This is a genomic window from Mycolicibacterium llatzerense, assembly GCF_000878195.1.
In the GTDB taxonomy this organism is placed as follows: Bacteria; Actinomycetota; Actinomycetes; order Mycobacteriales; family Mycobacteriaceae; genus Mycobacterium; species Mycobacterium llatzerense.
This window is the reverse complement of record NZ_JXST01000036.1, coordinates 1-55,927: the sequence shown is the minus strand read 5'-3', so window position 1 is coordinate 55,927 and position 55,927 is coordinate 1. Positions and strand designations below refer to the sequence as shown.

Below are 55,927 nucleotides of genomic sequence, written 5' to 3'. Positions count from 1 at the left end.
AGCGAGTACAGCGAGAAGCACGCCGTGGCTCGGCTCGTCGGTGCCCCTCCGGGCTACGTCGGATACGACGCCGGTGGCCAGCTGACCGAGGCGGTACGCCGCCGGCCGTATTCGGTGGTGCTGTTCGATGAGATCGAGAAGGCGCACCCGGACGTGTTCGACATCCTGCTGCAGGTGCTCGACGACGGCCGGTTGACCGACGGTCAGGGCCGCACGGTCGACTTCCGCAACACCATCCTCATCCTCACGTCCAACCTGGGCGCGGGGGGCACCGAGGAGCAGGTGATGGCGGCGGTGCGCTCGCGGTTCAAGCCCGAGTTCATCAACCGCCTGGACGACGTCATCATCTTCGAGGCGCTCAAGCCCGAGGAGCTGGTGCGGATCGTCGACATCCAGCTGGCTCAGCTGCAGAAGCGGCTGGCGCAGCGGCGGTTGACGCTCGAGGTGTCGCTGGAGGCCAAGAAGTGGCTGGGTGACCGCGGCTTCGACCCGCTGTACGGCGCCCGTCCGCTGCGCCGCCTGGTGCAGCAGGCCATCGGCGACCAGTTGGCCAGGAAGCTGCTGGCCGGCGAGGTGCACGACGGCGACGTCGTGCCGGTCAGCCTCAGCGCCGACGGTGACAGCCTGGTGCTCGGCTGAGTTGAGTTATGGGAAAGCCCCGTCACACATTTCGTGTGGCGGGGCTTTTTTAGATGTTGAAGCGGCCGGCGAATCCACGCAGTGGCACGTCGGCGCTCGTGAGCAGTCCGGGCGGTGCCTTGACCACCGAGGCGATGACGTTGAGTGCGGGTAGCCCGGTGACCGTCATCCCGATCGAGGCGAAGGACTCCGGATTCGACAGGTCCACACCGGGTTTCGGGTAGATCATGTGCTTGTTATAGACGCACGGGTCGCCCTTGATCTGAGTGATGTAGCAGCCCTTGATGTTCCAGTTCGGTTCGGTGTGCGGCGTCATCTGCCATTCGAGATGGGTCTCGATGCGCGGCACGCCGTCGACCATGCCCTGGTACTTGATGTAGTTGCCGCCCAACGATCCTTTGGGCAGCGTGTACCAGCCCAGGTCGACATCCTTGGTGCAGGCGCCGAGCTCAGCACTGAACTTCACCTCGTCGAGCTCGAGGCCGAAGCAGTCGGCCATCATCAGCACACTGTCGGCGAACACCCGGGTGTACTTCTCCAGCTTGGCCGGGATCGACGGATCATCAACGGGAAGGCCATATCCCACCTCGATCCAGGTGTCCTTGCTGTGGTGGCAGGACACGTCGACGGACTCGATGGTGGTGACGTTCTCGATCTCGGCGACGTCGGCAGAGCACACCACACCCAGAATCTGATTGACGCCGGGGTTCATGCCGGTGCCGTAGAACGTCGACCCGCCCTTGGCGCACGCCTCGGCCAGCAGCTGCGACACCGGCTTGCCGGAGGGGTGCGGGTGGTTGGTGTCGCGGTGCCAGCCGGTGATCCAGTCCGCTGTGGTGACGATATTGATCCCGGCCTCAAGGACTTTCACGTACAGGTCCTCGTCGGGGAAGACGCCGTGGAAGGTGAGGACGTCGGGACGCGCGGCGATGATGTCATCGACCGACCCTGTGGCGACGACGCCGATCGGTCCGATCCCGGCGATCTCGCCGGCATCGCGTCCCACCTTTTCGGTTGTGTAGCAATGTAATCCGACCAATTCGAGGCCGTCGCGCTTGTCGATGCGCTTGATCATCTCGGTGCCGACGTTGCCGGTCGCCACCTGGAAGACACGAATCTTGGACATCTGGCTCAGCCCTTCTGATCGGGATAAAACTGCATGGCCCACTTGCGGATTGCGGTGAAGCCCTCGTATTCGGCGGTGGCCAGCGCCGGCGGATCGGAGTAGCGCTGGTGTGACCAGATGTGGATGTCCTGGGTGAACTGCCGGATCACCTCGTCGCCGAACGCGGTGGCCCGCTCGGCGTTCCAGGGCGTCCGGCCGATGTAGACCATGAACCGCACGTCGGAGGTGGACTCGTCGACGGGTGTGACGGCCGAGATCGTGCGGTTGTCGATCATGCCCCAGCTCTTGGTGACTGCGATGCCCAAACCGCCGTTGATGGCCTCGACGCCGCTGCGCACCTCGTCGATCGACTGCTGGTCGCTGCCCTCGAAGGTGATGGTGAAGTCGACGTAGGAGATGGGCGCGGCGAAGTCGTGCCGGGTGAACACCGGCACGATCGGCGTCTGGTGCACGAACTTGAAGTGCGCGAAGTCGACGCCGTTCTCCAGCACGTACTGCGGATGCAGTTCCAGCGTTTCGCGGAACAGCCGCTGCTGCGGGTAGTAGTCGGCGGCGGTGCTGCCGTCGTTGAACGAGGCGAAGACGTCGGGCGCTTCGAAGAACGGCTCCCGGCCTTCGGCGTCGTGCCAGATGTAGATGGCCTCGTTGCGCTCGGTGACGGGGTAGGTGCGAATCCGGCGGCCGCGGTTGGGCCGGTCCTGGTACGGGATGCAGACGTTGTGGCCGGCGGCGTTCCACTGCCAGCCGTGGAACGGGCACTGGATCGTCTCGCCGACGACGTGACCGCCGAAGCCGAGGTGCGCGCCGAGGTGCTCGCAGTAGGCGTTCATGACGGTGACGGCCCCGGATTCGGCGCGCCAGGCGACCATCTCCTCGCCGAAGTACTTCATGGCGTGCACCGCGCCCACGCTGACCTGGTCGGACCAGGCGACCTGGAACCATCCCGTCGGTTTCATCGGCAACTGGGGTTTGGCCATGGTGCGAATCGTAGGAGGTTCTGTGAAACTTTGGAAGAGGGTTCTGTGAAACTGGGGTAATCTCTGCCAGATGACCGCCGCACGCCGAACCAACAGGCGCGGCGATGCCACGCGGGAAAGCATGTTGGAAGCCGCGCGCAAGGCGCTGGACACCGGGGACCCGGGCGCGGTATCGGCCAATCGGATCGCCAAGGAGATCGGCGCCACCTGGGGTGCGGTGAAGTACCAGTTCGGCGATATCGACGGCTTCTGGGCCGCGGTCCTGCGCCGCACCGCCGAGCGCCGCGCGGGCATGCTGAGCCACCACGACACCGGCGCCACGCTGCGGCAACGCGTCGCGACAATCATCGACCTGCTCTACGACGGACTGACCATCGGCGATTCGCGGGCCATCGAGAATCTGCGCGCCGCCCTGCCGCGCGACCATGCCGAGCTGGAACGGCTCTATCCGAAGACCGCGGCTGAGCTGTCGTCATGGGGGCAGAGCTGGCTGCAGACGTGCCAGCAGGCCTTCTCCGACCTGGACGTCGACCCCGAGCGGGTGCGCGAGGTGGCGTCGTTCATCCCCGGCGCGATGCGCGGCATTGCCTCGGAGCGCCAGCTCGGCACGTACACCGACCTCGAGGTGGCCCGGCGGGGGCTCACGAACGCGATCGTCGCGTACCTCAAATAGCATGTGACCAGCTTGTGACCAATTCGAGTTCGGGCATTTCGGGTACCAGCCAGTAGGCTTGGCCCGATGGTCCCGCTTTGGTTCACGCTTTCCGCGCTCTGCTTCGTGGGTGCGGCGGTACTGCTGTACGTCGATATCGACCGTCGACGCGGCCTTGGTAGGCGCCGAAAGTCATGGGCGAAGTCCCACGGATTCGACTACGAACACGAGACTCCCGACCTGGTCAAGCGGTGGAGCCGCGGCATCATGTCGACCGTCGGTGAGAACGTGCTCGCCCGCAACGTGGTGCTCGGGCAGATCCGCGGCGAGGCCGTGTTCATCTTCGATCTCGACGATGTGGCCACCGTCATCGCCCTGCACCGCAAGGTCGGCACCAACGTGGCCGTGGACGTCCGGCTGAAGGACATTCCGGAGCCGCGCGAGAACGACATCTGGCTGCTCGGCGCCATCGGCCCGCGCATGGTCTACTCCACCAACCTCGATGCCGCCCGTCGCGCCTGCGACCGCCGCATGGTGACGTTCTCGCACACCGCCCCGGATTGCGCCGAGGTCATGTGGAACGAGCAGAACTGGACGCTCGTCTCGCTGCCGATCACCAGCACCCGCGCACAGTGGGACGAGGGTCTGCGCACCGTCCGCCAGTTCAACGACCTGCTGCGCGTGCTGCCGCCGGTGCCGTCCGGCCAGAACAGCGTCGCCGGCCAGGCTGTCGCCCGGCGTAGCGGTTCGCCGAGCCGTCCGCTCAGCGCCGGCCCGATGCGCCAGAACGAACTGCCCGCCGGCCGCAGCAACCAGGCCCCGGGGCGTGCCGACATCGGTCGCTACACGCAGTTCGCGGAGGCCCGCAACGGCCGCAACGCGCCCAACTATCAGCGCTAGCGCCCGACAGGGTGGCCAGGTGCTCGCAGTAGCCTGATCCCCATGCAGGGTTTGCGCGGACTGACCGCAGCGTTGTTGGCCGTTTTGTTGGTGGCCTGTTCGAGTAGCTCCGCCAGCACCGTCATCTTCGGTGCGCCCAGTGTGAAAGTCGGCGAGTCGCAGGCGCTGCTGGGCTGGAACGTGTCGGTATCCAACCTGCGCTTCCAAGATGACCAGGTGCTCATCGACGTCGACCTGGCCGCGGCGAAAGCCGGCAGCGAACACGCCAAGCCCGAGACGCTGCGCTTCGGCCTGTACGGCGCGCTGGCGCACCCCATCGAATCGAACGTGATCGGCGGCTGCGACGGCGTCCCGAACCTGAAGATCAATCCGGCTGTCGTCCAGAATCCGGACAAGGTCACGGGCACAGTCTGTTTGGGCCCGATGCGCGATCAGGCGCAGGTGCGTGGCGTCTACCTGTATTCGCCGGCCGACCGGATCAAGGACACCACGGTGGCCTACGGTGCGGCGTATCCGGTGGGGCTGACGCCGACCAACGAGTCCGACACCGGGCTGACCCTCAAGGCCACCAGCGTCGACGGGTTCCGGGCCGACGGTGGGCAGTTGATTCCCGCGGCGCTGGGCGATCCGGCCGCGTTCACCGGCAAGGGCTACATGCTGCTGGGCCTCGAAATCGGCGGTCTGGCAAGCAGATACAAAGACGATTCGGCAAAGCGCGGTGGGCCGTTGATGATCGCGGTGGCGCCGACGTTGCCGCCGCCCGGACTGTCGCATGCCTGTGACGTCTACGGCGCGACGCTGCTGGTGCTACCGGACTCGAAGGTCGGCGCGATCTCGACCCGAGCCTCGTTGTGCACGCAGGGAGACATCAACCAGGCGCTGCTGTACGCCACCGTCACTGTGGTTGGAACCCATGCGGCGGTGTGGATTTCGCGTGAGTGATCAGGACACCGAGCACGCTGATGTGCCAGGCCCCACCGAGTGGGGAGCCGGGCCCGGCGTCGGCCCCTGGCACGGCGAGCTGCCCGACGATCCGCGCTACGACCCGGAGTTGTTGCGCGAGGGCGACACTCGCAACGTCGTCGATGCCTACCGCTACTGGACGCGGGAGGCGATCATCGCCGACATCGATCAGCGCAGGCACCCACTGCACATCGCGATCGAGAACTTCGGCAACGACGCCAACATCGGCGCGGTGGTCCGCACCGCGAACGCGTTTGCGGTGGACACCGTGCACATCGTCGGCCGCCGGCGGTGGAATCGCCGGGGCGCCATGGTGACTGACCGCTACCAGCGGCTCGTGCACCACGCCACCACGGCGGAATTGCTGGCCTTCGCCGCCGACGCGGGGCTGACCCCGGTGGCCGTCGACAACGTGCCCGGCTCGGTACGGCTGGAAGAGACGACGCTGCCCCGCGCCTGCCTGTTGATCTTCGGGCAGGAAGGCCCCGGCATCACCCACGACGCCAAGACCGGGTCGATGATGACGGTGTCCATCGCGCAATTCGGCTCGACCCGGAGCATCAACGCCGGGGTGGCCGCCGGGATCGTCATGCACACCTGGATCACTCAACATGCAGGACTGGATCGGGCCTGGTAGGGCAGGATGTATCGCATGGATCAGCTTTGGGCTAACCGTGCGGCCAGCGCCGAAACGGCTGTGTTCAATCGGCATATCCGCCGGCTCTGGGGGATGCCCGGCACCCAGCTGGGCGTGGTGGCCTGGCCGTCGACGCGGGCCGACCGGATGTTCAAGAGCTGGGACTACTGGTGGCAGGCGCACCTGCTGGACACCATGATCGATGCGCAGCTGCGCGATCCGCAGGAGTACCGCATCGCCCGGATCGCCCGGCAGATTCGCGGACATCGGCTGCGCAACAACGGGGCCTGGACCAACAACTACTACGACGACATGGCGTGGATGGCGCTCGCGCTGGAGCGCTCCGGCCGGCTGCTCGGCGTGGCGCGGCCCAAGGCGCTCAAGACGTTTGCCGACCAGTTCCTCAATGCCTGGGTGCCCGAGGACGGCGGCGGCATCCCGTGGCGCAAGCAGGATCAGTTCTTCAACGCCCCCGCGAACGGCCCGGCCGGCATCTTCCTGGCCCGCCATGACCGCCTGCGGCGGGCGCAGCAGATGGCCGACTGGATCGACGGCACGCTGATCGACCCCGATACGCACCTGGTGTTCGACGGCATCAAGGCCGGTTCGATGGTGCGCGCCCAGTACACCTACTGCCAGGGCGTGGTGCTGGGCCTGGAAGTGGAGCTGGCTGTGCGCACCGGGGATGCGCGGCACTCTGAGCGGGTGCACCGCTTGGTAGCCGCCGTCAAGAGCCACATGCTCGACGACGGCGTCATCAGGGGAGCCGGCGGCGGCGACGGTGGCCTGTTCGGCGCCATCCTGGCCCGCTACCTGACGCTGGTGGCGACCACGTTGCCCGGGGATTCCGAGGACGACGAAGCCGCCCGAACGACGGCCCGCGAGTTGGTGTTGACGTCAGCGCAGTCGGCGTGGGACTACCGGCAGTCCGTCAACGGCATCCCGCTGTTCGGGGCGTTCTGGGATCGTGCTGCCGAGCTGCCGAAGGACACCGGCGACAAGGCGAAATCGGTTGACGGCGCGGTGAATTCGTCCGAAATCCCGGAACGTGATCTGTCGGTGCAGGTGGCCGGCTGGATGCTGATGGAGGCGGCCTACGCGTTGGGTGCCGACGGTGACGCTGAGGCCGAGGAGTCCTGACCGACGGCTACTTCGGCGTCAACTCGCGGCAGTACGCGTAGATGGCCAGCCCGCCGAACTTGACGGCATCGTCGTTGGACAGGTTTCCGGCGTTCTTCTTCAGATAGCTCAGCGCCGAGTTGACGCCCCCGCTGCGCATGGCACTGCAGGTGCCGTGCGCGAGCTTGATGGCGGTGCTGTTCGGCATGAGGATGCCCTTGTCGTGCACTGCCTGCAGGAACATCGGGTCGATCTGATCGTCGGCGTGGGCGGGGACCGCCATCACGATGGTTACCGCCGACGAGACCGCCGCGAACAGAGCTGCTGTGCGTGTGCGTTTCATTCGGATCCCCCATGCAAGATCGGTTTGCTGACAGGTTACGCGAGGCCCGCCGATCCGGGGCGGAGTCGGTTGTTGGCGGACACAGGAATTTCTTCAGACGCGTCAGCGTCATATACTTAGATCGCATATTGCATTTTGATTTTTTTGCTTATTTCGGAGGTTGGCCATGGCCACGTTCAAGAAGATTGCGTTGACTACAGCACTTGCGGGAAGCATCGGAGCTGCGCTTTTGGGTCTCGGTGCGGGAGCGGCCAGTGCCGCTCCGTCGCAGGATTCCGCCGTCATCCCGATGGACCGTGGCCACGGCCACGACGACTGGGACGGTCACGGCCGTGGCTGGGATGGTCCGGGCTGGCGCGGCGATGGCTGGGATGGTCCGCGGGTGTACGTCAACCTGCCCTGCGTGACTGGCCCCGCCGGTTTCGTCACTGTTTGCCCATAGTTCTTCGCCGCTGACGATTCATCTCCTTCGCACCGGGTAACCCCTGTTGGTGCGCAAGAACGTCGTGATCTGTGTGGTGGCCATTGGGCTGACCGGTTGTTCGACCTACGAATCCGAACCGAATGCCGGCCCGTTGGATTCAGGGATGCGTGCGCCGCAGGTCATCGTCGACGGACAGTCCCGGCAGGTGACCGGTGGAGTCACCTGCCACCAGGCGGGCGACCACATGACGATCGGGATCGGGGACGTCTCCAGCGGGGTCGGTGCGGTGGTGACCACGAGCAATCCGCCACAGGTTCGGACCGTCGGGCTCGGCACGGTAGATGGTGTCGCGCTCGGGTTCACGAATTCCGAACCCGGTGAGGCGAACAACGCCGGGGCCGCGGTGCGGGGCAAGTCGTACACGATCCGGGGCACCGCCGACGGCAGCGACCTGAGTGATCCGCAATCGCCACGACAGGTGAGCAAGAGCTTTGAGATGGACGTGACGTGCCCGTAGCACCAAGATGATTGGTCGTGACGGCTCCTGAGGATGCATCGCCCACGCTGGGCACGGTCCTGAGGGAGTGGGGCACCATCGGGTGCATCGGTTTCGGTGGCCCGCCCACGCACATCAAGTTGCTGCGCAGCCTGTGCGTGGAGCGGCGTCGCTGGATCGGTGCCACCGAATTCGAGGACGCGATCGCGACCTGCAATCTGTTGCCGGGGCCGGCGTCGACGCAGCTGTCGATCTACTGCGCCTGGCGGGTTCGCGGTCGGCTGGGTGCACTGGTCGGTGGCGTCGCGTTCATCGTTCCGGGGCTCATCGTCATCCTCGGACTGGCTGCGCTGTTCCTGGCCGGCTCACCACCGAGGTGGGTACTTGCCGCGGGGGCCGGCGCGGGTGCGGCGGTGGCTGCCGTCGCGGTGCACGCGGGGGCGGCTCTGGTCCCGGCCAGTTGGCAGCGGCGCACCAGCTCCATCTGGTGGCCGGTGTACCTCGCGTTGGGTGCGGTCGCGGCCGCAGTGCTGGGGCCGTGGCTGGTGGTTGTGCTGTTGGCCTGTGGCGTAATCGAATTGGCGCGGACGACGACCCTGCCCACGTCTGGCGCGCGCAGCATGCCGGTGCTGGCGTTTCAGACGCTGACTTTGGGCACGCTGGGTTCGCTGTGCTGGGTGGCGTTGAAGGTCGGCGCGCTGTCGTATGGCGGCGGCTTCGTCATCATTCCGCTCATGCAGGGCGATGCCGTCGACCACTACCACTGGATGACCGGGGCGCAGTTCCTCAATGCCGTTGCGCTGGGCCAGATCACGCCGGGGCCGGTGGTGCAGACCGTCGCCGTCGTCGGCTATGCCGCTGCGGGTCTGGTCGGCGGGGTGCTGGCCTCGGCGGTGGCCTTCAGTCCGTCGTTCCTGTTCATCCTGTTGGGCGCCAAGCACTTCGACCGGATTAGGAGCAACAACTACGCGCGGGCTTTCCTGGACGGTGCCGGGCCGGCTGCCGTCGGGGCGATCCTGGGCTCGGCGGTGCCACTGGCCATGTCGATCAGCCAGACCTGGCAGTACGTGGTGCTGGCCGGCGCGGTGGTCGCGGTGTTCAGTCGCGTGAATGTCGTGCTCACGTTGCTGCTGGCCGCCGGGGCCGGCGTCCTCGCCACGGCGTTCGGCATGCCGTTGCCGAGCTGAGTCAGCAGCAGTTCGGGTCGAGGACCCGGCACAGTGCGGCGAGCGCGTCCCGGCGGGGAGTGTGGTGCACGTTCATGCCCTGTCGTTCGGAGGTGACGAACCCGGCCGAACGCAGCTGGCCGAGGTGGTGGCTGACGGTCGACTCGGCCAGACCCACGGCGGCGGCGAGAGATCCGGTGGTGCAGGGCTCGCCGCAGGTGAACAGCAGGGACATCAATTTCACGCGCGCCGGGTCCGCCAGTGCTTTGAGCCGCATGGCCACGTCGAGCGCGGCGTCGTCGCCGGTCGGGCTGGCGGCCACGGGTGCGCAGCACAGCGGCTCGGACATGTCGATGACGGGCAGTGCCTTGGGCATGTGGCCGATGCTACCCCAGTTTGTTGACATATATCGAAAAGGTGCGTAGAACAGTGCTGCAGGCAGATTCGATATACGTCACATACCCCAGGAGGTCTGCAATGTCTCGTGTCCAGCTCGCCCTGAACGTCGACAATCTCGACGAGTCGATCGCCTTCTACCGCAAGCTCTTTGGCGCCGAACCGGTGAAGGTCAAGCCCGGCTATGCGAACTTCGCGATCGCGAATCCGCCGCTCAAGCTGGTCCTGCTCGAGAATCCCGGGCACGGCGGGTCGGTCAACCACCTGGGTGTCGAGGTCGAATCCAGCGACACCGTGCACGCGGAGATCGCGCGCCTGACCGACGCGGGGATGTTCACCGAAGAGGAGATCGGCACCACGTGTTGCTTCGCCACTCAGGACAAGGTCTGGGTGACTGCCCCCGGTGGTGAGCGCTGGGAGGTCTACACCGTCCTGGCCGACTCCGAGACGTTTGGTGCTGCCCCCAGTGAATCGGGCGACGGTGTGTGCTGCGGGGCGCAGGCATGACACAGACCGCTGACGCCGGTGCGGCGACAGCCCGACTCTCGACGCTCGACCGGTACCTGCCGGTCTGGATCGGGTTGGCGATGGCGGCCGGGCTGCTGCTCGGCCGCTGGGTGCCCGGACTGGACGTCGTGCTAGAAAAGGTTCAGGTGGACGGCATTTCGCTGCCCATCGCGCTGGGGCTATTGATCATGATGTACCCGGTGCTGGCCAAGGTCCGGTACGACCGCCTGGACACCGTGACCTCCGACCGCAAGCTGCTGGTGTCCTCGCTGGTGCTGAACTGGGTGCTCGGACCGGCGTTGATGTTCGCGCTGGCCTGGCTGTTCCTCGCCGATCTGCCGGAGTACCGGACCGGGCTGATCGTCGTCGGTCTGGCCCGCTGCATCGCGATGGTGATCATCTGGAACGACCTGGCTTGCGGCGACCGCGAAGCCGCCGCCGTGCTGGTGGCGCTGAACTCGATCTTCCAGGTGCTGATGTTCGCGGTTCTCGGCTGGTTCTACCTGTCGGTGCTGCCGGGCTGGCTGCATCTGCCGCAAACGGCCATCGCGACCTCGCCATGGCAGATCGCGAAGTCGGTGCTGATCTTCCTCGGGATCCCGCTGGCCGCCGGCTATTTGTCGCGCCGGTTCGGCGAAAAAGTCAGGGGGCGTGACTGGTACGAGTCGACGTTCCTGCCCAGGATCGGGCCGTGGGCGCTGTACGGACTGCTGTTCACCATTGTGATTCTCTTTGCGCTGCAAGGGCATCAGATCACCACCCGTCCGTGGGACGTGGTGCGCATCGCCCTGCCGCTGCTGGTCTACTTCGCGATCATGTGGGGCGGGGGCTATGTCCTCGGCGCTGTCCTCGGACTCGGCTACGAACGCACCACGACGTTGGCGTTCACCGCAGCGGGCAACAACTTCGAACTCGCCATCGCCGTGGCCATAGCGACCTGGGGTGCGACCTCCGGTCAAGCCCTGGCGGGCGTCGTCGGACCGTTGATCGAGGTGCCGGTGCTGGTCGGGCTGGTGTACCTCTCGCTCGCACTGCGACCACGTTTGAGGAGCAACCACCGATGAGCCCGAAACCGAGCGTCCTGTTCGTCTGCGTGCACAACGCGGGCCGGTCGCAGATGGCTGCCGCGCTGCTCACGCAGCTGTCCGGCGGGCGCATCGAAGTGCGTTCTGCGGGAACGGCACCCGCTGATCAGATCAACCCGGTGGCCGTCGCGGCCATGGCTGAACTCGGCATCGACATCACCGCGGGGGTACCCAAGGTGCTCAGCGCCGACACTGTGCAAAGCAGCGACGTGGTGATCACCATGGGCTGCGGAGACACCTGCCCGTACTTTCCGGGAGTCTCCTACCGCGACTGGAAACTCGACGATCCGGCTGGCCAGCCGCTGGAGGCCGTCCGGCCCATCCGCGACGCCATCGCCGACCGGGTGCGGGACCTGGTCGACGAACTGCTGCCCGGCTAGGCCAGGCTGCCGAGGTAGGCCTGCGACTCGATCAACCCCTCATCGCTGGGTGCCTGCCCCTCTCCGAACACGCGCTGCTGCTGCTTGGCACGCAGATCGTGATGGGCATCAGCAGGCCTGGCATAGCCGTAGCGCGTGCGGGCCTCGTGCGGGGTGAGCACCTCGTCGGACACCGGCGCGATGCCGAGGATGTACGGCGCGGCCACCGGGGCCACGGACGGCGCGATCAGCTGTGCCACAGCGATTTTCAGCCGGGGATTCGCATCGACGATCCCGTATCCCAGCTTCAGCAGCGGGCGCACGGCGATGTCGACCACCCTCGGCTGGTTGAAGCCGCTGAGCTTGCGCATCCACCGAGGCATGGTGGCGATGGTGCCTGCGCGCAGGACGAGGTTGATGAGCTCGACGACGGGCCGCAGCGGCAGCGGTGCCGGTGGCAGCACGACCTTGGCGTTGAGCAGATGGTCCATCATGCTGCGCGCGGCTTCGCTGACGGCCAGGTGCGGGCGCATCTCCTCGAAGTAGGCGCGCACGCCCGCACTGGTGCGGGGGACGTCGGCCGGGTCGCAGGTCTGGAACTCGGCCGCGATGGCGCACTCTTCCCAGTACTGGTTCTCTTCCTCCGGGGTGAGCTTGCCGCCGCCGTACATCTCGTAGGCGGTCAGCACCGAATGCCACCCGGTCAGCAGAATCCACAGCTGAGAGTGCGGGTTGTTGGCGTCGTACTTGTTGCCGCTGACGGGCTCGGTACCGATGGCTTTGGAGTGCACCTTCACCAGGACGTCGGCGGCCTTGATCACCGTCTCGCTGTCGCCGAAGGCAACGGTCGCGAAGTACCGCACGGTGCGGTCGTAACGGGTGCGGGGCCGGTCGTAATTCGCCTGGGTGGCGTCGACCGCGGCGATCAGGGACGGGTCGAGTTCCTCCACCACGACGGCGCGCTGCAGGCCGGTCACGGGAGTTGTGGTGTGTCCCCACACCTTCCACGTCACGGTTCCTGGGCCGAAGAATCCGTAGTCCGCGAGGGGCTGGACGGGCTGGGCCATGTCGTTTCTCCTTACTAGGCTGCCGCGAACGCGCGGCACATGAGTCGTCCGTAAAACTCGCCGAGACTGTCTGCGTCCCAGTCGTTCTCGGGGTCCAGCAGGGACCGGACCGCGGCCTCGCTCGATGACACGAACAGTTCGGTCAGGATCGGCATCTTGCGATTGAGATCGGCGGTCTGCCACCACGTGGTCAGCGCCGGGGCGATCCAGCGCGAGGAGCTGGCGGTGAGGGCACGACGCGTTGCCGCGACCATGTCGGCAACCGCGGGATCGACGTGCGCCAGGTACACGAAACGCCAGGTGTCCGGCTGGTCCTCGACGGCGTGCAGCAGTGCGCGGTACCCGTCGATGAAGGCGGCTTCCGGGTCGTCGCCGCGGCCGGTGTGCAGCGCCGCCAACAGGGTCTCCCGGAGGGATTCGCCTTCCCGATCCAGCAGCGCGGCAAGGAGTTCCACCCGGTCGCTGAAACACGAGTACACCACCGGGCGGGTGACGCTGAGGTGTTTGGCCACCGCGCCGATGGTCACTGCCGCGGTGCCGGATTCGGCCGCGATCTGCAACGCGGCATCGAGGATCTGCGGCCGCCGGCGCTCGGGGCCCAGGTGGGCAGCCCGCTCCCGCGGCTTCGTTGCGGCATCGGTGGTCACGCATCCGAATGTAGCAGGATTATTCTCGCTTGAATAATTTTGCTTCATTTCTGTAGGATTTGCCCACATGACCATGCTCAACCCGCACAAGCCGGACTTCGCCGACTTCGACGAGCGGACCCAGCAGATCTTCTCGGCGACCATCGAGTTCTTCGAGAGCCACGGCAAGTCTTGGCTGACGCAGCAGGACCGGGACCGCGTCTGGTACGCCGAGTTCATCGAATTCCTCAAGAAGGAAAGGGTTTTCGCGACCTTCCTGACGCCCGCGTCGGAGGCCGGCGGCGATCCGGACAAGCGGTGGGACACCGCGCGCAACGCCGTGTTCAGCGAGATCCTGGGCTTCTACGGCATGCAGTACTGGTACGTCTGGCAGGTCACCATCCTCGGGCTGGGCCCCATCTGGCAGTCGTCGAACGCCGCGGCCCGCAAGCGCGCCGCCGATCTCCTGGAGGCTGGCGAGATCTTCGCGTTCGGCCTGTCGGAAAAGGAACACGGCGCCGACGTGTACTCCACGGACATGGTGCTGACGCCTGTTCAGGACGGCTACCGCGCCAACGGCGGCAAGTACTACATCGGCAACGGCAACCTGGCCCGCATGGTGTCGGTGTTCGGTCGCCGTGCCGACAAGCCGATCCTGGACAGCTCGACCGCGCTCGACGGCGGCAAGCCCGACGAGGATTTCGAGGGGTATCTCTTCTTCGCGGCCGACAGCCAGCATGCCGACTACAAGCTGCGCAAGAACGTCGTCAACGGTCAGATGTACGTCGCCGCTTTCGATCTCGAGGACTACGCGGTCTCCGACGACGACATCCTGCACGCCGGCAAGGGCGCGTTCCACGCCGCGATCAACACCGTCAACATCGGTAAGTTCAACCTCGGATTCGGTGCCATCGGCACCTGCGAGCACGCCATGTACGAGGCCATCACCCACGCCGAGAACCGAATCCTGTTCGGGCAGCACGTCACCGAGTTCCCGCAGATTCGCCGCATGCTCACCGAGGCCTACGCCCGGCTGGCCGGCATGAAGCTCTACAGCGAGCGTGCCATCGACTACATGCGGTCGGCGTCGGCCGCCGATCGCCGGTACCTGCTGTTCAACGCCATCGAGAAGATGACCGTCACCCGCGAGGGCGAGAAGATCGTCACGCTGCTGTCGGACACCATCGCCGCGCGCGGCTTCGAGAACGACATGTTCTTCCCGATGGCGCTGCTGGGTTCGGTGGGCCTGCCCCGCCTCGAGGGCACCGTCCACGTCAACATGGCGCTCTCGCTGAAGTTCATGCAGAACTTCATGTTCCGTCCCGCCGACGCCGGCCTGCTGGCGCTGCAGCAGCTTCCCGTGGAGTATTCGCCGAACGCGGCGACGCGTGCCGTGGCCAACGGCCTGCGCGCGGCCGGTTCGGCCGTGGTGCCGCAGATCGCTCGGATACCGAAGGCCCCGAAGGCATTACGCACCGAACAGTTGCCGCAGGTGCGCCGCCGTCGTGACTTCACCAATGACGACTTCCTGTTCGCACAGGGCCCCAGCCGCGGTCTGGGCCGGGTCGCCTTCGCGGACTGGCGTGACGTGCTACAGGAGTTCGCGCATCTGCCGAATGTCGCGGTCTTCCTCAAGCAGGCCAACGGTTTCCAGACGTTGCTGGCGGCGGCGACGCCGACTGCTCAGCAGCAGGACGACGTCGACTTCCTGTTCTCGATCGGTGAGCTGTTCACCCTGCTGCCCTACGCGCAGCTGATCCTGGAACAGGCCGCGATCGACGGCACCGACGACGACGTGCTGGACCAGCTGTTCGAGGTCCTGGTCACCGACTTCTCGCGGCACGCCGCCGCGCTGCACTGCAAGACCAGCGCGACCGCCGCGCAGAAGAAGCTGGCACTGGACCTCATCGCGGAACCCGTGGGCGACCCGGATCGCTTCGAGCGCATGGTGCGTACCGTGCGGGACCTGGCCGGCCGGTACGAGATGGCGCCGTAGCTCAGCCGAGCCGTGTCCAGAGGCAGTAGCCCGAAAACTCCACGGTGGAGGCGGTCGGTGCGACATCGAAGTACAGGGTCTGGTCAGGCGCGCCGTCGGTCGCCACCGGCGCGCTGACCACGCCGGCACTGATCACCGCGCGCTGGGCCACGTGACACTGGTTCCCGGCGGCCAGCGGGGTGCCACTCCACTTGCCGGACATCAGGTTCGGATTGCGCATGCCCTGGCCGTGCAGTGCGATGGCCGGGCCGGTGCTCCACCAGCGGTCGCTGGGTTGGGCGGGCAGTGCGACCGGCTGCCAGCGGCCTTCGTGACACTGCAGTGGGGTATTGGCTCCCGATGCCGGCGACGGCGTCGTCGGCATGGTGGTGGCCTCGTCGGCAGTCGGCGGACACAGCTGATCCTGTTGCGGTGCAACGGGATCAGCCGCGCACAGGGGCGCCAGCGCGGTCGCCAGGGCAACAACGGCTGCGGTCAGGATGGTCGCGCGGATCACGGCTACAGCTTGGTGAGGTCGGTCTTCATCAGCATGACGTTGTACTCACTCCACAACGAGAGATTCCAATACAGGTCGGTTCCGGTGCCCAGGGTCGACGGCGACCAGGGCTGCATCATGGGCGCGTAGATGCCGCCATTCTGTTGCGGCATCAGCACGGTGGCCGCAGACCAGGTGCCCTGCGGAGTATCCGCGGTGCGCAGCACGACGTTGTTGAACTGGTCGGCGTAGAGCGTGACGTACTTGCCGAGCGTCGGGTTGTACTGCACCGACATTTCGCTGACGTGGTTGCCGGCCTTGGCGACACCGCACGCCCCGGTGTCCTGGCCGAACACCACGCCGGCCTTCGCCGGGTCCTTGTACCAGCCTTGTTTGATCGCACCGATGCCGAACCAGCCGCCGGCGCTGCCCTTGTTGTAGTACTCGTACTTGGACGCGTCGAGGATGTCGGCCTCGGCGACCCGCGACACGTAGGCAGCGCCGCCGCGGCCGTTCGGGGTGCCGTACGAGTAGACGTAGCCGTCGCCCGGGCGTACCAGGGCCGCCTGCTGGAAATTGGCGTTGCCGCCCCAGTTCTGCCGGACGCTCTGCGGTGCGATGGACCAGTTCTCGCCGTTATCGGTCGAGTAGGCCATCGCCGAGTAGTTCGTCGTCCACTGGCCTGGCGCGCCCCACTGCTTGACCGACATGAAGCTCAGGTACTGGGTGGCCCCGAACTGGGTGCCCGGCGTCGGCACCGAGATGCCGGAGGTCGGGATCAGCGTCACGCCGGACGGCAGGCCCGCGGGCAGTTTGGCGGGCAGGATGATCTGGCGTGCCGTCGTCGGCGACGATAGCGGCGTACCGCCGAACATGTTGCCGTTCAACCACTGGCCGGCCGGGATCGAAATACCGTCGGCGAGGTTGGTGTCCGACGACCGGAAAAGGATGTTGTTCAGCCAGTTCCCGGTCATGTTGGGACCACTGAAGGTGTCACCGAAAGCCATCAGCACCTGGTGCTCGTTGATAGGCGTGCTGGGATCGTCGGCAATTCCGTTGTCCCACACGGTGCCGACGTCAGTACCCCAGACGCCGAACCGATTCAAGGTGTCATTGGGGGCGAAGTTTCCCGTCACCCAGTCGACGAAACTCGTTGAGGGACTGAGCTGTTGACCTGGCGTGGGGAAGGCCGGCCGGGGGTTCATGGCTGCCGTGACCGCGGCCAGGGGATTGCTCAGCACCTGGCCGGTGGTGGTGAGGGCGCTGACGATGTTCTGCGGCTTGATCGCCGTCAGGAGGTTGTCGATCTCTTTGCGGGCGAACGCCAGCACGGTCCACGCCAGGGTCGGCTGGGTCGGACTGCCTGCCGGGTTGAACGCCCAATTCAGCGCGCCGGAAACGGCTTTCATCACAGCAGCCACGGGATTGAGCGCCTTGGCGGTGGGTGCGGTGACGTTCGGCGTGAGCAGGTTCGTCGTCGCGCTGACGGGACTCGGTGACGTCGTGACCGCGCTGGTGGTGACCTTCATGACCGTCTGCGCGACGGCGGCCACGCTGACGGGCTTGGGTGCCGTGGTCTGCGGGGCGGCGGCGGCCGGCTTGGCGGTGGCGGGCTTATCCGGGGTCAGCCGTGGGGGTTTGGGGGCTTTTGGCGGCTTGACGGCCGGCGGCTGCGTCCCGCGGTCGCGGCCCTTGGCCGGTTTGTCGGGCTTGGTTTCCGCCTTGGGGTCGGACGAGGTGCCGTCGGTGGTCCCCGCAGCCGGTGTCTCGGTCTTGTCGTCGTCCTTCGTGGGCTTGGTCTTGCCGCGACGTGGCTTGGTCGGGTTGCCCGAGGTGCCAGAGACCCCGGAGCTTTCGCCCGCGGAAGCTGTTGCTGGACCGGCGGGCGCGCCGGTGGTGGTCTGGTCGGCCCATGCGGCGCCCTGACCGGAGGCGATCGCGGTCCCGATGCCGAGCGCGACGGCGAGTCTTCCGACGCGGCCGACGTATCTTGCGGCGCTCATCGTGTCTCCCTGTTGTTCCAGCTAATTAACCTATGGAACAACATGGGGACGCGCAGCGGGTGAGTTTGAGCGGGTTGTGTCCGTGTCGATACCGTCAGCGGAGCAGGCCGGCTTCCCGCAGTGCGTCCTCGTACAACTCGATGGCGTGATCGATGCCCCGGTCGACCCAACTGTCGACGAAGGCGACCCGGTCGGCGATCAGCTGGATGCCGGTGGCCCAGCGCTCGAAATCCCCCGTGCGGCGCAGGATGTCGATCTGCACGCGGGTGCCCTTGAGATGGATGAAGCCACCCAATTCCGTGGTCTGTGGGCGTAGCACCGTGACGTCGAACTCTTCGATCCGGCCGTCGTCGACGAGTGCCTGCAGGTAGCCACGGGCATCGCGCAGGGCCGCGAGTGCCTGGAGTTCCCGTCCCTGGGTGGGCAGCCCCCAGGCGATCCAGATTCCGGTTTCGGACATGGCGCCCTACGCTACGCGCGGGCCGAGCAGTCGGCGGGGAAGTCGCGGGCGTCGCATGGTGCGCGCCACCCATTCGCCGAGCGTCACCCCGGCAGCGAGCGTGCAGCCGACCATGACGGCGGTGAACAGGTTGGAGATGGCCGCCAGCGTCTGGCCGGCCATGATCTCGGACAGCCCGCGATAGACCGCGAGACCGGGCACCAGGGGCGTGATGCCGGCGACGGACACGATGATCGGCGGGACCACCGCGCGCCGGGCGAGGAGGCCACCGGCGAGGCCGACGACCGTGGCGGCGACCGCCGAGGCCACGATCGGACCCAGCCCCGCGTCCAGGATCGTCCCGACCAATCCGGCCCCGACGGCGCCCGACGCGAACGAGGTGGCCAGCGCCTTGAGGGAGGCGTAGCTGGCGAGGGCGAAGGCCGCGGCCGCGAGGCCGCCGGTGAGCACCATGATCGGCAGCGGTGCGTAGGGGAACACCTCCTGCTGCATCGGCGGCAGGCTGGCGCCGAGGGCGGAGGTGAGCCGCAGCGCGATGCCCACCCCGCCGACCAGGCCCGCGGTGTAGACCATGACCTCGATGAAGCGTCCGGCCGCTGTGACGGGCGCACCCGTGATGGCGTCCTGCACCGAACCGACGAGCGACAGCCCGGCCATCAGCACGATGATGCCGGACACGATGATGCGGTACGGCGCGACGACGGCGCTGTGCTCGATGGCCAGCTTGTAGATGAACGCGGCCGGTACCGTCGCCATGAAACCACCCATGACCTGCTGGAAGAAATAGGGCAGGCCGAGCTTGCCGAGCGCGACGTTGGTGCCGTAGATCGCGGCGGTGGTGACGAACGAGACGATGGCGAGCGTCGGGCTGCCGCCGAGCATGAGCGTCACCGCGGCAGCCATCAGCGCCCAGCCGGACAGTGCGACCTTGCGCGAGTACGGATGGTCGGCGGCGACGATGTAATCGAGCGCCGCGCGGGCGGGCTTGAGGCCGAGATGCCCGCGGCCGATCCGCCGGAGCAGTGTGTCGACCTGTTCGAGACGCGTGTAGTCCAGCGAACGGTATTTCACCGTGCGCATGTAGTTGGTGGGCGGCAGGCCCGGACCGCGCCTGGCGGAGACGTGGATGGCGTTGTAGGTGACGTCGACGGCGCAGTCGGGCAGGCCGTAGGTGGCGGCGACGAAGGCGATCTGCTTGCTGGTGTCGATGGCGCCGGTGCCCGAATCCAGCAGCACCTCGCCGACGTTCATCGCCAGCTCCACGACCTCGGTGACGGCATGTTCGTCGCTCAGGTCGATGGGCTGCGCCGACGTGATGACGGGCAGGCCCGCGGTGTCTGCGGTCGACGGCCGGTCGCCGAGTATGCGGCGTCGCGCGGAGGCGACGCGATCACGCAGTGTCACACCAGCAGCGTAGGTCCCAAAGGTGGGGCCGCATTGCCAGTGGGCTAGATCACCGGTCGGCGGCGTTCGGTTGTGTGGCGGTCCGCCGACTACACCTTGGACAGGCTCGTCGTCGTGGATGGGCGGGGGTTCTGTTGTGCACAGGGGGAATTGGGCGTGGGTGATTCGCTGCCGGGTGACCGGCTGTGGCGGCGTGCTGCTCGCTGGTGGCCGGTGCTGGTGGCGTTGGCGGCCACGATCGCGCTCGCGATCGGCGGGCAGCATTGGTTTGCCAGTTCGGGCCGCTCAAAACCTGTAGGTGAGTCTGCCGCGTCGTTGGCGCAGCGAATCGCCGACGCGGCGACGGCGGCATTCAGCGGATCGACCACGATCACGGTCGCCAACCCAGCGGTGACGCCCGACCAGCGGACCGCGGGACTACCTGTCGATCCGGTGGCAGGCCTGACCTCGGTGACGCCGGCCGGACCGGTCCAGCTGGTCCTCCCCGACGGTCTGGATACCGCCCGACGCACGAGCAGCGGATCGATGGTCTACCCCGATCACGGCGCGGGGTTTGATTTCGTGGCCGAGAACACCGGCACCGGGACCCGCACGGTGGCTCGCGTCAACAGCCCGACCGGGGTGCGGATGGTCACCACATTCGTGCGCACGCCCGCCGACACGGTGATGCTGGCCCATGCCGACGGATTTGTGACCATCAACCGGGCCACCGCGACGGCGGAAACCATCGGGATGTTCGCTCCCGCCGAAACCCGCGACGCCGCAGCACAACTCGTGCCGTCGTCGTACGTGGTCCGCAGGCTGAGGCCCGGGCTCTACCAGTTCTCCGAGGTCATCGATCCGCGCTCCGACACGGCCTGGCCGGTTTTCGTGGATCCGCCGCTGCATGTCGGTGGGGTGTTCGACTCGATCGCCGGCACGGAGTCCAGTGCCGCGGTCATCGTCGCGGGGGCCGCAGTCGCGGTGACCGGTGTGGGTGGGCCGGCCGGTGCCGCCGCGATTGCCGCGGCAGCGGTCAACGTCGGTGCCGCTGGGCGGCAGCTCGCCGCAGAAGCCATGCCGGACAACCACACTCTGGGGGTCGTTTCCACGATCGCCAACACGGCCACCATGCTCACCCCTGGCGGGGCAGCCAAGAAGATCGCCGAAGAAGGCGCCGACATCATCGCCAAACAGGTACTTACGCAGACCGACGACGTCATCGACGCCGCCAAGGCCGTCCCCAACCCAGCACAGCTGCACAAGGACATCGCCGCGGTCGGCTCCGTCGGGTCAACCGACCTAGGATTGAGGTCAGCGTGGGGGCGAGGGGGACGAAAGTGACCGATGATCCGGTAATTGCACAGTTGGTGCTGGCGGTCGAGCAGAGTCCGGATGCGCTGGCCCTGCGCCTGCACCTCGCCGGCATTCTGGCCGAACGGGGGCGGCACGCCGAGGCATTGGCGCACTGCGGCGCGGTGCTGGCCGCGGACCCGGCCGACACGACGGCGCAACAGTTGTTGCAGCAGTGCACCGCCGCCCTTGCCGCCCCGGCGCCGGCGCCTGAACCCGAAGTGCCGCAACCGAAGTCGTCGTTCGACTGGGAGGCGGCCGAGGATCAGGTATCCGACATCGTCAAGCCCGCTTTTGTCGATGAACCCGCGCAGGCGGTGGGAGAGGACGACTTCGAGGCGGTCACCCGCAGTGAGGTGCGACTCGCCGACGTCGGCGGCATGGACGCCGTCAAGAAACAGCTCGAACTCTCGCTGCTCGGACCGCTTCGCAACCCAGAGCTGATGAAGGCCTACAAGATGTCGGCTCGCGGCGGTCTGCTGCTCTATGGGCCGCCCGGATGTGGGAAGTCGTTCATCGCCAAGGCGGTATCGGGCGAGCTGGGCGCGAACTTCTATCAGGTCGGCATCGCAGACGTGCTCCACCGCTGGTTCGGTGAGAGCGAACGCAGCATCCGCTCGGTCTTCGACACCGCGCGCCGTAACGCGCCGTGCGTGCTGTTTTTCGACGAGGTTGACGCATTGGGCCACCGCCGGTCCGCGTTGAGCGGTACCTCCGGTATCCGGACCATCGTCAATACTCTGCTGGAGGAACTGGATTCGGCCTCGGCCAGCAACGACGGGGTGTACATCCTGGGCGCCACCAACGCGCCATGGGATGTCGATGCGGCCCTGCGTCGACCAGGACGGTTCGACCGGATGGTTTTCGTCGGGTTGCCTGACACCACGGCCCGGGCCAGCATCGGGCGGCTGCACCTGCAGGATCGTCCGATCGAGGGAATCGACCTGTCCGCGCTGGCGGCCCGTACTGCCGGCTTCTCCGGTGCGGACCTGGCTCATGTCTGTGATACCGCAACGCAATTGGCGATGGCCGACTCGCTGCACACCGGTCAGGTGCGGCCGGTGCGGATGTCCGATGTGGAGGCGGCGCTGCGTCAGGTTCGTCCGTCGACCGGTCCGTGGTTCGATACGGCCCGCAACGTCGTCGAATTCGGCAATCGGGACGGTACCTACGACGACCTGGCGAAGTACTTGCGTCGCAACAAGATTCGGTGACAGCCGACGGTGTCGATGCCGCGCTGCAGCAGGCGCGGTTGTACCTCGACGTTGACAACCATCAGCGCGCCCGCGAGGTGCTGGCCGGTGCACTCTCGATGGCGCCGGATGATCCGGTGCTGCTCATCCTCGATGCCCAGGCCGCCGTCGGGCTCGGCGACCACATCGGTGCCGAGCGCCGCCTCTATGCGGCACTGAAATTGGCCCCCGACAATGAGCATGCAATTCGCTTGTATGCGTTGGCACTTCGTGGGCAAGGGCGGCTGCAGGAGGCGAAGTGGATGGCCTGGCGAGCGGTCTGCGGCAACCCGAACGAGTACCGAACCCACTTGGTGTACGCCCAAATCCTGTCGGACGAAGGCTGGCTGAATGCCGCGCTGGCCGAGGTCACCGAAGCGATCCGCCTGGAGCCCTCGGATCCTGATCTGTTTGTCCTGCGGGGAAACATCTTTCGGAAGTTGTCGCGAACCGCCGAATCGGATGCCGAATACACTGCCGCGCTCCGGCTGCAACCCGATCACGCCATAGCGACACACAACCTGGCGGTCAACCGGATGACCCGGGGACGGCTGTTGGGCGCGCTTCGGGGGTTCCTCGGTGCCGGCACGCTCGACCCTGCCCTCGGAGGTCTGGCCCGCAGCAACATCGCCCTCGCGCTGGCCCGCTGGCTGCGGTGGTGCAGCGTCGGAGTGCTGTTCCTGCTGTGGCTGCTGCTCGTCACGGCAGCTCCGGGCAACACGCTGGGTTGGGGACCGCGAGTCGGGATCGCCGTGGTGACCGTGGGTCTTGCCGCTGCGCTGGGAAAGCTGGTGGCCACCGTCGGCCGCCGCACCTTCGCGGCAGTCCTGAAGAGCCGGCCACTGGTGGCGGTACGCCTGCTGATCGTCTCTGTCGCGGTGGTGCTGGGGGCTCTCACGACCGTCAGCCCCCGACAGTTGGAGGTGGTGCAGGTCGGTGCTCCGATGCTGTTCGTCGTCAGCATCGTGTTGGCCTGGGTGAGCCGCTTCACGCGGCACTAGTACGACTGCCCGTTGGCGTATCGCTCACGACGGAAGTGACGGCCGTTGCCGCGGTTGCGGCTCTTGTACGTCGGCAGCTGTGAGTCACAGTTCGGACAGATCAGCCGTAGGTTCTCCCGACGGTTGTTCGTCGGGTCGCCGTCGATGTGATCCAGTACCAACGCCAGCGGCAGGTCTTGCCAGGTTGTGTTTCCGCCGCAGATCGCGCAGCAGCCGGATTGAGCGTCTCCGATGTATTGCCGCACATAGTGATCCGGGTAGGTGCCGAGGGACGCCTCTCCGGTGACAAGCCACCGTTTCGTCTTCACGTCGCGGCGGGCCGACGCCTGGCATGCGTTACTGCAGTAGACCTTCTGGCTGCGCTTCAAGAGCGGATTACCGCAAGCGAGACATGACCTCATGAGCGGACGTTACGACGGGCCACCGACAAGTAGACACGGTGTGATGGAGCCTCCTATCGGGATTGAACCGATGACATTCCGCTTACAAGGCGAACGCTCTACCACTGAGCTAAGGAGGCATGCGGTCCGAGCATGCCCGAACCGCCCAGAATCCTAACCCGTCAGGGTGCCTGGGTGGATCCCGGCTGGTCCTGGCCGTTCTCGTCCACGACCCGCTGCGAGGCCGCGGCCCGAGCCGCTGCCCGCCTGCCGCGCTGACGGCTCCCCGGAATCCGCCCGGCGATGTTGCTCAGCGGATTCACCGCGTCATTGAGCACGAGCACCGCGTCGTACAGCTTGTCGACGGTCGGGGCGAGCCCAGCGAGCACGGGCGCCAGTTGGTTGAGGTTGTCGACGACGTCGTTCAGTTTCATCAGGGCGCCGTCGGGTGCGGTGAGGACGTCGATGGCGCCGCCTTCGTCGAGCAGTCGTTCGGCGATGCCGCCCTCGCTGAGCAGCCGGTCCACCAGGCCGCCGTCGGCGAGCATCTTGTCGACCGATCCACCGTCGCCGAGCAGGCGGTCGGCGATGCCGTCCGCTCGCAGCACCCGATCGACCACGCCGTTGTCGGCCAACAGCCGGTCGGCGATGCCACCTTCGCCGATCAACCGGTCGGCGATGCCTTCCGGACGCAGGACCCGGTCCACAATGCCGCCGTCAGCGAGCACCTGGTCCACGACGCCGCCTTCGGCGAGGCCACGGTCGGCCACCCCACCCGGGGCGAGCACTCGGTCGAGGATGCCGTCGGTGGACAGCACGCGGTCGACGACGCCGCCGTCGGCGAGGACGCGGTCGGCCGGTCCGCCCGGTTCGAGCAGTCGGTCGACGATGCCGCCCGTACTCAGCAGCCGGTCCACCACACCGTCGTCGGCGAGGAAGCGGTCGGCCGGTCCGTCCTTCGCGATCAGGCGGGCGGCGATGCCGTCCTCGCTGAGTACCCGATCCACGACACCGTCGGGGGCGAGTACCTGTTCGGCGAAGCCGCCCGGGGCGAGCACTCGCGACAACGCGCCGTCGTCGGAGGTCAATTGGTCCAGCAAGCCACCGTCGAGGGTGAGCTGGTCGATGATGCCGCCTGGTGCCAGTGCCCGTGTCACGGCGCCGCCCTCGGCGGTGAGGCGGTCGAGGAGGCCGCCGTCCTGGCTGATCTGGTCGACCAGACCGCCCGGGCGGAGCAACCGATCGAGCACGCCGCCCGGCGCCAGCGCCCGGCCGAGGGGGGCGTCGTCGTCGATCAGTCGGGTGAGGCGACCGGCCCGGCTGAGCGCGTCGTCGAAGCCGAAGATGCGGCTCATCGACGGGGCGACGATCGCCGGCCCGCCACCGTTCAAACCCCGCTGCACCGCGGTGACGGTGTCGCCGGCGATTTCGAGGCCGGCGGAGGCGATACGGAGCGGCGTCGAGGCCAGGTCTGACAGGGCTTTACCCAGGTCCATCGGCCAAGTGTATGGCGCCCGTCACATCCGATGTGGTCGAGGTGCGAGAGGTCTGGCAAATGCCTGTGCGACTCACAGCATCTTCACAGTCACCAGGCAGGGAGGATTTAAGGCCTGCGAGGACCATGGCTGCATGGCCATGGCTGCACTTCCCGAGGCGACGCCCGAAGCACGGATTCTGGTAGTCGACGACGAGACCAACATCGTCGAGCTACTTTCGGTGAGCCTGAAGTTCCAGGGCTTCGAGGTGCACTCCGCCTCCAACGGCCCCGCCGCGCTGGACAAGGCCCGCGAGGTCAAGCCGGATGCGGTCATCCTCGACGTGATGATGCCGGGCATGGACGGGTTCGGCGTGCTGCGCCGGATGCGGGCCGACGGTATCGATGCGCCGGCGCTGTTCCTCACGGCCCGCGACAGCCTGCAGGACAAGGTCGCCGGTCTGACGCTCGGCGGCGACGACTACGTCACCAAGCCGTTCAGCCTCGAAGAGGTCGTGGCGCGGCTGCGGGTGATCCTGCGCCGCACCGGCCGCGGTGTCGAAGAGCCGCGCAGCGCCAAGCTGACGTTCGCCGACATCGAACTCGACGAAGACACCCACGAGGTGTGGAAAGCCGGGGAACCGGTCTCGCTGTCGCCCACCGAGTTCACGCTGCTGCGCTACTTCATCATCAACGCGGGCACCGTCCTGTCGAAGCCGAAGATCCTCGATCACGTGTGGCGTTACGACTTCGGCGGTGACGTGAACGTCGTCGAGTCCTACGTGTCGTACCTGCGCCGCAAGATCGACACCGGCGAGAAGCGCCTGCTGCACACCCTGCGCGGGGTCGGTTACGTCCTGCGCGAGCCGCGGTGATGAGCGCTCGCGCGAAGAACAAACCGCGCTGAGGCATTTTTGGGCGGACATCGCCAACAATGGAGTGATGACACGCCTGCGTTCACGCGGCATTCCGCTGCGGCTGGGGCTGGTTGCCGCGACCGTCCTGCTGGCGGCCTGCGGTCTGCTGGCCTCCGGCATCGCCGTCACGTCGATCATGCAGCACAGCCTGGTCAACCGCGTCGACGAAACCCTGCTCGACGCCTCCCGTAGCTGGGCACAGGAGCCGCGGCGGATGCCCGCCACTCCGATCGAGGGCCCGAACCCGGCACGGCCGCCGTCGAACTTCTACGTGCGCGGCATCGATCCCGACGGCCGGGTGTGGATCGCCGTCAACGACAACGATGCGCAGCCGGCCCTGCCGGACAGCAATGACGTCGGCCCGGTGCCGACGACGGTCGGCTCGATCCATCATTCGGATGTCAAATGGCGGGCCATGACGGTGCGCGGCCCGGCCGGCGAATTGACGACGGTCGCGATCGACCTGTCCGACGTGACGTCGACGGTGCGGGCGCTGGCCTGGTCGCAGGTCGGCATCGGCGCCGCCGTGCTGCTGATCCTGGGCGTCGCCGGGTACGTCGCGGTGCACCGCAGCCTGCGGCCCCTCGTCGAGGTGGAGCGGACGGCCGCCGACATCGCCGCCGGGCAGCTCGACCGTCGTGTGCCGGCACGGGACTCGCGGACGGAAGTCGGCCGATTGTCGTTGGCGCTCAACGGAATGCTCGCGCAGATTCAGGGCGCGGTGGCCTCATCGGAGCAGTCGGCAGAGACGGCGCGTACCTCCGAGGAGCGGATGCGGCGCTTCATCACCGATGCCAGCCACGAGCTGCGGACGCCGCTGACCACGATTCGCGGCTTCGCCGAGCTGTACCGGCAGGGCGCTGCCAGTGACGTCGAGATGCTGATGAGCCGGATCGAGAGCGAAGCCCGCCGCATGGGTCTGCTGGTCGAGGATCTGCTGCTGCTGGCGCGGCTGGACCAACAGCGGCCGCTGGAGCAGCGCCCCGTCGACCTGTTGATCCTGGCCACCGACGCGGTGCACGACGCCCGGTCGATCGCACCGCTGCGGACGGTGTCGCTGGAACTGCTGGACGGGCCGGGTACCCCGGAAGTCCTGGGCGACGAAGCCCGGTTGCGCCAGGTGCTGGGCAACCTGGTGATGAACGCGGTACAGCACACCCCGGAGTCCGGTGGCATCACCGTGCGGGTCGGCACGGTCGACGGTGACGCGGTACTCGAGGTGTGCGACCAGGGCCCTGGCCTGACGGCCGAGGACGCCCACCGGATCTTCGAGCGCTTCTACCGCACGGACTCGTCGCGCACCCGGACCAGCGGCGGCACGGGCCTCGGGCTGTCGATCGTCGACTCGCTGGTGCGGGCGCACGGCGGCGTCGTCACTGTGACCACGGCGCCGGGCCACGGCTGCCGATTCACGGTGCGGCTGCCGCGGGTCGGTGGCGCCGCCGGCTCAGCCGAGGGCAGCGATGATCTTGGCCTGAGCCTCGTCGAGTGATTCCGGCGACGGGTTCCGGTCGACGCCCGCGAACCCGAAGTCGGACAGGTTGCGGGCCGGGAAGACGTGCACGTGCAGGTGCGGCACCTCGAGCCCGGCGATGATCACACCGGCGCGGGGCGCGTCGAACGCCGTGCACACCGCGCGGCCGATCTTCTGCGACACCGCCATGACCTTGTTGAACAGCTCAGGATCCAGTTCCTGCCAGTTGTCCACCTCGGCCCGGGGCACGACGAGCGTGTGGCCCTGCGTCATGGGCTCGATGGTGAGGAACGCGACGACGTCGTCGTCCTCGTAGACGAATCGGCCCGGCAGGTCGCGGTTGATGATCATGCTGAAGACGGTCGGCATGGGCCCAGCCTATTGCTCGACGCGGGTGCCGGACAGCCAGGGATCGATGTGCGTGGCGAAGGGGCTGTCGCCGATGCTCTCGTAGTCCTGCTGAAAAGCGTCCGCCGTCAAGTGTTTTCGCGGATTCCGGCCGGTCCCGATGAATCCCGCGAGCTCGAAGTCGAGGGCGCGGGACAGCGATTTGTTGCCGCCGAAGTAGACGGCGCGCTTGACGGCCGCGATGGCGTAGGGGGAGCGCCGGGACAGCCGCTGCGCGGTGGCGTGGACGTCGTCGAGGAGGCTCGCGGCGGGCGCGAGTCGGTGCACGACGCCGGCGTCGAGTGCTTCCCGCGCGGTCAGCGGTCGCCCTTCCAGCATGTGTTCCAGTGCGGCGGACATGCCGAGCATGGCCGGAAGTCGTTGGCTGCCACCACCTCCCGGTACCAGGCCGGCGAGAATCTCGATCAGGCCGATGCGGACCTGGTCGGTGTCGGCGGCGATCCGCAGGTCGCAGAACAGCGCGAGCTCGAACCCGCCACCGAGGGTCGTGCCGTTGATGGCGGCGAGGTAGACCACGCCCGAGCGGTTCATCCGGGTGATGGTCCGCTTGAGGATGGCGCTGTAGACGATGCCGGTGCCCCAGTCGCCGCCGCGGGTCTCGGTGGCCTTGAGCAGGGCCGGGACGCGCATGGCGGCGTTGTTGAGCTTGATGGACCAGCCCACGGCGCGCGACGGCAGCGGCGGCGTCGCCAGCTGGAAGAACAGTTGCACCTGTTCAGGTTCGGAGTGCGAGATGAACTTGTCGCCGGTCCCGGTCAGGATCACCGCGCCGACCTCGGGATCTCGATCCGCGGCGCGGGTCAGCCGGTCCATGTCCTTGACCAGCCGCAGCGACAGGAACTGGTTCGGCGGGTCGTCGAACCGCGCGGTGAGGACGCGGCCGTCCTGCTGCAGCGTCAGGGTTTCCAGGTCCAGCTCGGCGGTACGTACCGGGGCTCGTCGTGGCACGGCGGTCTTCCTAGGAGTTCACGGTCTGGACCAGGGCGGGGATGGGCCCGTCCGGCACGATGGTGAGGGGCGCGGTGATGGGGAACGTCGATTCGCGCGATGTCAGCCGGCAGTGCCGGACGATCGACGCCAGCTCCAGGGTCGCCGCGGTCAGGGCGAAGAACTCGCCGATGCACGACCGCGGCCCGCCGCCGAACGGCAGGAACTGCCATTGCATCCGCGAGCGGCCCGCGCTGAACCGGTCGGGATCGAATTCCAGTGGGCGGTCCCATAATTCCGGGTCGCGGTGCATGGCGTACACGCCGACCAGCAGCATGCTGCCCGCCTCGACGCGGAAGCCGTCGACTGCCATGTCCTGCCGGGCAATCCGCATCACACCGGGCGTCGGGCCGCCGAGACGCAGGGCCTCCTGGATGACGCTCACGGTGTAGGGCAGCTGGCTGCGCGGATTGGTCCGCAGTGCCGCCTCGTCGACCGCTGACACCTCGGCCGCGACGCGGTCATAGATGTCGGGATGACGGCCCAGCGACCAGAGTGCGAAGGCGAGCGTCGTCGCGGTGGTCTCCAGCCCGGAGGCCAGGAAGATGACGAGCTCGTGGCAGATCTCTTCGTCCGTCAACGGTTCTGACGTCTCCGGATCCCGGGCCTCCATCATCGCGCGGACCAGGGGCGCACTCAGCTCCGGATCGGTGCGGCAGTCCTGCAGGATCTGCGCGGCGAGGTCGTGCGCCACCTTGTTGAATCTGACGGCGAAGCGGCGTTCCCTGGTCGGCACCCAGCTCGGCACCTTTACCGGTGCGCGGCCCCGGTCGGCGATGTACTTGCTGATCCGGCGTAGTGGATCAACCAATTCGTCTGTGTAGGAACCCGGTTCGAATCCCATGATGGTGCGGCCGAGCACCCGCATGGTGATCCGCCGACTCTCCTGGTCGAGGTCGATCTCGGACCCGTCGCGCCACGAGGTCGCGGCGTCGGCGGCGATGTCGTACATCTGCCCGTTGAGTTCGGCGATGCGCGCGGTGGTGAACACCGGTTGCAGCATGCGCCGCCGCCCGACCCATTCCCGGTGGCTGAAATTCAGCAGCGATCCGCCGTTGAGCTTCTGCTGCTCGGTCATGAACGGGAAGTCGCGGTCGACGGCCGGGTACGTGGCGGTCAGGACGTCGCGAGCGCCCTGCGGAGAGGTCACGGCGACGATCGGCGGCATCATCCACTTCGGGGCGATCCGCACGGTGGTGACCGGACCGCCCGCGTCGCGGAAGGTCTCACATCCACTGTGCGCCACCTGGATCGCGGCGATGCGCTCCCGCAGGCTCAAGGGTACGTCGGGGGCCGGCGGCAGCCGGCCGACATCCTTTGCATCGGTTGACACTGTCGGCTCCTGTCGTCAGATGCCGTACCGAACAACGGTGTGGTGTTCGGCGGCAACCCAATTCGCGGTCATCAGGGCCTGGTCGGTGGCGGCGCGGCCGGCCTTCGCCGGCGCCGGGAGGCCGCGCATCCCGAAGAACCGGTCGGGCCCGTAGTAGCCGCCGGCGACGACGTCATCCGCAGCGGCGGCGTAGGTGATCGACAGGGCCGCGACGTCCGCCGGCTGACCGATGGCCCGGCACGAGGCACGCCACGAGACGTCGCCCCACTTGCGGCCGGAGTGCATGCCCGCGTCGGTATCGGCCCAACCAGGTTGTGCGGATAGCGATTTCACCGTGCTCCCGGCAGCGATGAGACGGCGCTGCAGTTCACCCGCGAACAACAAGTTGGCGAGCTTGGCCTGGCAGTAGCCGTCGAACGCGGAGTACCTGCGGGTGCGCCACCCGGGATCGGCGGGCGCGAGCTTGCCGAAGCCCGGTCGGCCGACGAACTCGTGGGCCCGGCTGGTGACCACCACGACCCGGTCGGTGATGCGGTCCAGCAGCTGGCCGACCAGCGCGAAATGTCCGAGATGGTTGATGCCGGTGTGCAATTCGAAACCATCGGCGGTCAGTCCGTAGGGCACGTGGCACACTCCGGCCAGCGCGATGACGGTGTCGACGGGGCCGCAGGCAGCCGCCGCGGACTTCACAGAGTCCAGGTTGGCCAGGTCGAGATTCAGAGTCTGTGCGGCAGGGCCGATTTCGGCGGCCAACGCCTCGGCTTGCTCAGGGCGGCGGCACGCCAGGACGACCCGAGCTCCCGCACTCGCCAGGTGCCGCGCGGTGGCGGAGCCGAGGCCACCGTTGGCACCGGTGATCAGGACCGTCCGGCCGGTCTGGTCAGGAATGTGCGCGCCGAGCCAGTCTTTGGCGGCTTTGGCGCCGATCGAGCGCGCCATCTAGCCGCGGGCCCACTTGGGCTGGATGAAGATGCCCTCGGCTTCGATGGTGACGCCCTGGTCGTCGGCGATGTGGGCGACGCCGTAGGCCTTGAAGCCCTCGGTGCGCACGATGCGTGCTTCGGCTCGCAGCTTGCCCAGCGGGGTGGGGCGCACGTACTTCACGTTGATGGTGCCGGTGAACCGGGTCGTGCCGTCGTTCGACGACACTTCGCCCAGCACATGGTCGAGAATCATGGCGCAGACGCCGCCGTGCGCGTGGTTGGGCGGGCCCTCGTAGGCGGCGCCGAGGGAGAACTCGGACCAGACGTAGTCCTTTGCTTCGAGGACGACGGTCAGCGGCGGTGCGACCGGGTTACGCAGCCCCACAACGGCATTGGCCCACGGCAGCCACTCACCTTCGGTGGTGAAGCGCAGGCCCCAGGTCTTCTCCAGCTGCTTGGAGCGCAAACGCGCGGTGGCCGATTCGATTTCGGCTTTCGCGGCCGTGATGCTGTCGGCGTCGGCGTCGCTGCGGACCGTCGCGTCCATCAGTTCCCGGACCGATTGGGTCAGCGGCTCGAATACGGAACGGAGGCGTTCGGCTTCCTCGGGGCTGAGGGTGTCGGTACTGAAGTCGAGCATGTCGCTACTAGAACATGTTCTACCGGATGCTGTCGAGCCCAAAGTTTGCTGCGATGGTGGTCGAGGGTTTGCCACGGCGGCGGGCGTCGCGGCAGTGGGCGCGCGGCCCGCAAGCTGATTCACAGTATTGATCGGTGTCCTTTGGAACACTGTTATCGGTTGTGCGGCAACGTGGTTCCCGCTGTGACGGGGGTTACATCGATTCTTGCGTTGAGCAACTATTGAAACAGGTTCTAACTAGTTCGCTAAATTGGAAATTAACGCCTCCGACGTGGATATTTACGCCAAAGCAATATGGACTGCACTGGGATTGCGTGTTACAAACTATTGCCGTTAGTTGCTGAGATCAGTACGGCGAAGAACAGCCATGCCGTTATGTCCACGCGCACACGACAGTTCTGAGCAGTCCGCGGATTGCGTGGTGCCGCTCGTGGATGACGTTGCCGAGGAGGACAAGAATCTTGACCAATCCAGTAGTCGTTGCGTATGCGCGAACACCGTTCACGCGTTCGCTGGTAGGTGGACTGGCCAACGTTTCTGAGTTCGACCTCGCGAGCACGGTGATCCGTGAGGTGATCGACCGCGCCGGCGTCGACCCGCAGTGGATCGACAACATCGTGATGGGTGAGGTGCTGCAGGGCGGCGGCTGCATCGCCCGCTACTCGGCCCTGGAGATGGGGCTGCCGCTGGACACCCCGGCCGTCGCGGTCGGCGGTTGGTGCGCCTCGGGAATGATGGCGATGCACCAGGCGGTGGCGACCATCAGGGCGGGCATGGGCAAGTGCGTCATCGCCGGCGGCCTGAACACGCCGTCGGCGTCACCCTTGGCGGGTCCGCAGTTCGCGGCCACCGGCATCACCGACACCAAGATCGCCCCGATGCATCCCGGCATCGGCGAGATGCCGGCGCTCGACCTGGCCCGCACCCTCGGTGAGGGCACCGCGCGGATGTTCGGCCTGACCCGCGAAGAGGTCGACGAGTGGTCGGCCCGGGCGCACACCCTGGCCTCGGACGCCATCGACGCGGGCGTGCTCGATGTCGAGAAGGTCGCCGTAACTGTGGACGGCACAGCAGTTTTCGATGACGAACTGCCGTGCCGCGACTTCAACATGACGAACCTGTCCGCGCTGACGTCGTTCCTCGGTGAGGACTGCACGGTGACGCCGGGCAACCAGACGGGCCTCACCGACGGTGCCGCCGCCGTGATGATCTGCGACCCCGACTTCGCCGCGGCACAGGGCCTGACCCCGCTAGCGGAGATCGTCGGCTGGTCGGTCGTCGGCTCGGAGCCCGAGCGCGCCACCGAGGCCGCGATCACCGCCACCCGGCGCGCCCTCGACGGCGCCGGCATCAGCACCGCGTCCGTCGACCTGTACGACGTCCACGACTCCTACGCCTCGATCGGCATCGCCTACGAACGCTCGCTGCACATCGGACGCGACCGGCTCAACGTGCACGGCGGCGGCCTGGCGCTCGGCCACCCCTACGGTGCCTCCGGTACCCGCGTGGCCGGCACCTTGATCAATGAACTGCAGCGCCGCGGCGGCGGTATCGGCGCCGGTGCGATCGTCAGCGCGGGCGGCCTGGGTGCCGCCGTCGTGCTCAACGTCTTCCCGCCGGCGGCGTGACGCGACGATGCTCGATCTGATCTCGCGCGTGGTCATCGCCGCGCCCAAACGGATTCTCCTGGCCACCGTCATCCTGATGTCGCTGTTCGGGGTCCTGTCCGCGCCCGTCGCCGACATGCTCGGCGCCGGCGGCTTCACCGACCCCGACGCCCAGTCCAACCGCGCCAACAAGGTGCTCACCGAAGAGTTCCATCGCGGCTTCGTCAACCTCAATCTGCTGGTGCAGGCCAAGCAATCGGTGACCTCGGCGCCGGTGCGGGCCCAGGTGGACCGGCTGGTCACCGAGTTGCGCGGCACCGAGCACGTCGCGCGGGTGCTCTCACCGTTCGAAGCTCCTGATCCGGTCGCAGCCGGCCTGGTGAGCAAGGACGGGCGTTCGGCCCTGGTCATCGCCTTCATGGACGGCAACGAGACCACCGGCATCGCGTCGTCCACCGCGTTGGTGGAACGCTATGTCGGCGGGCGGGATCCGGGCCTCACCATCTCGGCGGGCGGTCCCGGCGCTGTGTACTCCGCGGTCAACGAGCAGAGCCGGCACGATCTGACCGTCAGCGAGGCCATCGTGCTGCCGCTGACATTCCTGGTCCTGGTGTGGGTGTTCGGCGGCGTGGTCGCGGCCCTGGTGCCGCTGGCGGTCGGGGCCTTCGCGATCTCGGGTTCGGTTGCCATCCTTCGGGTGCTGGCCGAATTCGTCGACGTCTCGATATTCGCACTCAACCTCGCGGTGGCGTTGGGGTTGGCCCTGGCCATCGACTACTCACTGCTGCTGGTGAGCCGGTACCGCGAGGAGATCGGCGACGGCTCCCATCCCGACGAGGCACTGCGGCGCACCATGCGCACCGCCGGCCGCACTGTCGTCTTCTCGGCGGCCACGGTCGCGCTGTGCCTGGCGACCATGGCGGTCTTCCCGATGTACTTCCTGCGGTCGTTCGCCTACGGCGCGGTGTCGGTGGTGGCCATGGCCGCGCTCGCCGCGCTGGTCATCACGCCGGCCGCCATCCGGGTCACCGGTAAGCGGATCGGCAAGCCGGGTCAGCGTGGTCCGCTGACCGAATCACGTTGGTACACCTGGACGCACGCGGTGATGCGTCGTCCCAGGATCGCCGCCGCCGTCACCCTGATTCCGCTCGTCATCGTCGGGTTGCCGTTCCTCAACATCAAGTTCGGCTTCCCCGATGACCGCATCTTGCCGACCACGTCATCGGCGCGTCAGGTCGGTGACCACATGCGCAGTGACTTCACGCAGGACGCCGGGTTGCCGGTGCACATCGTCCTGTTGCACGGCAACGGAACCCGCGACAACGCCGCCATCGACGCCTACGCCGCGGAGCTGTCCAAGGTGCGGACCGTGGTGGCCGCGGCCGGGCCGGGTGCCACCTACGCGGGCGGACGCGCGATCGGTCCCGCCGGTCACGAGGCCGGTACCGGCACCGACGCCAGTTTCCTGACGGTGACCACCACGACGCTGCCGTTCAGCGCGGCGTCCGACGAAGCGCTGGACCGGCTGCACGCGGTGCCGCCGCCGGCCGGGATGACGCCGTTGTTCACCGGTGCCGCGCAGTCCAACCGCGACGGCGTCGAGGCCATCGCCACCCGGGTGCCGACCATGCTGGGGCTGATAGCGGTGGTGATGTTCGTCCTGCTGTTCCTGCTGAGCGGCAGCGTGATCATCCCGCTGAAAGCGCTGGTGCTCAACGCTTTGTCGCTTACGGCGACGTTCGGTGCGCTGGTGTGGATCTTCCAGGAGGGTCATCTCGGTGGCCTCGGCACCACGGTGGTGGGCACTTTGGTGTCGACCATGCCGGTGCTGATGTTCTGCGTCGCGTTCGGCCTGTCGATGGACTACGAGGTGTTCATCATCGCCCGGATTCGCGAATTCTGGCTTGCCTCAGACCGATCCGATGCGGCCGGCCGCGAATCGGTGGCCCTTGGTCTGGCCGGCACCGGCCGGATCGTCACCGCCGCGGCGCTCGTCATGGCCATCACGTTCGCCGGGCTCGTCGCCTCGCAGGTGTCGTTCCTGCGCATCTTCGGGTTCGGGCTGGCGGTCGCGATCCTGGTGGACGCCATCGTGATCCGGACCGTGCTACTGCCGGCCGTCATGGTGCTGCTGGGCAAGGCGAACTGGTGGGCGCCGGCGCCGCTGGCCCGGCTGCATGCCCGCATCGGTCTGAATGAGGGTGCGTCAGCGAAGAATTCGTCAGCTCCAGCGGAAGTCGGGTAATGAATCAGATGGCGACACGAAGTCTGCTGTTGACCGGTGCCACCTCCGGGCTGGGGCTCGGGCTGGCGAAACGCGTGGTGGGACAGCCCGGTTGGCACGCGGTGCTGCCGGTCCGCAATGCCAAGCGGGGCGAAGAACTGAAGGCGGCGCTCGGTGACCGCGCCGCGGCCGGCACCACCCACATCGTGGTGTGCGATCAGGGCAGCCAGGAGAGCGTGCGCACCGCCGCCGCCGAGATCGTCCGCCTGGTGGCGGACGGCGTCATCCCGCCACTGCGCACCGTCGTGCTCAATGCCGCCGTGCTGCGCAACGATGCGCACGAGCTCGGTCCCGACGGCATCGAATTGACCGTCGCCACCAACCTTTTGGCCCCGCACGCGCTGCTGGCGCGGATCAGTCCCCAGCTGGCCGCTGATGCGCGCGTCATGATCGTCGGGTCGCCGACCATCCGCCAGACCCTGTTCCAGCGGCTGGCTCGGGTCAAGACCGCCCAGTGGCAGCCGCTCGCCGAGCAGTGCCTGCCCAGCGATGACGGGGTCCAGGCGTACGCGCGCACCAAACTCGGCTTGTTCTACCTGTCCCGCGCGGCCGGCGGACTGGTGCCCGAGGGCATGTCCGCGGCGTATTTCGATCCGGGCGTGATGCCGGGGACGAACATCCTGCGCGAACGTGGCCAGTTCAGCCAGGTCTACTGGCGCCGGGTGCTGCCGTACATCGCCTGGACATTCGGCGGGGTCACCGTCGGCCGCGGCGCGCGGTCGATGTCACCCTATGTGCTGCACCAGAAGTCGATGGGGGACAGCGGATTCCTCTCGGTCAAGTGGGGCAAGCGCGCACCGGCCGTCGACCCGGCGCGGGTACACGAGTACTTCGTGGAAGCGAACGACATCACCGGAATCGGGGAGTCCGACGCCGCGCCGTGGTGGTCGCAACCCGACCGCCTGCTCGGCCAGGCGGTCGGGCCGCGGGCCTGATGGCGCCGCGCAGGTCACTGGTCATGGGAGCCAGTGGCTTCCTCGGTTCCCACGTGACGCGTCAGCTCGTCGAACGCGGCGACGACGTGCGGGTGCTGCTGCGGGAGAGTAGCTCGACCCGCGGCATCGACGACCTCGACGTCGAGCGTTGCTACGGAGACATTTTCGACGATGACGCCGTGCGGGCCGCGATGGCCGACCGGGACGTCGTCTTCTACTGCGTCGTCGACGCCCGGGCCATGCTGCCCGACCCGGCGCCGTTGTTCCGGACCAATGTCGATGGCCTGCGCCAGGTGCTGGACATCGCGGTGGACGCCGAGCTCGACAAGTTCGTGTTCGTCAGCACCATCTGCACCATCGCCGTCAGCACGGACGGCAGTGCGGTCACCGAGGACACCCCGTTCAACTGGGCGGACAAGGGCGGCGACTACGTCCGATCACGGCGCGCCGCAGAACAACTCGTGCTGGATGCGGTCGCCGAACGGGGATTGCCCGCCGTCGCGATGTGTGTGTCGAACACCTATGGCCCGCGGGATTGGCAGCCGACGCCGCACGGTGAGATCGTGGCGCGCACCGCGGCCGGCAAGATGCGGTTCTACGCCGCCCATGCGGCCGCGGAAGTGGTCGGCATCGAGGACGCGGCGCGGGCACTGCTCCTGGCGGCCGAGCGCGGCCGTGTCGGGGAGCGCTACATCGTCTCGGAGAGTTACCTGCCGCTGCGCACCATCCTGGAGACGGCAGCCGACGAAACCGGTGTTCGGCCACCACGATTCGGTGTCTCCAAGGCCGCGATGTACGCGGGGTCCTACGCCTCGCTGCCGCTACGCGCGGTGCGCCCGGGCAAGGTGCCGCCGCTGCTCACCATCACGCGGCTGCTGCACCTGACGTCACCGGCGGACAACAGCAAGGCCCGGCGGGAGTTGGGCTGGGAACCGGAGCCGACGGTGAATGCCATCCGCCGTGCGGCCCGGTTCTACGCAGACAATCAGTTGCTCTGATCCGCCGGCTGCTCGAACTTCATGGCTTCGAGGTTCCAGTAGCCGCGCAGGTTGGTGATGAGCCCCTCGGCGTTGACCTTGTACGTGAAGGGGCCGCGGACGGTCGCGACGAAACCGTTCGGGAATTCGGTGCGCAGCACCAGGATGTAGGCGATCTCGTTGGGCGAGCTGGACGGGAACGTCTCCTCGCAGGTGATCGTCAACTGGTTGGGCCCGATGTTGGTGTCGTAGAAGGCTGCCAGCGCCTCCTTGCCCTTCACGCCGGTGCCGTCGGGGTTGGTGACGGACTCGCCGATCGGGTCTTCGACGACGATGTCGTCGGCCATCAGGGCCAGCCAGCCCTCCCGGTCGTGGCTCTGGACGCAACGCCACGACGACTGCGACGCGGTGACAACGGGATTCATGCTTCTCCTTGTTCATGGCGAAACGGCATTCCGGCAGGCGGTAACTTTCGCTGCTGGAATGCCGTTTCGGCCTGGGCTGTCTCGCTCAGCGGTCGGCGTCGGTGTATCGGATGACGCCGCGGATGTTGCGGCCCTCCAGCATGTCCTGGTAGCCCTCGTTGATCTGCTCCAGCTTGTACTGCCGGGTGACCATGTCGTCGAGGTTCAGGCGGCCGGCCTTGTACATGGCCAGCAGCGACGGGATGTCATGGTGCGGGTTGCCGCCACCGAAGATGGTGCCCTGCAGGCGCTTCTGCATCAGCGTCAGCATCGACAGGTTCAGCTTCACGTCCAGGCTGGCCATGTTCGCGACCGCGGTCACGACGCACGTGCCGCCCTTGCTGGTGATGTTGAGGTAGTTGTCGATGTCCTCACCGTGCAGTTCACCGACGGTGACGATGGTCTTGCTGGCCATGCGGCCTTCGGTGACCTCCGCGACGCCGGCCATGGCGCTGAAGATGTCCGGGTAGGCGTGCGTGGCGCCGAACTTCAGGGCGTTGTCCCGTTTGAACTCAACAGGATCCACGACGAAGACATTGCGGGCACCGGCGTTCAGGGCACCCTGCAGCGCTCCTGTACCGACACCGCCGACGCCGACGATGCAGACGTCGTCTCCGGGGCGGACGTCGCCGCTGCGCACCGCGGAGCCGTAGCCCGTGGTGACACCGCAGCCCACAAGGCAGGCGACCTCGAACGGGATGGTCGGGTCGATCTTCACGACCGAGCTCTTGTGGACCACCATGTAGGGGCTGAAGGTGCCCAGCAGCGTCATCGGGAGGACCGGCGTGCCGTCGGCGGCGTGCACGCGGTGGGTGCCGTCGGAGACGGCAGTGCCGGTCAGCAGGTACATGCCCAGGTCGCACAGGTTGCGCATGCCGGCCTGACACGACGGACACTCACCACACGATGGGATGAACGACAGCACGACGTGGTCACCGACGGCGATGTGGTCGACACCGGGGCCGACCTCGACGACGATGCCCGCGCCCTCATGGCCGCCGAGCACCGGGAAACCGGCCATCGGGATGTCGCCGGTCACCAGGTGGTGGTCCGAATGGCACATGCCCGAGGCTTCCATCTGGATCTTGACCTCGTCTTTGACGGGGTCGCCGATTTCGATTTCCTCGATCGTCCACGGCTTGTTGAACTCCCAGATGAGAGCACCTTTTGTCTTCACCGCATGTGCCTTCCACTAGAACGTGTTTCACTTAGACTAGAGGCAAAAGTTAGATACGTCACACCCACCCCCAATCAACTACTTGGCCGGTTTCACCAGATCGGGACGGGAGCCTCGCCCAGCGGGTAGTAGCCGGGCAGTTGCTCGCCGGCCAGGCTGCGCTGGATGCGCTGCTGCATGCCCTTGGACAGTTTGCCCGCGGTCATCAGGTCCATATAGAGCTTCTGCACGTGGCCGAAATCGAAGAAGTCGCGCTGCCAGGCGATCTTCGGCTCCCCGTCCACGTTCTCCAGCCGGAACCAACTGCCGCCGATGCCGTAGATCTCCCGCCCCTCGGCCGACGGGTCGTCGGGATCGGTGACCACCTGCTTCCAGAAACCGACAACCTCGCCCTGCTTGTCGTCGATCACCACCCGTTGATACGGGTACTTCCAGCCTTCGAGGCCCTCCATCTCCAAACCCAGAGCGATGTCCCGGATTTCGGCCTTGCCGAGGCACATCACGTCCTCTTTGGGCCCGATGTTCCAGCCGTAGGTGGCGTCGTCGGTGTAGAAGTCGGCCATGGGCTTCCAGTCACCGGCCGCCTCGGCGTCCCGGTTGACCTGCAGCCACCGCTGCACCCACTCTTCGAGTTGTTCGCGGGGGAATGACGTCATTGTCTTGTCCTTTGTTTTCAGCTGGTTTCGCGAATGAACAGGGCTTGGGTCGGGCATTCGGCCACGGCGCGCTCGATCTCGCCGCGCGCTTCGTCGGGCGGGGTCTCGTCGAGGATCTCGACGGTGCCGCGCTTGGGAACGTTGAAGTAGTCGGGCGCCTCCAGGGCGCACATGGCGTGGCCCTGGCACAGGTCGCGGTCGACTTCAACGCGGTAGCCACCCATTTCAGGAGCGCTTCCGGTACCGGACCGTCGCGGGCCGGGCCAGCTGGACGACCATCTTCGAGTGGTCGTTCTGGTAGCTCTCCGGGGGCTGGGCCATCTCGAACTCATACTCGCGCAACAAAACCGAGAAGATCGCCTTGATCTGCATCTGCGCGAACGCCGCACCCACGCAGCGGTGCTTGCCGGCACCGAACGGGATCCAGGTCCACCGGTTCAGCAGATCTTCCTGCCGCGGCTTCTCGTAACGGTCTGGGTTGAACGCGTCAGGGTCCGGGAAGTCCTCGGGAATCCGATTGGAGATCGCCGGCGAGGCGGCCACCATCTGGCCCTTGTGGATCGGGTGCTCGGCGACCTCGAACTCGTCCTGCGCGACGCGCATCAGGATGATCAGCGGCGGGTGCAGGCGCAGGGTCTCCTTGAGCGCGTTGTCGAGATTCGGAATCTGGCGCAGCGCATGGAAACTCACCTCCTGGCCGTCCGAGTAGAGGTCGTCGAGCTCCTGCTGGACCTTGGCGTAGAAGTCGGGGTGGCGCAGCAGCTCGATCAGCGTCCACGACGACGTACCCGAGCTGGTGTGGTGTCCGGCGAACATCAGCGAGATGAACATGCCGGTGACCTCGTTGGCGCTGAAGCGCAGGTTGCCCTCTTCGTCCTTGATGGATACCAGGACGTCGAGCAGGTCACGATCGCTCTTGTCGGTGGGCGGGTTGGCAATTCGGCCGTCCATGACCTCCTGCACCAACTCCACCAAGTTGGCCCGGGCCTCGTCGCGGATGCGGAAACTCTCGATGGGCAGATAGGGGTCGACGTAGCAGAGCGGATCGGTGCCGCGCTCGAGCAGGTGGTAGTAGTTCGCGAACCGCGAATCGAGCTGGTTGCGGAACTTGGAGCCGATCAGGCAGGCCGTCGAGGTGTAGATGGTCAGTTCGGAGAAGAACTCCAGCAGATCGATTTCCCCTGAGTCGCCCCAGTTTTCGGTCATCCGCCGGACCTCGCGCTCGATGGTCGCGGCGTGGCCCTTCATCTGCTCGCCGCGCAGCGCGGTGTTGTGCAGCATCTCGGCCCGACGTTCGGGGTCGGCGTCGAACACCACGCCCTCGCCGAAGATCGGCGTCATGAACGGATAGGCCTCGGCCTGGTTGAGTTCACTGTCGCTCGAGCGGAAGAAGAACTCGTTGGCCTCAGAGCCCGTCAGCAGCACCACCTGCTTGTCCGCGAGCTGGAACCAGCCGACGTCGCCGCATTCGTCGCGGATGCGCTGCATCAGGCCGATCGGGTCGGTGCGGAACTCTTCCAGGTGGCCGTGTTCCTCGGCACCGCCCGAAACCCGTTGTACCTCTTTGGTGATGGTCATTGTCCAGGCATCCCTTCTTCGCCCAGGGCCAGCGACTGACGGTCCTTGATCTCCGTCAGTGGCGCTTCGGGCTGCAGTTCCATGTTGGCGATGTACCCGCCGCGCGGGGTCTCGGCGACGAACGTGATGGCGCGGGCCAGGTCGGCGGCGCGCAGGAAGTAGCTGTGGCGGGCCTGGCCCCATTTGGCCCAATCCTCGAGGGCCGGACCGATCTTCTCGGCCGGCAGGCTCCAGCCCATCGACGTCATGGTCGGGCCGGGGTGCACGACCGAGGCGCGCACGCCGGTGCCTTCCAGCTCCATCTGGAAGTTGGTGACCATCGCGACCAGGCCGGCTTTCGCGGCGCCGTAGGCGCCCATGTGCGGGCGCTGCCGCAGCGCCACGTCGGATCCGACGAAGATCAGGTCGCCGCGCCGGCGCTCGACCATGCCGTCGAGGACGGCACGGGCCATCCGGTTGGCGCCGACCAGGTGAATCTGCAACTGTGCCGCGAAATCGTCGGTGCTCATCTCGTGCAGCCGGCCGAAGTTGGTGTCACCGGCGCCGGTGACCAGGACTTCGATGTCGCCGAGAGCGGCTGTCGCCTTGGCGACGAAGTTCTCGACCGACGCGGTATCGGTGACGTCCAGCGGCAGCGCGATCGCTTCTCCGCCTTCGGCTTTGATCTGGTCGACGAGTTCCTGACACTTCTCCACCCGGCGGGCGCCGAGGGCGACCGGGAAGCCACGGGCGGCGAGTGCCGTCGCCGTCGCGGCGCCGATGCCCGACGAGGCGCCGGCCACGATGGCGGGCCTGCGGGTGGGGTGTGGTTCGAAACGGGCCATGTAGCAATGCCTCTCAGAATCTGGCGGTTCAGCGGGTCTGGACGGTGACGGGCAGGTGGGCAAATCCGCGGACGCTGCTGGAGTGCACGCGGACACAGTTGTCCTCGTCCACCTCGTAGCCGCGGATACGTTTGAACAATTCGGTCAGGGCGACCCGGGCTTCCATCCGGGCCAGGTGGGCGCCCAGGCAGAAGTGGGCACCGCTGCCGAAACTCACCAGCTTCGAGCCGATCTCGCGGCCGATGCGGTACTCGTCGGGCGCCTCGAACACCCGCTCGTCGCGGTTGGCGGAACCGGCGAGGAGCACCAGCACCTCGCCCGCCGGGACGGTGGTGCCGTGAAACTCGAGGTCCTCGACGACGGCCCGGGCCAGCAGCTGGCTGGACGTGTCGTAGCGCAGCGTCTCCTCGATCCACGGCGAGATCAGCTCGTGGTCGTCGAAGACCGGAGCCAGCTGGCCGGGGTTCTTGTGTCCCCAATAGGCCGCATTGGCAAGCAGTTTCGTGGTGGTCTCGTTGCCGGCGATCACCATCAGGAACAGGAACGCCATGATCTCGTCGTCGGTGAGTTTGTCGCCGTCGATCTCGGCCTCGACCAGTGCCGAGGTGAGGTCGTCGCTCAGGCTCTTGCGGCGCTGCTTGACCATGGCGGCGTAGTACATCAACAGCTCGCCCGAGGCGGCGATGGCGGAGGCCGGGACGTCGGGTGCTCCGTCCTCGCGGTGCATCACGCCGTCGGCGAGTGCGCGGATGCGCACGCGGTCTTCGTCGGGGACGCCCATCAGCTCGCTGATGACGTCCATGGGCAGCTTGCCCGCGAAATCGTCGACGTAGTCAAAGGTGTTGCTCTGCAACGCCTCATCGAGGTGCTGGACGGCGATCTCGGTGACGCGCCCTTCGAGCTCGCGGATGCGCCGCGGCGTGAAGCCCTTGGAGACCAGGGTGCGCAGCCGCAGGTGCGCCGGATCATCGAGGGCCAGAAAGGACATCACGCGGTGCGCTTCGTCGTTGCGGGAGATCGGGTCCAGCGAGACGCCGTGCTTGTTGGACAGGGCGGTGCTGTTCCGGAAGCCGCGCAGCACATCCTCGTGCCGCGACAGGGCCCAGAAGTTGAGCTTGTCGTTCCGGTAGATCGGCGCCTCGTCCCGCAGCCGCCGGTAATACGGATACGGGTCCTCGTGGAAGTCGTAGCTGTACGGGTCGATGAGTAGCTCGACATTGGCTGTCATGCGTTGTCTCCCACGATAAGTCCGACGACATAGGACAGCCGGTCTGCGATTTGGTGATAGGTGTAGACGCCGCTGCCGGCGTTGACGAGTGCCCCGAAGTACGTCATCTCCAGCGCCGACAGCAGGCGCGGATCGGCGTCGGGCCCGACGGCCGAACGGATCCGGCGGTGGATTTCGCCACCGATGCGGTCGCGCACCTTGCGGACCGTGTCGTCGTCGCCGGACAGCAGGGCCGTCGTGCAGGCGGCCGCCACCCCGGGTTCGTCGGCGACCACCAGGGCCAGGCTGCGCAGCGCCTGCTCGACGCGGCTGGCCATCGACTGGTTCACATCGGTGAAGTAGGGCACCTGCCGAACCATGTCCAGGTAAACCTCGGCGATGAGGTGGTTCTTGGACGAGAAGTAGGTGTAGGCGGTTGCCGGCGCGACCTTGGCTCGCGCCGCCACCGCCCGCACCGTCAGGTCGGCGTAGGACGATTCGCGCAGCATCTCGCGACCGGCGGCCAGAACCTTCTGGAAGGTTTCCTCCTGGCGGCGGTTGCGCGGCTGATCGTCCGCTTCTTGGCCGGTACTTGTGACTGCGGCCACTGCATCGCTGGACACATGTCCAAGTTAGCCGATGACGCGTCGCAGAAGCAAGACGGTGGCGAAAAGAACCAGGTGAACCGGTGTTTGACGCGACGGCGGCGTTCCTGATTTCGCCCGACCCTTGCCACTCGGCAGCGCGTGAGGTTATGGTTCGACTCAACGTTGTCGGACAGCTGTCCAGAATTTTCAGGAGTGCAGATGACCTTGCTGGGTGATCGCGAAAGTCGCCTTCTCATCGACGGGAAATTGGTGCCGGGCTCGCGCGGCGCGTTCCCGACCATCAACCCCGCGACCGAGGAAGTCCTCGGCGTGGCGGCCGATGCCACGGTGGGGGACATGGCTGACGCCATCGACGCCGCCCGGCGGGCCTTCGACGAGACCGACTGGTCCACGAACGTCGAACTGCGGGTGCGCTGTCTGCGGCAGCTGCAGCAGGCCATGCGCGACCACCGCGATGACCTGCGCGAGCTCACGATTGCGGAGGTCGGTGCACCCCGGATGCTCACCGCGGGCGCGCATTTGGACGGTCCGATCGAAGACCTGAGCTTCGCTGCCGACACCGCCGAGAACTACCAGTGGACCACCGACCTGGGACATGCCACGCCGCAAGGCATTCCGACCAACCGGACCATCGCGCGCGAGGCCGTCGGCGTCGTCGGTGCCATCACGCCGTGGAACTTCCCGCACCAGATCAACCTCGCCAAAGTCGGGCCGGCGCTCGCGGCGGGCAACACTCTGGTCCTCAAGCCGGCGCCGGACACCCCGTGGGCCGCCGCGGTGCTCGGTGAACTGATCGCCGAGCACACCGACTTCCCGGCCGGCGCCATCAACATCGTCACTTCCCGTGACCACGGCGTCGGTGCCATGCTGTCGAAACACCCTGACGTGGACCTGGTTTCGTTCACCGGATCGACCGTCACCGGCCGCGCCGTGATGACCGACGCCGCAGAAACCATCAAGAAGGTGTTCCTGGAGCTCGGGGGCAAGTCGGCGTTCCTGGTGCTCGACGACGCCGACCTGGCCGGCGCCTGTGCGATGGCCGCGTTCACCGCGTCGATGCACGCCGGCCAGGGCTGCGCGATCACCACCCGGCTGGTGGTCCCACGGGCGCGTTACGACGAGGCAGTCGCGGCCGCGGCCGGCACCATGGGCGGCATCAAGCCCGGTGACCCGTCCAGCTCGCGCACTGTCTGCGGTCCGGTGATCTCGGCGCGCCAACGCGACCGGGTGCAGAGCTACCTCGACCTGGCCATTGAAGAGGGCGGCACCTTCGCCTGCGGTGGCGGGCGGCCGGCGGACCGCGACACCGGGTTCTTCATCGAACCGACCGTCATTGCCGGACTGGACAATTCGTCCCGCGTCGCGCGTGAGGAGATCTTCGGGCCGGTGCTCACCGTCATCGCCCATGATGGCGACGACGACGCCGTGTGCATCGCCAACGACTCGCCGTACGGACTGTCCGGCACGGTGTTCTCTGCCGACCCGCAGCGGGCGGCCGGCGTGGCGGCCCGGCTGCGCGTCGGCACCGTCAACGTCAACGGCGGTGTCTGGTACTCCGCCGACGCGCCGTTCGGCGGCTACAAGCAGTCCGGCAACGGCCGGGAGATGGGCATTGCCGGGTTCGAGGAGTACCTGGAGACCAAGTGCATCGCCACCCTCGCGACCTAGTCGCTCCAGTGGCCAACTGTGACACGCAAATCAGCGAAAACCGTGTAGTAACTGCCCATTCGGCGGAGAGGAAATCATGAGCAGGTTTGAGAACAAGGTCGCGATCGTGACCGGAGCCGGCGGCGGCATCGGCCAGGTCTACGCCGAGGCGCTGGCGCGCGAAGGCGCCGCGGTCGTCATCGCCGACATCAACGTCGAAGGCGCAGAGAAGGTGGCCGCCGGCATCAAGGCCGAGGGCGGCAAGGCGCTGGCCGTCCGGGTCGATGTTTCGGACATCGATTCGGCCAACGACATGGCCGCCCAGGCCGTGGCAGAGTTCGGCGGGATCGACTACCTGGTGAACAACGCCGCGATCTTCGGCGGCATGAAGCTCGACGGTCTACTGACCGTGGACTGGGACTACTACCGCAAGTTCATGAGCGTCAACCTCGACGGTGCGCTGGTGTGTACCCGCGCGGTGTTCGCGCACATGGAGAAGCGCGGCGGGGGCTCCATCGTCAACCAGTCCTCCACGGCGGCATGGGTTTACGCCAACTTCTACGGGCTGGCCAAGGTCGGCATCAACGGTCTGACGCAGCAGCTGTCCCGCGAACTGGGCTGGCGCAACATCCGCATCAACGCGATCGCGCCGGGGCCCATCGACACCGAGGCCAACCGCAGCACCACGCCGCAGGCCATCGTGAAGCAGATCGTCCAGACTCTGCCACTGGCGCGGATGGGCACGCCCGAAGACCTCGCCGGTATGTGCCTGTTCCTGCTGTCCGACGAGGCCAGCTGGATCACCGGGCAGATCTTCAACGTCGACGGCGGACAGATCATCCGGTCATGAGCGACGTTCGACTCGGGTATATCGGTCTGGGAAACCAGGGCGCGCCGATGGCCAAGCGGCTGGCCGAATGGCCAGGCGGGCTCGTCGTTTTCGACATGCGCGCCGAGGCCATGGCACCGTTCGCGGAACTCGGCGCCACCCTGGCCGACAGCGTTGCGGAGGTCGCCAAGGCAGACGTGATCAGCGTGACCGTGCTCAACGACGAGCAGGTCCGAGACGTCGTGACGCAACTCGCCGAACACGCCGAGCCCGGCACGGTGATCGCGATCCACTCCACGATCGAGCCGACGACCGCCGTCGAGCTGGCTGAGCAGTTGCGGCCCAAGGGGATTCACATCGTGGACGCCCCGGTCAGCGGCGGCGCCGGCGCGGCGAGCAAGGGCGAGCTGGCTGTCATGGTCGGGGCCGACGACGCGGCCTACGACAAGGTCAAGCCCGTCTTCAAGCAGTGGGCGTCCTTGGTGGTGCGCGCCGGTGAGCCCGGCGCGGGCACCCGGATGAAGCTGGCCCGGAACATGCTGACCTTCATCGGTTTCGCCGCCGCGTGCGAGGCGCAGAAGCTGGCCGAGGCTTCCGGGATAGACCTGCAGAAGCTGGGCCGCGTGGTGCGGCACAGTGACGCGCAGTCCGGCGGGCCCGGCGCGATCATGGCGCGGGACGACACCAAACCGCTGGCGCCCGACCACTTCCTCTACAACATGTTCGTCCACACCCGTGGGTTGGCGGAGAAGGATTTGTCGCTGGCACTCGGTCTGGGTTCTGCTGTGGGAGTGGACCTTCCGCTCGCCGAGCTGGCCCTGGCCAACCTCGCCGAGGGGCTCGGCGTACCGCATTCGAAGGAGCAGTGATGGACGAGTTGCGCGCCAAGGGCTTGGCGAAGATGAACGAGGTCTACGGCTGGGAGATGCCCAACATCGAGGGCGACCCGTACTTCGACCTCACCGTGGATCACCTGTTCGGCACCATCTGGAGCAAGCCCGGACTGTCCATGCGGGAGAAGCGGCTCATGACGTTCACCTGCGTCACTGCCGTCGGCTCGCAGGATCTCGCGGAAATCCAGGTCAACGCCGCATTGCTCAACGAGGAGTTCACCGAGGCCGAACTCAAGGACATCGGCATCTTCCTCACCCAGTACCTCGGCTTCCCGCTCGGTTCGGCATTCAACGGAGCGGTGTCCAAGGTGGTGGCCAGGCGGCGTAAGGCTGCCGAGAAGGGTCTCGGCGAGGACCGCAAGGCCAACGTCAACGCCGCGGTCAAGATGAACACCGGGACCGAGCTCGATGACCAGTAGGTATGCCTCGCTGTCGCGTGCCGAGCTCGCCGCGCTGGTGCCGGAGCTGCTGCTGATCGGCCAGCTCATCGACCGCGCCGGAATGGCCTGGTGCATCGTCGAATTCGGCCGCGAAGAGATGCTGCAGGTCGCCATCGAGGAGTGGGCCGGCTCCAGCCCGCTGTACACCAAGCGGATGCAGAAGGCGCTGAAATACGAAGGCGTGGACGTCATCACGATCTTCAAGGGGCTGCAGCTCGACATCGGCGCGCCGCCGCAGTTCATGGATTTCCGGTACACCGTGCATGATCGCTGGCACGGCGAGTTCCACCTCGACCACTGCGGCGCCCTCATGGATGTCGAGCCCATGGGCCCCGATTACGTGCGCGGCATGTGCCACGACATCGAGGACCCGACGTTCGACGCGACGGCGCTGGCGACAAACCGGCGCTGCCAGGTGCGCCCCATCCACCGGCCGCCGCGCGTGCCGGCGGGCCGAACGCCGGCCTGCGCGTGGACCGTCACCATCGACGAGTCCTATCCCGAGGTCGGGTTCATCCCGCAGCTCGACATCATCGGCGCGAGTGGTGCATACAACTGCGAGCTCGATGCGATCGATCCGTCCGACGACGGTCAGGCCGACTACTCCGGCCCGCTGCTGAGCGACGTCGACTTCTCCGCCTTCTCGCACTCGGCCCTGGTACGCATTGCCGACGAGGTGTGCCTGCAGATGCACCTGCTGGTGCTGTCCTTCGCGCTGGCGGTCCGGGCCCGGTGCAATGGCGACGTCGACAAGGAACGGTCGATCCGGACCAAGTCGCTGATCGGCATCTCCGGTGTTGCGGCCGAACGCATCCGGCGGGTGCTGGAGCTGCCGAACGACGCCGCCGGCGCCCTTCGCGTGCTGGAGCTGCATCCGCTGCTCAACCCGGCCGCCTATGTCTCCGTTGATGTTTCGGGTGACGAGGCGCACGTGCGCCCCTCGCCGGCGCACGAGGACGACGCCTGGATCGCCCTGGTGTCCCCGGGATCCGTCCTGCCGCTGCAGGCGATCGCGACGGCCGTCAACCCGCTGCTGCGGGCGGAGGTGTCGGGCACCGACACCGACTGGACCGTCCGATTCGTCGAAACCGACACCCCGGCAAAGGAACTCGGCGAGGTCTCGGTGTGCAAGGTCAGCAGCGGGGCGGCGTGGGTGTTCGAAGAACGCAAGTCCCTGCCGCTGACGGTGGTCTAGGCGCGCTCAGAAGTCGTCGAACTCGCTGTCGAGACTCTGGATTCGCCCCGCGACCCCCGACAGGTCTGTGTGTGAGCGCTGGATGATGTCGGCGACATCGCCGCTGGCCTTGCCGATCGCCGACCACAGCGCGTGGTCGGCGGCGGCGGTCGGTGTCTTCTTGGCCTCGTCGGCGAGGTCGTTCACCCACTGCTTGAGCGCGTCGAGTTCCCGGCGCCCGCCGTTGACCACGTCGGCGGACCGCTCGAGTTCGTCGCCCACGCGCTTGTCGATATCGGCCAGCCGGCCGAGGGCCTGGGCGTGCTGGTGGTTGGCGTCGGCGTAGCGGTCGGCTGCGCCGCCCGTCCAGTGCGATCCGGGACCCGCGGCCTTCACCTGCTCCTGCAGCCCGCGCAGCTCCGCGCTCTTGTCGAACTCGGTGCGATCGTGCGGAACGCCCTCGCCGAAGGTGGCGCGGGCCCGTTCCCACATCAGCAGGAAGGCATCCAGCGGCTCCACCGGTGTGGACCTCCTCGCGTGCGTCGGGCCTGCCCAGTTTAGGACGAGCCGACCAGCTATTAGTGTGTGGCTGTGCGAGTCCTCGTGATCGGCTCTGGAGCCCGTGAACATGCCCTGCTGCTTGCCCTGAGCCGCGACCCCCAGGTGGACTACCTGGCCGTCGCTCCCGGCAATGCCGGCACCTCCGCCGTCGCCGAACAACACGACGTCGACATCACCGCCGCCGACGAGGTGGTCGCGCTGGCCAGGAAGCTGTCCGCCGACCTGGTGGTGATCGGGCCCGAGGTGCCTTTGGTGCTCGGCGTGGCCGACGCCCTGCGTGCGGCCGGCATCGCCTGCTTCGGACCGTCCAAGGACGCCGCCCGCATCGAAGGCTCGAAGGCATTCGCCAAGGACGTCATGGCCGCTGCCGGGGTTCGCACCGCGACCAGCGAGATCGTCGACAACCCCGCTCACCTCGACGCAGCACTGGACCGCTTCGGCCCGCCTGCCGGTCAGCAGGCGTGGGTCGTCAAGGACGACGGCCTGGCCGCCGGCAAGGGCGTCGTCGTCTCCGCTGACCGCGACGCGGCCCGCGCGCACGCCGCCGAACTGCTCGAGTCCGGCCACCCGGTGCTGCTCGAGTCGTTCCTCGACGGACCCGAGGTGTCGCTGTTCTGCGTCGTCGACGGCGAGACCGTGGTGCCGCTGCTGCCCGCCCAGGACTTCAAGCGCGTCGGCGACAACGACAGCGGACCCAACACCGGTGGCATGGGCGCCTACACGCCGTTGCCGTGGCTGCCCGCCGCCGTCGTCGACCAGATCGTCGACGAGGTCGTCAAACCCGTTGCCGCTGAACTGGTTCGGCGTGACAGCGCGTTCTCCGGGCTGCTGTACGCGGGCCTGGCCATCACCTCGCAGGGGCCGGCCGTCGTCGAATTCAACTGCCGCTTCGGCGATCCCGAGACCCAGGCGGTGCTGGCGCTGCTGGAGACCCCGCTGGGTTCGCTGCTGAACGCCGCCGCCACCGGAACCCTGGGCTCGCTGGGCGAGCTGCAGTGGCAGGACGGCTCGGCCGTCACCGTCGTCGTGGCCGCCGAGAACTACCCGGGTCGCCCCCGCGTCGGGGACGTGATCACCGGATCGGAGACGGCCGGCGTGCTGCACGCGGGCACCACCCGCCGGGCCGACGGCAGCGTCGTCTCCTCCGGCGGCCGGGTGCTGTCGGTGGTCGGCACCGGTGCAGACCTGGCAGCCGCGCGGGCCGACGCCTACCGGATCATCGAGTCAGTTCGCTTGCCGGGCAGCCACTTCCGCACAGATATCGGCCTCGCGGCCGCCGAGGGCCGCATCTCCCTCTAGCGATTTCGGCGTGATTTGTATCGCTCACCGCTACAAATCACGCCGAAATCACGCAGTCAAAAGCGGGGCCAGCCACGAGATCTCGGCGGGCAGCTGTGAGCTCCAGAACGCCCCGTCGTGCCCGCCGGGGGAGAACCCGCCCGCCGCTCCGTTCGGCAGTTGGGCGATGAACTGCTTGGTCGCCGAGTAGAACGGGTCGCTGTCGCCGCAGTCGATCCGGATCGGGATGCCCGCCAGCCCGGGCAGTCCCCACACCGAATTGGCCGCGTAGTCGCCCGCGCCATCGAAGGCGCCCGGAGCCGTCGCGCCGGATGACGTCCACAACGCCGGACTCACCGCGCAGATCGCCGCGGTCCGGGCCGCCCCCAGCCGACCGCCCAGCAGCAGCGCGCCGTAACCGCCCATCGACCAGCCGAGGAAGCCCACCCGCGAGGTATCCAGCCCCTGACCGGCCAGCATCGGGATCAGCTCGTCGAGCACCATCGCGCTGGCATCCTCACCGGACGCCCGCTTGTGCCAGTAGCCGCCACCGCCGTCGACGGCCACCACCGCGAACGGCGGCAGGCCCGCCGCCACGGCCTGCGCGAGCCCCTGTTCCACACCGCCGGCCATCACGGTCGCGGCATCGCTGCCTTTGCCGTGGAGCGCGATCACGGGGCGCAGCGGCGCGGTCTGGCCCGGCGGGCGGGCGATGGCCCAGTTGGTCGAGACACCGCCGCGGGCCTGAGAGACGAACGAGCCCGTCACGTAGGTGGGGGCCGGGTCCGCGACGGCCGGGGGTGGCGCCAGCGGCGTTCCCACGCTCGTCATCGTCACCGGTTGCGCGGTGACGGCCGGGCGGTTGATCGTCGACCCCAACGCGAACGCGCCGGCGGCCCCTGCGGCCGCGCCCGCTCCGAGACGGAGGACGGCGCGTCGGCTCAGCTCTGTCATGGCCGCCATCATGCCATCGGCCACCAGGCGTCATTCCTGAGTAATGCCTAATGGATTACGTCAATTCGTGATCACCACGTGACCATTGCTGGCAGCATTTACCTGGTGATGACAGCAGTCACCCCTAAGGGGGAACGGCGACGGTATGCGCTGGTCAGCGCCGCCGCCGAGCTGCTGTGCGAGGGGGGCTTCGACGCCGTCCGGCACCGCTCCGTGGCGCAGCGAGCCGGGCTGCCGCTGGCCTCCACGACGTACTACTTCTCGTCCCTCGACGACCTCATCGAAAAGGCCGTCGAGCACGTCGGCGAATCCGAATCGCAGCAGCTGCGGCTGCGGGTTTCGACACTGTCTCGGCGCCGCCGCGGCGCCGACGCGACGGCCGATCTGCTGGTCGACCTGCTGGTCGGCGACGGTAACCGGGCGTCCGACCAGCTGATTTCCCGCTACGAGCGCTACATCGCCTGCGCTCGCCAGCCCGGGCTGCGGGACGTGCAGCGACGGATCCTCAAGCAGCGTTCCGACGCCGTCATCGAGGTGGTGGAACGGTCGGGGCGCTCGGTGCGCGCCGAACTGCTGACGGCCCTGGTCTGCGCGGTGGACGGGGCGGTGGTCGCCTCGATGGTCAGTGACGGTGACGGCCCGCGTGCGACGGCCCGGGCGACCCTCGTGGACGTCATCGACGTCTTGGCGCCCTTCGACCAAGAACGCCGGATCGCCCTGTAAATAGGCCGAAGTAGGCTTAAGCCCCGTGAGCATCCCCAATGTGCTGGCCAACCGTTACGCCAGCGACGAGATGGTGGCCATCTGGTCACCGGAGAACAAGATCGTCGCCGAACGCCGGCTGTGGCTGGCAGTGCTGCGCGCGCAGTCCGAGCTCGGGGTGGCCGTGCCGGACGGGGTGGTGGCCGACTACGAGCGCGTGCTGGAGCAGGTCGACCTGGCGTCCATCGCCGCGCGCGAACGCGTCACCCGCCACGACGTCAAGGCGCGCATCGAAGAATTCAACGCGCTGGCCGGCCACGAGCACGTGCATAAAGGCATGACGAGCCGCGACCTCACCGAGAACGTCGAGCAGCTGCAGATCCGGCAGTCGCTGGAACTGGTGTTCTCCCACGGTGTCGCGGTGGTGGCGCGGCTCGCCGAGCGCGCCGCGCTGTACCGCGACCTGGTGATGGCCGGTCGCTCGCACAACGTGGCGGCGCAGGCCACCACCCTCGGCAAGCGGTTCGCCTCGGCAGCCGAAGAGACCCTGGTCGCGCTGACCCGGCTGCGGGAGCTGATCGACCGGTACCCGCTGCGCGGCATCAAGGGCCCGATGGGGACCGCGCAGGACATGCTGGACCTGTTCGGCGGTGACGCCTCGCGGCTCGCCGACCTGGAGCGCCGGGTCGCTGAATTCCTGGGATTCACCGAGGTTTTCACCTCGGTCGGCCAGGTGTACCCACGGTCGCTCGACCATGACGTGCTGTCCGCGCTGGTGCAGTTGGGCGCCGGTCCGTCGTCGTTCGCGCACACCATCCGGCTGATGGCCGGCCACGAACTGGCCACCGAGGGCTTCGCGCCCGGGCAGGTCGGCTCGTCGGCCATGCCGCACAAGATGAACACCCGGTCGTGTGAACGTGTCAACGGTCTGCAGGTCGTGCTGCGCGGCTACGGCTCGATGGCCGCGGAACTGGCTGGGGCGCAATGGAATGAGGGCGACGTCTTCTGCTCGGTGGTGCGCCGTGTCGCGCTGCCCGATGCGTTCTTCGCGATCGACGGGCAGACCGAGACGTTCCTGACGGTGCTCGACGAGTTCGGCGCCTACCCGGCGGTGATCCAGCGTGAGCTGGACCGCTACCTGCCGTTCCTGGCGACGACCCGCATCCTGATGGCCGCGGTACGCGCCGGCGTCGGCCGCGAGACCGCACACGAGGTCATCAAGGAGCACGCCGTCGCGGTGGCGCTGGCGATGCGCGAAAAGGGTTTGGAACCCGACCTTCTGGACCGGTTGGCCGCCGATCCGCGCCTGCCGCTCGACCGCGTCGAACTCGATGCGGCGCTGGCCGACAAGCAAGCGTTCAGCGGTGCGTCCGGTGACCAGGTCGACGCCGTGGTGGCTGCGGTGGACCGGTTGGTCGGGCAGTACCCGGAGGCGGCCAAGTACACCTCGGGCGCCATCCTGTGACCCTGGCGCGAAGTCTCGCCGGGGTCGACCTGACCGACCTCGACAACTTCGCTGCGGGTTTCCCGCACGAGCTGTTCGCGCGGCACCGCTCCGAAGCCCCGGTGTACTGGCACGAGCCGACCGAGAACACCCCGGACGGCGAGGGCTTCTGGTCCGTTGCCAGCCATGCCGAAACCCTTGCGGTACTGCGTGATCCGGTGACGTTCTCGTCGGTGACGGGCGGTTCGCGGCCGTTTGGCGGGACCCTGATCCAGGACCTGTCCATCGCCGGCCAGGTGCTGAACATGATGGACGACCCGCGGCACGCGGAGATCCGGCGGCTGGTCTCGTCGGGGCTGACGCCGCGGATGATCACGCGGGTCGAGGATGACCTGCGTGCGCGAACCCAGGCGCTGCTGGACGCGGTGAAGCCGGGCGTGCCATTTGACTTCCTGGTCGACATCGCCGCCGAGCTGCCCATGCAGATGATCTGCATCCTGATGGGTATCCCTGAGTCGCAACGACATTGGCTGTTCGAGGCGATCGAGCCGAGTTTCGACTTCGGCGGTTCGCGCAAGGCCGCCATCACCCGGTTGTCGGTGCAGGAAGCCGGGTCGCGGATGTACAACTTCGGGATGGAGTTGATCGCGTCCAAGCGGGCCGAACCCACCGACGACATGCTGTCCGTGGTGGCCAACGCCGAAGACGTGTCAGACCTCGAGGTCTATCTGTTCTTCAACCTGCTGTTCAGTGCGGGCGCGGAGACCACCCGCAACTCGGTCGCCGGCGGGCTGTTGGCCTTGTGCGAGAACCCATCTCAGCTGGCACTGCTACGCGCGGACCCGGCACTGCTGCCGTCGGCGATCGAGGAGATGGTGCGCTGGACCTCGCCGTCGCCGTCGAAGCGGCGTACCGCCACCCGCACCGTCGAGATGGGCGGGTGCACCATCGAGGCGGGGCAGAAAGTCGTGGTCTGGGAAGGTTCGGCCAACCGCGACGAGCGGGTGTTCACCGATCCCATGGCCTTCGACGTGGCCCGGAAACCCAATCCGCACTTGGGATTCGGGCAGGGACTGCACTACTGCCTGGGCGCGAACCTGGCGCGGCTGGAGCTGCGGGTCCTGTTCGACGAGCTGCTGGCCCGGTTCCCGGACATCCAGGTCGTTCAGCCACCGGAATGGACTCGTAGCAACCGGCACACCGGGCTGCGGCACCTCTGGGTCACCCTGTCGTGATTTGTGCACGAAAATCCGCGGGTGGCGCGGAAAATCGTGCACAAATCACGGGGCTTTCTGCAGCGTGAACTGGTTGACATCGACCTGGCGCAGCCGGAACATCTTCGCGCACCCGGTCAGGTATTTCATGTATCGGTCGTAGACCTCGACCGACTGCACTGCGATGGCTTCGTCGCGGTGGGCTTCCAGGGCTTCGGCCCACAGGTCGAGGGTTCTCGCGTAGTGCGGCTGCAGTGACTGGACCCGGGTCACCTTGAATCCGGCCGCCGCGGCGTGCTGGCGGACCATCGGGGCGGACGGCAGCCGGCCGCCCGGGAAAATCTCGGTCATGATGAACTTGACGAACCGCAGCAGGTCGATCGTCACAGGCAGGTTCGTGTAACGCGGATCGGTGCCGCAGATGGTGTGCAGCAGCATGATGCCGTCGGGTGGGAGGGCGTTGTAGGCCATCTGGAAGAACGCTGGGTAGCGGTCGTGGCCGAAGTGTTCGAATGCGCCGATGGAGACGATCCGGTCGACTGTTCCGTCGTAT

57 protein-coding genes, 1 tRNA gene and 1 pseudogene (1 of these 59 cut by a window edge) are annotated in these 55,927 nt (G+C 67.3%); 30 read left to right on the top strand and 29 right to left on the bottom strand.

Going from position 1 to position 55,927, the window contains the following annotated elements; all coding sequences use genetic code 11:
- Window positions 1-639: the end of an ATP-dependent chaperone ClpB gene (clpB, locus tag TL10_RS22320; RefSeq protein ID WP_043390244.1), read on the top strand. Its footprint begins 1,908 nt before the window's first position; the window shows 639 of its 2,547 coding nt (coding positions 1,909-2,547); its start codon lies off the left edge, out of view; the stop codon is at window positions 637-639.
- A gap of 49 nt (window positions 640-688) precedes the next feature.
- Here clpB and TL10_RS22315 read toward each other — a convergent pair whose 3' ends face one another.
- The gene (locus TL10_RS22315) at window positions 689-1,765 is read right to left on the bottom strand and encodes an NAD(P)H-dependent amine dehydrogenase family protein (protein WP_043390247.1); all 1,077 of its coding nucleotides are present in this window, start codon (window positions 1,763-1,765) and stop codon (window positions 689-691) included.
- Window positions 1,766-1,770: 5 nt separating this feature from the next.
- Window positions 1,771-2,742 carry an aromatic ring-hydroxylating dioxygenase subunit alpha gene (locus TL10_RS22310; RefSeq protein WP_043987379.1) on the bottom strand — a complete coding sequence of 324 codons (972 nt, stop codon included), beginning with the start codon at window positions 2,740-2,742 and terminating at the stop codon, window positions 1,771-1,773.
- A 70-nt stretch (window positions 2,743-2,812) separates the two neighbouring features.
- Between TL10_RS22310 and TL10_RS22305 the strand changes: the two genes are divergently transcribed.
- The 5 genes from TL10_RS22305 to TL10_RS22285 all read left to right on the top strand — a co-directional run bounded on the left by TL10_RS22305 (window position 2,813) and on the right by TL10_RS22285 (window position 7,034).
- Window positions 2,813-3,415 (top strand): TetR/AcrR family transcriptional regulator, encoded by a 603-nt coding sequence (locus TL10_RS22305; protein ID WP_043987377.1) that lies wholly within the window; start codon window positions 2,813-2,815, stop codon window positions 3,413-3,415.
- 66 nt (window positions 3,416-3,481) lie between these two features.
- On the top strand, window positions 3,482-4,294 hold the full coding sequence (gene ttfA / locus TL10_RS22300; protein ID WP_043390253.1) for a trehalose monomycolate transport factor TtfA: 813 nt from the start codon (window positions 3,482-3,484) through the stop codon (window positions 4,292-4,294).
- Window positions 4,295-4,336: 42 nt separating this feature from the next.
- Window positions 4,337-5,236, top strand: coding sequence for a hypothetical protein (locus TL10_RS22295; protein WP_043987375.1), 900 nt, complete (start codon window positions 4,337-4,339; stop codon window positions 5,234-5,236).
- Window positions 5,229-5,894: a TrmH family RNA methyltransferase gene (locus TL10_RS22290; protein ID WP_234711517.1), complete on the top strand. Its 666-nt coding sequence runs from the start codon at window positions 5,229-5,231 to the stop codon at window positions 5,892-5,894. The genes TL10_RS22295 and TL10_RS22290 overlap by 8 nt, the downstream gene beginning before the upstream one ends.
- A gap of 15 nt (window positions 5,895-5,909) precedes the next feature.
- Complete coding sequence (locus TL10_RS22285) at window positions 5,910-7,034, top strand: glycoside hydrolase family 76 protein (RefSeq protein WP_043987390.1); 1,125 nt, start codon at window positions 5,910-5,912, stop codon at window positions 7,032-7,034.
- Between the two features lie 7 nt (window positions 7,035-7,041).
- On the opposite strand, the gene TL10_RS22280 is transcribed toward TL10_RS22285, so the two are convergent.
- Window positions 7,042-7,356, bottom strand: a complete 315-nt coding sequence (locus TL10_RS22280) for a DUF732 domain-containing protein (protein WP_043390261.1) — start codon at window positions 7,354-7,356, stop codon at window positions 7,042-7,044.
- 166 nt (window positions 7,357-7,522) lie between these two features.
- Here TL10_RS22280 and TL10_RS22275 point away from each other — a divergent pair, with 166 nt between their 5' ends.
- From TL10_RS22275 to chrA, 3 genes are read left to right on the top strand one after another with little or no spacing between them, the layout of a single operon-like run.
- The gene (locus TL10_RS22275; protein WP_043390264.1) at window positions 7,523-7,798 is read left to right on the top strand and encodes a hypothetical protein; all 276 of its coding nucleotides are present in this window, start codon (window positions 7,523-7,525) and stop codon (window positions 7,796-7,798) included.
- Between the two features lie 49 nt (window positions 7,799-7,847).
- Complete coding sequence (locus TL10_RS22270) at window positions 7,848-8,297, top strand: lipoprotein LpqH (protein ID WP_043987372.1); 450 nt, start codon at window positions 7,848-7,850, stop codon at window positions 8,295-8,297.
- Between the two features lie 17 nt (window positions 8,298-8,314).
- Window positions 8,315-9,463 carry a chromate efflux transporter gene (gene chrA, locus TL10_RS22265; protein WP_043987371.1) on the top strand — a complete coding sequence of 383 codons (1,149 nt, stop codon included), beginning with the start codon at window positions 8,315-8,317 and terminating at the stop codon, window positions 9,461-9,463.
- Window position 9,464: 1 nt separating this feature from the next.
- On the opposite strand, the gene TL10_RS22260 is transcribed toward chrA, so the two are convergent.
- Window positions 9,465-9,818 (bottom strand): Rv2640c family ArsR-like transcriptional regulator, encoded by a 354-nt coding sequence (locus tag TL10_RS22260; protein ID WP_043390271.1) that lies wholly within the window; start codon window positions 9,816-9,818, stop codon window positions 9,465-9,467.
- 101 nt (window positions 9,819-9,919) lie between these two features.
- Between TL10_RS22260 and TL10_RS22255 the strand changes: the two genes are divergently transcribed.
- Both TL10_RS22255 and arsB read left to right on the top strand, forming a co-directional pair.
- The gene (locus TL10_RS22255) at window positions 9,920-10,345 is read left to right on the top strand and encodes an ArsI/CadI family heavy metal resistance metalloenzyme (protein ID WP_043987370.1); all 426 of its coding nucleotides are present in this window, start codon (window positions 9,920-9,922) and stop codon (window positions 10,343-10,345) included.
- Window positions 10,342-11,810, top strand: a pseudogene (gene arsB / locus TL10_RS22250) (ACR3 family arsenite efflux transporter). Before TL10_RS22255 ends, arsB begins: the two are co-directional and overlap by 4 nt.
- Here arsB and TL10_RS22240 read toward each other — a convergent pair.
- Window positions 11,807-12,856 (bottom strand): oxygenase MpaB family protein, encoded by a 1,050-nt coding sequence (locus tag TL10_RS22240; RefSeq protein WP_043390277.1) that lies wholly within the window; start codon window positions 12,854-12,856, stop codon window positions 11,807-11,809. The pseudogene arsB and the gene TL10_RS22240 sit on opposite strands and share 4 nt — an antisense overlap.
- Window positions 12,857-12,870: 14 nt before the next feature.
- Window positions 12,871-13,503, bottom strand: a complete 633-nt coding sequence (locus TL10_RS22235) for a TetR/AcrR family transcriptional regulator (protein WP_052506506.1) — start codon at window positions 13,501-13,503, stop codon at window positions 12,871-12,873.
- Window positions 13,504-13,570: 67 nt separating this feature from the next.
- On the opposite strand from TL10_RS22235, the gene TL10_RS22230 reads away from it, so the two are divergent.
- On the top strand, window positions 13,571-15,478 hold the full coding sequence (locus TL10_RS22230) for an acyl-CoA dehydrogenase family protein (protein WP_043987365.1): 1,908 nt from the start codon (window positions 13,571-13,573) through the stop codon (window positions 15,476-15,478).
- A gap of 1 nt (window position 15,479) precedes the next feature.
- On the opposite strand, the gene TL10_RS22225 is transcribed toward TL10_RS22230, so the two are convergent.
- The 4 genes from TL10_RS22225 to TL10_RS22210 form a co-directional block, all read right to left on the bottom strand.
- On the bottom strand, window positions 15,480-15,974 hold the full coding sequence (locus TL10_RS22225) for a hypothetical protein (protein ID WP_052506505.1): 495 nt from the start codon (window positions 15,972-15,974) through the stop codon (window positions 15,480-15,482).
- Between the two features lie 2 nt (window positions 15,975-15,976).
- Window positions 15,977-17,956, bottom strand: coding sequence for a glycoside hydrolase family 183 protein (locus tag TL10_RS22220; RefSeq protein ID WP_043987364.1), 1,980 nt, complete (start codon window positions 17,954-17,956; stop codon window positions 15,977-15,979).
- A 94-nt stretch (window positions 17,957-18,050) separates the two neighbouring features.
- On the bottom strand, window positions 18,051-18,416 hold the full coding sequence (locus TL10_RS22215; protein ID WP_043390286.1) for a hypothetical protein: 366 nt from the start codon (window positions 18,414-18,416) through the stop codon (window positions 18,051-18,053).
- Between the two features lie 6 nt (window positions 18,417-18,422).
- Entirely contained in the window at window positions 18,423-19,820 is a 1,398-nt protein-coding gene (locus tag TL10_RS22210) for a threonine/serine exporter family protein (RefSeq protein ID WP_043987362.1), read from the bottom strand.
- Window positions 19,821-19,976: 156 nt separating this feature from the next.
- On the opposite strand from TL10_RS22210, the gene TL10_RS22205 reads away from it, so the two are divergent.
- Genes TL10_RS22205 through TL10_RS22195 form a run of 3 tightly spaced genes read left to right on the top strand, consistent with a single transcriptional unit; the run spans window position 19,977 to window position 23,385 of the window.
- Window positions 19,977-21,143, top strand: coding sequence for a hypothetical protein (locus tag TL10_RS22205; protein ID WP_052506504.1), 1,167 nt, complete (start codon window positions 19,977-19,979; stop codon window positions 21,141-21,143).
- A complete protein-coding gene (locus TL10_RS22200) occupies window positions 21,140-22,366 on the top strand; it encodes an ATP-binding protein (RefSeq protein WP_043987360.1) in 1,227 nt (408 codons plus the stop codon). The genes TL10_RS22205 and TL10_RS22200 overlap by 4 nt, the downstream gene beginning before the upstream one ends.
- Window positions 22,363-23,385 (top strand): tetratricopeptide repeat protein, encoded by a 1,023-nt coding sequence (locus tag TL10_RS22195; RefSeq protein WP_052506503.1) that lies wholly within the window; start codon window positions 22,363-22,365, stop codon window positions 23,383-23,385. The genes TL10_RS22200 and TL10_RS22195 overlap by 4 nt, the downstream gene beginning before the upstream one ends.
- Here the strand turns inward: TL10_RS22195 and TL10_RS22190 are convergent.
- The 3 genes from TL10_RS22190 to TL10_RS22180 all read right to left on the bottom strand — a co-directional run bounded on the left by TL10_RS22190 (window position 23,382) and on the right by TL10_RS22180 (window position 25,261).
- Window positions 23,382-23,786 (bottom strand): HNH endonuclease, encoded by a 405-nt coding sequence (locus TL10_RS22190; protein WP_043390289.1) that lies wholly within the window; start codon window positions 23,784-23,786, stop codon window positions 23,382-23,384. The two genes, TL10_RS22195 and TL10_RS22190, sit on opposite strands and share 4 nt — an antisense overlap.
- A gap of 44 nt (window positions 23,787-23,830) precedes the next feature.
- Window positions 23,831-23,905 (bottom strand) — tRNA-Thr (locus TL10_RS22185).
- A 42-nt stretch (window positions 23,906-23,947) separates the two neighbouring features.
- The gene (locus TL10_RS22180; protein ID WP_043390291.1) at window positions 23,948-25,261 is read right to left on the bottom strand and encodes a hypothetical protein; all 1,314 of its coding nucleotides are present in this window, start codon (window positions 25,259-25,261) and stop codon (window positions 23,948-23,950) included.
- Between the two features lie 133 nt (window positions 25,262-25,394).
- On the opposite strand from TL10_RS22180, the gene TL10_RS22175 reads away from it, so the two are divergent.
- Window positions 25,395-26,114, top strand: a complete 720-nt coding sequence (locus TL10_RS22175; protein WP_043390293.1) for a response regulator transcription factor — start codon at window positions 25,395-25,397, stop codon at window positions 26,112-26,114.
- Between the two features lie 67 nt (window positions 26,115-26,181).
- The gene (locus TL10_RS22170; protein WP_043390879.1) at window positions 26,182-27,648 is read left to right on the top strand and encodes a sensor histidine kinase; all 1,467 of its coding nucleotides are present in this window, start codon (window positions 26,182-26,184) and stop codon (window positions 27,646-27,648) included.
- Here the strand turns inward: TL10_RS22170 and TL10_RS22165 are convergent.
- From TL10_RS22165 to TL10_RS22145, 5 genes are read right to left on the bottom strand one after another with little or no spacing between them, the layout of a single operon-like run.
- Window positions 27,604-27,999 carry an HIT family protein gene (locus TL10_RS22165; protein WP_043390295.1) on the bottom strand — a complete coding sequence of 132 codons (396 nt, stop codon included), beginning with the start codon at window positions 27,997-27,999 and terminating at the stop codon, window positions 27,604-27,606. The two genes, TL10_RS22170 and TL10_RS22165, sit on opposite strands and share 45 nt — an antisense overlap.
- 9 nt (window positions 28,000-28,008) lie before the next feature.
- On the bottom strand, window positions 28,009-28,986 hold the full coding sequence (locus tag TL10_RS22160; RefSeq protein WP_043987359.1) for an enoyl-CoA hydratase/isomerase family protein: 978 nt from the start codon (window positions 28,984-28,986) through the stop codon (window positions 28,009-28,011).
- A 10-nt stretch (window positions 28,987-28,996) separates the two neighbouring features.
- The gene (locus tag TL10_RS22155) at window positions 28,997-30,358 is read right to left on the bottom strand and encodes a cytochrome P450 (RefSeq protein WP_043987357.1); all 1,362 of its coding nucleotides are present in this window, start codon (window positions 30,356-30,358) and stop codon (window positions 28,997-28,999) included.
- A 15-nt stretch (window positions 30,359-30,373) separates the two neighbouring features.
- A complete protein-coding gene (locus TL10_RS22150) occupies window positions 30,374-31,297 on the bottom strand; it encodes an SDR family NAD(P)-dependent oxidoreductase (RefSeq protein ID WP_043987356.1) in 924 nt (307 codons plus the stop codon).
- Window positions 31,298-31,921 carry a PaaI family thioesterase gene (locus TL10_RS22145; RefSeq protein WP_043390302.1) on the bottom strand — a complete coding sequence of 208 codons (624 nt, stop codon included), beginning with the start codon at window positions 31,919-31,921 and terminating at the stop codon, window positions 31,298-31,300.
- A 461-nt stretch (window positions 31,922-32,382) separates the two neighbouring features.
- Here TL10_RS22145 and TL10_RS22140 point away from each other — a divergent pair, with 461 nt between their 5' ends.
- Genes TL10_RS22140 through TL10_RS22125 form a run of 4 tightly spaced genes read left to right on the top strand, consistent with a single transcriptional unit; the run spans window position 32,383 to window position 37,745 of the window.
- A complete protein-coding gene (locus TL10_RS22140; RefSeq protein ID WP_043390304.1) occupies window positions 32,383-33,549 on the top strand; it encodes a thiolase family protein in 1,167 nt (388 codons plus the stop codon).
- A 7-nt stretch (window positions 33,550-33,556) separates the two neighbouring features.
- On the top strand, window positions 33,557-35,773 hold the full coding sequence (locus TL10_RS22135) for an MMPL family transporter (protein ID WP_043390884.1): 2,217 nt from the start codon (window positions 33,557-33,559) through the stop codon (window positions 35,771-35,773).
- 8 nt (window positions 35,774-35,781) lie between these two features.
- On the top strand, window positions 35,782-36,747 hold the full coding sequence (locus TL10_RS22130) for an SDR family NAD(P)-dependent oxidoreductase (protein ID WP_231575460.1): 966 nt from the start codon (window positions 35,782-35,784) through the stop codon (window positions 36,745-36,747).
- A complete protein-coding gene (locus TL10_RS22125) occupies window positions 36,747-37,745 on the top strand; it encodes an NAD-dependent epimerase/dehydratase family protein (protein ID WP_043390310.1) in 999 nt (332 codons plus the stop codon). Before TL10_RS22130 ends, TL10_RS22125 begins: the two co-directional genes overlap by 1 nt.
- Here the strand turns inward: TL10_RS22125 and TL10_RS22120 are convergent.
- From TL10_RS22120 to TL10_RS22085, 8 genes are all read right to left on the bottom strand, one after another.
- Complete coding sequence (locus TL10_RS22120) at window positions 37,733-38,149, bottom strand: nuclear transport factor 2 family protein (protein ID WP_043390313.1); 417 nt, start codon at window positions 38,147-38,149, stop codon at window positions 37,733-37,735. The genes TL10_RS22125 and TL10_RS22120 overlap by 13 nt on opposite strands.
- Window positions 38,150-38,234: 85 nt before the next feature.
- Entirely contained in the window at window positions 38,235-39,365 is a 1,131-nt protein-coding gene (locus TL10_RS22115; protein WP_043390316.1) for an NDMA-dependent alcohol dehydrogenase, read from the bottom strand.
- A gap of 92 nt (window positions 39,366-39,457) precedes the next feature.
- Entirely contained in the window at window positions 39,458-40,021 is a 564-nt protein-coding gene (locus TL10_RS22110) for a nuclear transport factor 2 family protein (protein WP_043390318.1), read from the bottom strand.
- A gap of 17 nt (window positions 40,022-40,038) precedes the next feature.
- Window positions 40,039-40,245, bottom strand: coding sequence for a ferredoxin Fdx (locus tag TL10_RS22105; RefSeq protein ID WP_043390320.1), 207 nt, complete (start codon window positions 40,243-40,245; stop codon window positions 40,039-40,041).
- A 1-nt stretch (window position 40,246) separates the two neighbouring features.
- On the bottom strand, window positions 40,247-41,599 hold the full coding sequence (locus TL10_RS22100) for a lanosterol 14-alpha demethylase (protein WP_043390322.1): 1,353 nt from the start codon (window positions 41,597-41,599) through the stop codon (window positions 40,247-40,249).
- Window positions 41,596-42,423 (bottom strand): SDR family oxidoreductase, encoded by an 828-nt coding sequence (locus tag TL10_RS22095; RefSeq protein WP_043390324.1) that lies wholly within the window; start codon window positions 42,421-42,423, stop codon window positions 41,596-41,598. The genes TL10_RS22100 and TL10_RS22095 overlap by 4 nt, the downstream gene beginning before the upstream one ends.
- A gap of 28 nt (window positions 42,424-42,451) precedes the next feature.
- Window positions 42,452-43,651 carry a cytochrome P450 gene (locus TL10_RS22090; RefSeq protein WP_043390326.1) on the bottom strand — a complete coding sequence of 400 codons (1,200 nt, stop codon included), beginning with the start codon at window positions 43,649-43,651 and terminating at the stop codon, window positions 42,452-42,454.
- Window positions 43,648-44,253 carry a TetR/AcrR family transcriptional regulator gene (locus TL10_RS22085; protein ID WP_043390328.1) on the bottom strand — a complete coding sequence of 202 codons (606 nt, stop codon included), beginning with the start codon at window positions 44,251-44,253 and terminating at the stop codon, window positions 43,648-43,650. The genes TL10_RS22090 and TL10_RS22085 overlap by 4 nt, the downstream gene beginning before the upstream one ends.
- 183 nt (window positions 44,254-44,436) lie before the next feature.
- Here TL10_RS22085 and TL10_RS22080 point away from each other — a divergent pair, with 183 nt between their 5' ends.
- From TL10_RS22080 to TL10_RS22060, 5 genes are all read left to right on the top strand, one after another.
- Entirely contained in the window at window positions 44,437-45,906 is a 1,470-nt protein-coding gene (locus tag TL10_RS22080) for an aldehyde dehydrogenase (RefSeq protein WP_043390330.1), read from the top strand.
- A 76-nt stretch (window positions 45,907-45,982) separates the two neighbouring features.
- Entirely contained in the window at window positions 45,983-46,735 is a 753-nt protein-coding gene (locus TL10_RS22075; protein WP_043390332.1) for an SDR family oxidoreductase, read from the top strand.
- Window positions 46,732-47,583, top strand: a complete 852-nt coding sequence (locus tag TL10_RS22070) for an NAD(P)-dependent oxidoreductase (protein WP_043987354.1) — start codon at window positions 46,732-46,734, stop codon at window positions 47,581-47,583. Before TL10_RS22075 ends, TL10_RS22070 begins: the two co-directional genes overlap by 4 nt.
- A complete protein-coding gene (locus TL10_RS22065; protein WP_043390337.1) occupies window positions 47,583-48,026 on the top strand; it encodes a carboxymuconolactone decarboxylase family protein in 444 nt (147 codons plus the stop codon). Before TL10_RS22070 ends, TL10_RS22065 begins: the two co-directional genes overlap by 1 nt.
- A complete protein-coding gene (locus tag TL10_RS22060; RefSeq protein WP_043987353.1) occupies window positions 48,016-49,242 on the top strand; it encodes a hypothetical protein in 1,227 nt (408 codons plus the stop codon). The genes TL10_RS22065 and TL10_RS22060 overlap by 11 nt, the downstream gene beginning before the upstream one ends.
- A 6-nt stretch (window positions 49,243-49,248) precedes the next feature.
- Here TL10_RS22060 and TL10_RS22055 read toward each other — a convergent pair whose 3' ends face one another.
- Window positions 49,249-49,740: an EspA/EspE family type VII secretion system effector gene (locus tag TL10_RS22055; protein WP_052506502.1), complete on the bottom strand. Its 492-nt coding sequence runs from the start codon at window positions 49,738-49,740 to the stop codon at window positions 49,249-49,251.
- Between the two features lie 72 nt (window positions 49,741-49,812).
- On the opposite strand from TL10_RS22055, the gene purD reads away from it, so the two are divergent.
- The gene (gene purD / locus TL10_RS22050; protein WP_043987351.1) at window positions 49,813-51,081 is read left to right on the top strand and encodes a phosphoribosylamine--glycine ligase; all 1,269 of its coding nucleotides are present in this window, start codon (window positions 49,813-49,815) and stop codon (window positions 51,079-51,081) included.
- A 48-nt stretch (window positions 51,082-51,129) separates the two neighbouring features.
- Here the strand turns inward: purD and TL10_RS22045 are convergent, their stop codons facing one another.
- Window positions 51,130-52,026: an alpha/beta hydrolase gene (locus TL10_RS22045; RefSeq protein ID WP_043987383.1), complete on the bottom strand. Its 897-nt coding sequence runs from the start codon at window positions 52,024-52,026 to the stop codon at window positions 51,130-51,132.
- A 96-nt stretch (window positions 52,027-52,122) separates the two neighbouring features.
- Between TL10_RS22045 and TL10_RS22040 the strand changes: the two genes are divergently transcribed.
- The 3 genes from TL10_RS22040 to TL10_RS22030 are packed head-to-tail and all read left to right on the top strand — an operon-like array spanning window position 52,123 to window position 55,395.
- A complete protein-coding gene (locus TL10_RS22040) occupies window positions 52,123-52,737 on the top strand; it encodes a TetR/AcrR family transcriptional regulator (protein ID WP_043390345.1) in 615 nt (204 codons plus the stop codon).
- 25 nt (window positions 52,738-52,762) lie between these two features.
- The gene (gene purB / locus TL10_RS22035; protein WP_043390348.1) at window positions 52,763-54,181 is read left to right on the top strand and encodes an adenylosuccinate lyase; all 1,419 of its coding nucleotides are present in this window, start codon (window positions 52,763-52,765) and stop codon (window positions 54,179-54,181) included.
- Complete coding sequence (locus TL10_RS22030; RefSeq protein ID WP_043987350.1) at window positions 54,178-55,395, top strand: cytochrome P450; 1,218 nt, start codon at window positions 54,178-54,180, stop codon at window positions 55,393-55,395. The genes purB and TL10_RS22030 overlap by 4 nt, the downstream gene beginning before the upstream one ends.
- 45 nt (window positions 55,396-55,440) lie before the next feature.
- Here TL10_RS22030 and TL10_RS22025 read toward each other — a convergent pair.
- On the bottom strand, window positions 55,441-55,927 hold a 487-nt coding region (locus tag TL10_RS22025), incomplete at its 5' end, for a class I SAM-dependent methyltransferase (RefSeq protein ID WP_043987348.1).

Excerpts from the sequence above, each read along its gene's own strand:
- TL10_RS22215 (WP_043390286.1), bottom strand. The coding sequence starts at position 18,416 with ATGTCCGAAACCGGAATCTGGATCGCCTGGGGGCTGCCCACCCAGGGA.
- TL10_RS22120 (WP_043390313.1), bottom strand. The coding sequence starts at position 38,149 with ATGAATCCCGTTGTCACCGCGTCGCAGTCGTCGTGGCGTTGCGTCCAG.
- TL10_RS22045 (WP_043987383.1), bottom strand. The coding sequence starts at position 52,026 with ATGATGGCGGCCATGACAGAGCTGAGCCGACGCGCCGTCCTCCGTCTC.
- TL10_RS22080 (WP_043390330.1), top strand. The coding sequence starts at position 44,437 with ATGACCTTGCTGGGTGATCGCGAAAGTCGCCTTCTCATCGACGGGAAA.
- TL10_RS22230 (WP_043987365.1), top strand. The coding sequence starts at position 13,571 with ATGACCATGCTCAACCCGCACAAGCCGGACTTCGCCGACTTCGACGAG.
- ttfA (WP_043390253.1), top strand. The coding sequence starts at position 3,482 with ATGGTCCCGCTTTGGTTCACGCTTTCCGCGCTCTGCTTCGTGGGTGCG.
- TL10_RS22095 (WP_043390324.1), bottom strand. The coding sequence starts at position 42,423 with ATGGCCCGTTTCGAACCACACCCCACCCGCAGGCCCGCCATCGTGGCC.
- TL10_RS22150 (WP_043987356.1), bottom strand. The coding sequence starts at position 31,297 with ATGGCGCGCTCGATCGGCGCCAAAGCCGCCAAAGACTGGCTCGGCGCG.
- TL10_RS22135 (WP_043390884.1), top strand. The coding sequence starts at position 33,557 with ATGCTCGATCTGATCTCGCGCGTGGTCATCGCCGCGCCCAAACGGATT.
- TL10_RS22130 (WP_231575460.1), top strand. The coding sequence starts at position 35,782 with ATGGCGACACGAAGTCTGCTGTTGACCGGTGCCACCTCCGGGCTGGGG.
- TL10_RS22110 (WP_043390318.1), bottom strand. The coding sequence starts at position 40,021 with ATGACGTCATTCCCCCGCGAACAACTCGAAGAGTGGGTGCAGCGGTGG.
- TL10_RS22255 (WP_043987370.1), top strand. The coding sequence starts at position 9,920 with ATGTCTCGTGTCCAGCTCGCCCTGAACGTCGACAATCTCGACGAGTCG.
- TL10_RS22175 (WP_043390293.1), top strand. The coding sequence starts at position 25,395 with ATGGCCATGGCTGCACTTCCCGAGGCGACGCCCGAAGCACGGATTCTG.
- TL10_RS22170 (WP_043390879.1), top strand. The coding sequence starts at position 26,182 with ATGACACGCCTGCGTTCACGCGGCATTCCGCTGCGGCTGGGGCTGGTT.
- TL10_RS22260 (WP_043390271.1), bottom strand. The coding sequence starts at position 9,818 with ATGCCCAAGGCACTGCCCGTCATCGACATGTCCGAGCCGCTGTGCTGC.
- TL10_RS22305 (WP_043987377.1), top strand. The coding sequence starts at position 2,813 with ATGACCGCCGCACGCCGAACCAACAGGCGCGGCGATGCCACGCGGGAA.
- TL10_RS22220 (WP_043987364.1), bottom strand. The coding sequence starts at position 17,956 with ATGAGCGCCGCAAGATACGTCGGCCGCGTCGGAAGACTCGCCGTCGCG.
- TL10_RS22180 (WP_043390291.1), bottom strand. The coding sequence starts at position 25,261 with ATGGACCTGGGTAAAGCCCTGTCAGACCTGGCCTCGACGCCGCTCCGT.
- TL10_RS22105 (WP_043390320.1), bottom strand. The coding sequence starts at position 40,245 with ATGGGTGGCTACCGCGTTGAAGTCGACCGCGACCTGTGCCAGGGCCAC.
- TL10_RS22315 (WP_043390247.1), bottom strand. The coding sequence starts at position 1,765 with ATGTCCAAGATTCGTGTCTTCCAGGTGGCGACCGGCAACGTCGGCACC.
- TL10_RS22075 (WP_043390332.1), top strand. The coding sequence starts at position 45,983 with ATGAGCAGGTTTGAGAACAAGGTCGCGATCGTGACCGGAGCCGGCGGC.
- TL10_RS22125 (WP_043390310.1), top strand. The coding sequence starts at position 36,747 with ATGGCGCCGCGCAGGTCACTGGTCATGGGAGCCAGTGGCTTCCTCGGT.
- TL10_RS22190 (WP_043390289.1), bottom strand. The coding sequence starts at position 23,786 with ATGAGGTCATGTCTCGCTTGCGGTAATCCGCTCTTGAAGCGCAGCCAG.
- TL10_RS22040 (WP_043390345.1), top strand. The coding sequence starts at position 52,123 with ATGACAGCAGTCACCCCTAAGGGGGAACGGCGACGGTATGCGCTGGTC.
- TL10_RS22280 (WP_043390261.1), bottom strand. The coding sequence starts at position 7,356 with ATGAAACGCACACGCACAGCAGCTCTGTTCGCGGCGGTCTCGTCGGCG.
- TL10_RS22275 (WP_043390264.1), top strand. The coding sequence starts at position 7,523 with ATGGCCACGTTCAAGAAGATTGCGTTGACTACAGCACTTGCGGGAAGC.
- TL10_RS22070 (WP_043987354.1), top strand. The coding sequence starts at position 46,732 with ATGAGCGACGTTCGACTCGGGTATATCGGTCTGGGAAACCAGGGCGCG.
- TL10_RS22065 (WP_043390337.1), top strand. The coding sequence starts at position 47,583 with ATGGACGAGTTGCGCGCCAAGGGCTTGGCGAAGATGAACGAGGTCTAC.
- TL10_RS22165 (WP_043390295.1), bottom strand. The coding sequence starts at position 27,999 with ATGCCGACCGTCTTCAGCATGATCATCAACCGCGACCTGCCGGGCCGA.
- TL10_RS22090 (WP_043390326.1), bottom strand. The coding sequence starts at position 43,651 with ATGACAGCCAATGTCGAGCTACTCATCGACCCGTACAGCTACGACTTC.
- TL10_RS22240 (WP_043390277.1), bottom strand. The coding sequence starts at position 12,856 with ATGGCCCAGCCCGTCCAGCCCCTCGCGGACTACGGATTCTTCGGCCCA.
- TL10_RS22285 (WP_043987390.1), top strand. The coding sequence starts at position 5,910 with ATGGATCAGCTTTGGGCTAACCGTGCGGCCAGCGCCGAAACGGCTGTG.
- TL10_RS22100 (WP_043390322.1), bottom strand. The coding sequence starts at position 41,599 with ATGACCATCACCAAAGAGGTACAACGGGTTTCGGGCGGTGCCGAGGAA.
- TL10_RS22060 (WP_043987353.1), top strand. The coding sequence starts at position 48,016 with ATGACCAGTAGGTATGCCTCGCTGTCGCGTGCCGAGCTCGCCGCGCTG.
- TL10_RS22145 (WP_043390302.1), bottom strand. The coding sequence starts at position 31,921 with ATGCTCGACTTCAGTACCGACACCCTCAGCCCCGAGGAAGCCGAACGC.
- TL10_RS22310 (WP_043987379.1), bottom strand. The coding sequence starts at position 2,742 with ATGGCCAAACCCCAGTTGCCGATGAAACCGACGGGATGGTTCCAGGTC.
- TL10_RS22295 (WP_043987375.1), top strand. The coding sequence starts at position 4,337 with ATGCAGGGTTTGCGCGGACTGACCGCAGCGTTGTTGGCCGTTTTGTTG.